Source organism: Lawsonibacter sp. LCP25S3_E2, assembly GCF_052117285.1.
Classification (GTDB): domain Bacteria; phylum Bacillota; class Clostridia; order Oscillospirales; family Oscillospiraceae; genus Lawsonibacter.
On record NZ_JBQKJL010000022.1, the window covers coordinates 1 to 46,933 of the forward strand.

A 46,933-nucleotide genomic window follows, 5' to 3' on the forward strand; every position below is an offset into this window, starting at 1 on the left:
GTGCTGACGGGGGAGGAGATCCAGCGCCTGCTCATTCAGGCAAAAGAGGACGGGTGCTATGAGCTTCTTCTGCTGGAGCTGTCTACCGGCCTGCGGCGGGGCGAGATCCTGGCCCTGCAGTGGGATGACTTGGACTTCCGGACCGGAGCCCTGCGGGTGGAGCGTCAGGTTCAGCGCATCAAGGGAGAGCTGGTAGTCTCACAGCCTAAGACCAGAACCTCCAGCCGAAGCGTGATTCTGCCGGGCCCTATCCTGAATGTTCTGGAGCGGTACCGTAAAAGCTGCTCCTCCCGCTGGATGTTCCCCTCACCGAAAAAGGCGGACTCTCCCCTGGACCCGGCCGCGGTGCGGAAAAAGCTGGCCGCTGTGCTGAAACGGGCGGGGTGCAAGCATCTGCGGTTTCACGACTTGCGCCATACCTTTGCCACCAACGCCCTGGAGCACGGCATGGACATCAAGACCCTGTCCAGCATCATCGGCCATGTGTCCAGTGCCACAACGCTGAATGTCTACGCCCATGTGACCGATGAGATGCGGCAAAAGGCCGCCGACCGCATCGACCGGGGAATCGCCGGCGTGGAGCTGCCTCCCAAGCCGGGACATCAGAAGAGACCGAAAACAACGGACTTCCAAGCAATCAAGGGAAAGTACCGCAAGCCGGGTACCGGGTGCATTACCCAGATCAATGACCACCTCTGGGAGGGGCGGTATTCCCCGAAAGTGAACGGAAAGCGATATGCCCGGAATGTCTATGCGCCGACCCGGGCGGAGTGCGAAGAGAAACTGGCGGTTCTAATCACAGAGATGACGAAAGAGCTGGGAATTATTTGAAGCAAACAAGTGAGATAGGGGCGAAACAACGACCGACAAGGTATATTAAAAGTAAGCCTTTATATGATACTCATGAAAAACTTTTCTCGCTTCAGATAGATTGTTTCGCGCATAAAAGTGTTTTGATCCTGATGATGTTGATGATATCTTATATTTGTGGCAATGACATGTGGAGCGGCCAGAAGTATAAAAAACAATTGCATCAAGATACTGCTTTTGATAATATAAAGATAATTCGTTTCATTGGTAAACACATGCTGAGTGCTGGCAAAATCGGCGGGAATTTCTTTTTCGGGCTCAAAAGCGCTAGAAGGGTGCGGCTGATCCCATGTGGCAGGATGGAGGAGGTTTGGCCGTGTCGGAATATCAGGTAGCGCTGATGGGAATTCCAAGCGTTTTAAAGGATGGAAAGATTGTTCATTTCCCGTATCGAAAAGCGGAGGCAATTTTTTACTATCTCTGTGTGGAAAAAGAAACAAACCGGGATGAGCTGATTTCTGTTTTCTGGGGGGGCAGTGATGAGGCAGCCGGGCGGAAGAATCTGCGGCAGGCCTTGTTTCAACTCCGGCGCTGCCTGGATGAAGAGGTCATTGTGCTCCAGGGGAGAAATGATTTGAAGCTGAATCAGCGCAGAGGAATCCAAACGGAGTGGGATCTGAGGGACGAGGCGTTTTCTCAATGCCGGGAGCGCTTTCTAGACTATTTTTATCTGAAAGACTGTCCGGAGTTTGAGGCCTGGGTAGAGGGGAAACGAGAGCTTCAAGTATCCCGAAGCCTTCAGTATATCAAAGACCGTCTGCGTGATCCGGCCGTTTGCCGGGACGTGCCGCATCTGCAACGTTTGGTTGACACATGGTCATATTGGAGGCCGTGGGATGAAGAGATGGTGCTGACGGGGATGAAGTGCTATGCGCAGGCGGAAAAGTATGACCTGGGGGTGCAGCTCTACCACGACTATGTGAAGCATTTGCAGACTGACCTGGATGAAGTCCCCTCACACCGGGTGGAGGTTCTGGTTCGTTCCCTGCTTCACCGCAAGGAGGTATCCCTGACCCGAAAGCCCAACGGCAAGGACAGCTTCTTTGGCCGGCTGCGGGAAATTCAGCAAATTGATGAGCGGATTTTTTGGTTTTTAAATGGAGAAGCCACCCGGTCGGTGATTATTGAGGGAGAAGTCGGCGTTGGGAAAACGGCGCTGATGCAGCAGATTCTGGAAATGAACCGGGGCGCCGGAGTGCTCCAGCTCAATTCCCACTGCTATGAGGCAGAGTCTGAAATTCCTTTGCGCTCTTGGAGAGACAGTTTTATGCAGCTGGACCGGATGCTGGCGGAGGGGAAGATTACCCTGTCCGTGTCAGGGGCGCGGACGATCGGACGGATGCTCAATGGGACGGCGGTAGGGGACCAGGATATGTTCCGCACCAAAGACGGGGAGTGCCTTAGCTATACGGCCATTGAAAACGGTGTTTTGGCGCTGCTGAAGGAGCTTTCTGCCCAGTTTAAGATCATCCTGTATTTTGATAGCCTGCACTGGATGGATGTGGTCAGCCGGCGGCTTTTGCAGCGGATTATGATTGAGTTTGGCAACGACCAGGTTTTTATGATTGCTACCTGCCGGCTCAACGGAGAACCGGACATTCGGGGCTTGCTGGTGGCCTTAAGTGAACGCAGAATTACCGAAAATCTGCTGTTGTCCTGTTTTACAGAGCAGGAGACCGGGGAAATTGTGGATGAAATACTGCAAGGACAGCGGAATGCCGGGATCGATGCCCATGAGATATTTTTGCGTACAGAAGGACATCCCATGGTACTGGCGGATACGCTGAGCATGATACGTCAGGAGGGGTGGAGAGAGGGAAGCCCCCTGCCCAGACTGGATATGCTGATCCAGCTCCAGCTGGAGAAACTGGATGTCCGGCAGAGAAAGGTGCTGGATGCGCTGTCTCTTCATATGGAGCACGCGGATCTTGAGGATTTAAGGCTGCTCACAGAAATGGAGCCCATGGAACTGGTGGAAGTGCTGGAAGAGCTGCTGTCCACCCGATTTGTGACCGAACAGACACTGGGCAACAACATCATCTACAAATTCAGACACCAATTTTATAAAGACTACGTCTACCAACACCTCTCCCTGGGAAAGCGCAGACTTTGGCACCTGGCAATCGCCCAATCCTATGAGAAAAAACGGAATGAGGAGCGGTGGAGAGTGCTGCTTCCCTTTACCATCCGGCACTATGAACGCAGCGGAGATATCCAGCGGGCGGAACAGCTGCGAATGGAGCAAAAAAACCTATAAAAGGGATCGGACTTTTGCACTTGTTTGAATGTAGACGTTAAATGGAAAAAGACATTCGGCAGTATTTCGTCAAAAAAGAAACCGTTTCAGACCGCAGATTTGGATTTGTTCCAGATCTGCGGTCTGAAATTTTTTTGAAAAGGAACGAAATGATGGATTGCATTAACACTCTTTTAACGCGCGAACATTAAGATAGACCATAAGAAAAGCAATGATCGGTGTAAGCAAAATAATGAAAACAGCAAATGGAGGACAACATTATGAATCCGAACGAAAAACTGGCGTTGGAGGCCATTAACCGCAATGCGGAGAAAATTCACAAGGTAGCCCAAAAAATTTGGGAATTCAAAGAAGTGGGCTGGGAGGAGTTCCAATCTTCCACATTGTTAATGAACGAACTGGAAAAGGAAGGATTTGTGGTGGAGCGGGGCCTGACCGGACGCCACCCAAAGTTTGATCAAGAGATCGACATGCCTACCGCCTTCAAAGCCGTGCTCAAGGGAAAGGAGGATGGTCCCACCGTCGGTATCATGCTGGAGTATGACGCCCTGCCAAACGGTCACGCCTGCGGACACAATCTCATTTCCTCGGCAGGGTTTGCGGCGGCCATCGGGTTAAAGGAAGCGTTTCTGGATAAAGGCTCTGTCGTTGTTTACGGTACGCCTGCCGAGGAGCTGGAGGGCTCCAAACACTACATTTTAGAGGGCGGCTATATGGATGAGGTGGACCTCATGCTGGCCAGCCACTATGGAGCAGATTGGGGATCTGAGGTGACCGGTAAAGCGATTGTATGGCCCACCCATGATAACTGGCTTACCTTTAAAGGGCACTCCGCCCATGCATCCTCCTCACCGGAGAAGGGGAGAAGCGCTCTGGATGCGGTGATCCTGACCACCATGGGGCTGGAGTTTTTAAGAGAGCATATGTTGGAGACCAACCGAATCCACTATATCATTTCCAAAGGAGGAACTGCGGCAAACTCCGTTCCGGATTTAGCTACACTAAATGTGGAACTGCGCACCAACGACTCCGCAGAGCTCAATTCTCTGATGCGGCGGGTGGACAACATTATTAAGGGCGCTGAATTGATGACAGAGACCACCGCCGTTTATAAGTGGGATGCACCTTGGTACTGTGCTACGCCGGTGCCCACGTTGTATCACCAGACGGCCCATTTTGCAGCCGACTTGGGGATTGATGAATCAAGATTTACGTTCGGAAATCTGCCCAAGGCTTCTTCCGACCTGGGCTGTGTGGCGTATAAAATTCCCACGGTGGAAATTACCTTCCCCATTGTGGCGGACGGAGAACCCGCTCCGGTAGGCCACGCGGATGAAACTGCGCTGATTACTGCCGACGACTATCCCATTGCCCAGAGCATCCTGGCGGGAAAACTTATGGCGCTCACCGGCCTGAGAATCGCAGGAGATCCGCAGAAGCTCGGGGTAATAAAGGAGGAATTTGCTAAAAACTACCGGGAGTAACCAAAGAGACCTGGGCGGACTAGGAATATAAAAGGCCGACTGGGAGTGACAAACTTTTACCGAAAAAGTTTAAACCCATAGACTGAAAGGAGAGAACGAATAATGGCAGAAAAACAGTTGACATCCACAAAAGACCTAAAACGAGTGCTGGGGTTTTGGGATCTGATGGCCATCGGTGTCGGGTCAATTATCGGCTCTGGCATCATGTCTCTGACTGGCCTGGGCATTGAACGCACCGGACGGTCGATCTTCATCGCGTTTATCATCGGTGGTTTTATTGCCTTGCTGGCGCGCTCCCCCCAAATTTTCCTGAACTCGGTGGCCCGCTACAGAGGCGGCGACTACTCCATGGTCAGTACGTTTCTGGGTCCACGTTGGAGCGGTACTTATTCCATGATTGCGGTGCTTACCAGCGTCACGCTGGCCATGTATGCCCTGTCGTTCGCTGATTATGCAATGCCCTTTGTCCCATGGCTAACCAGAAAGGCCATTGCGTTTGGCATTTTGACGCTGCTGTTTATTACCAACCTGTTTGGCGTCAATGCTTTTGCCAAGGTACAAAATTTTGCAGTCATCCTGCTGGTCATTGCCCTGACAATTTTCACAGCTGTGGGCCTTGCCAACCTGGATCCCAACTATTTTGAAACCCACAGCTTTATGACCAATGGTCCCCGCGGACTCTGGAGCGCCGCAGTTTTGATGAGCTACACCTGTGATGGTGCCCAGTACGTCACCCAGATGAGCGGCGAGGCCAAGAACCCCACCCGAGATATTCCGCGCGTAATGCTATTCTCCACTTTGGGCGTAGCTGTATTCTATGGACTTCTGGGTGTAGTGGCTGCTGGTGTTCTGCCTGTGGAGCAGGTGGCTGGTCAGCCTCTGACCGTGGTGGCCGAGACCATTCTGTCCAAGCCTCTGTACTATCTGTTTGTCATTGGCGGAGCCTGGATGGCCCTGTTGACCACGCTGAATAGTTCCATCGCTTCTTGCACCAAGCCCCTGATGCAGGCCTGCAACGACGGTTGGTATCCCTCTTCTCTGGCCAGACTGCACCCCAAGTTCAGAACTCCCATCATTCTGTTGGGCATTTACTATGTCATCGGTGTGTTGCCCATCGTGTTTGACTTTGATCTGGGCATCATCAGTGATATGACCATCACCGTGGGAGCGATTACCAAATTTATGATTGTTCTGAGCCTTCTGAGAATGCCTAAGGTGCTACCCGAAGCCTGGAAGAAATCGAGCTTCCATATCAGTAACGGGGCGCTTATGGCGCTGGGTATTGTGGATATGGTAGTTATCGTATTCTCCGGTATTACATCTTCGCTGGAGCTGCCGTTGCCGCTTCTTCTGGCCAATCTGGCTGTCGTTGCGTTCTCCTTTGTGTTTGGCAGCGTGCGCTTCAAGTCCGGTAAAGTTCAGGTGGAGGATAGTTATGAGCTTCCTGACTCTGAACAGTAAGTGTGTATCGTCCCAATAAGATTAAATACCCCCCTTTTTCAACTGACCGATTTAGTCCACCTGATCCCCTCGTCAGAAGTGGGAAATTAGCGGGGTCCGTTGTAAAATAAGTCGAGAAAACGATAGACCGAACAGCCTTCGCCGGCTGCCCGGTCTATCGTTTTACTCTGGAATCATTAAAAGAAAAAGCTCACTGCAAAACATTATGTTTTGCAGTGAGCTTTTTACCTGTCTGTGGCTGTTGTGTGGTCAAAGCTGATCGGGTGAACTGCAGTATAGAAGAAAAAGGACAAAAAAGTTAGAAAAAACCGCTGTTTTCTCTCAAAAACAGCGGTTTTGATGGTGGACGATACAGGACTTGAACCTGTGACCTCCCGCACGTCAAGCGGATGCTCTACCAGCTGAGCTAATCGTCCGGACAGCGAAGATTATTATACGATAGGAAATGAAAAATGTCAATACATAGTTTGAAAAAATTTTGAATGAAAGAGACTGGCAAAAGGCGCTTCTTTTCTTCTGGGGTTTTACAGAAAATTTTATCAAAAAGGGGATAGGATATGATATAATGAAGAGCACGAGATCTCATTTCTTTTTTGGAGGAATGTTTTATGTTAAAACTTGATTTGTCTAAGCTGAACGGATTTATTCCGGAAGATTACCTCTCCGTCCGAGAGCTTGCACTGGTTAAAGCCGCGGATATGCTGGCCAACCACAATGGCCCCGGTGGAGATTTTACCGGGTGGGTGACATTGCCCCGTGACTATGATAAGGAGGAGTTTGCCCGCATTCAGGCAGCGGCCAAAAAGATTCAGAAGCAGTCCCAGGTTCTGCTGGTGATCGGCATTGGCGGTTCCTATCTGGGAGCCCGTGCGGTCATTGATATGCTTTGTTCCCCCAACTATAACCTGAAGAAGAAGGATACCCCGGACATCTACTTTGCCGGAAACAACCTGTCTACCGACAGCCTGCTGGAGCTCATTGAACTGGTGGGTGACCGTGACTTCTCCATCAACATCATTTCCAAGTCCGGAACCACCACGGAGCCCGCTGTTGCCTTCCGTATCTTCAAGGATATGCTGGAGAAGAAGTACGGCAAGGAGGAGGCACGGGAGCGGATCTATGCCACCACTGACAAGGCCCGTGGGGCACTGAAGGGTCTGGCTGACAAGGAGGGCTACGAGGAGTTTGTGGTGCCCGATGAGGTTGGCGGCCGTTACTCTGTGCTCACCGCTGTGGGGCTGCTGCCCATCGCTGTGGCCGGCGTGGATATCAGCGCACTTATGGGCGGCGCGGCCCAGGCCATGGAACAGCTGGCCGTGGGAGGGCTGGACAATCCCGCTTGGCAGTATGCCGCCGCACGTCACGCCCTCTATCAGGCCGGCAAGAAGGTAGAACTGCTGGCCGGCTATGAGCCTGCGTTCCGCTTCTTTGCCGAGTGGTGGAAGCAGCTGTTTGGTGAGAGCGAGGGCAAGGACGGCAAGGGACTGCTCCCTGCCAGTGTGGAGTTTACTGCCGACCTGCACTCCATGGGCCAGTATATCCAGCAGGGTGAGCGCATCATGTTTGAGACCGTGGTGAAATTTGCCCCCAAGGGCGAGTTCCTCATCCCCAACGACCCGGAGAATGTGGATGGCCTCAACTTCCTGTCCGGCAAGCCTCTGGCCTTTGTGGCGGAGCAGGCCATGCGCGGGACGATCCTGGCCCATGTGGATGGCGGCGTGCCCAATGTGCTGGTGGAGATGCCCGCCATCTCTGCCCAGAGTGTAGGTTACCTGATCTATTTCTTTGAATATGTCTGCGGCCTGTCCGGTTACCTGCTGGAGGTCAATCCGTTTGACCAGCCCGGCGTGGAGGCCTATAAGAAGAACATGTTTGCGCTCCTGGGCAAGCCCGGCTATGAGGACATGAAGGCTGAGCTGGAGGCAAAGCTGTAAGAAAAGGAAAACCTGACTGTCAGAGAAGGGCTTGCCCAGAAAATTCGACGGCTGTGCCGGAGAATTTCCGCAGGCGGAATTTAGTTCCGCCGAGGATTGGAATCCGAAGGGACCCCAACGGGAAGAAATCCCGTTGGGAACAAGCCCGGCTATGAGGACATGAAGGCTGAGCTGGAGGCAAAGCTGTAAAAAGCTGCTGGAAAATTTCAAAATAATTTTGTTGAAAAACACAGCCTGATATGGTAAAGTGTATGTAAGCAAAGGGTTCCCCCTTATGTGAAATCGTTAAGGAGTGATACACATGATTCGAGTCATCATGGGCAAAAAGGGCTCCGGCAAGACCAAGCAGATGATCAACATGATCAATGAGGCCGTCCAGACTGAGCACGGCAATGTGGTTTGTATCGAGAAGGGCAATAAGTTGACCTTCGACATCCACTATCAGATCCGCTTGGTGGAGTCCAGCCAGTATGATATCGCCGACTACACCGCGCTGAAAGGTTTTGTCAGCGGATTGTATGCCGGTAACTATGACATTACCCACATTTTCATCGACAGCCTGACCAAGATCGTGGGCGGTGAGTGTGATAATGACACGGAGAACTTCTTGGATTGGCTGAGCAAGTTTGCGGATCAGCACAACATTAAGTTCACCATTACCATCAGTGACGACGAGTCTCTGGCTCCCGAGGGAGTAAGAAAGTACTTCTGATTCCAATGAAAAACACCGCTGCCTCAGGCAGCGGTGTTTTTTTGTTCAAAGCGGCAGCAAAAGGCTGCAATTGGCTGGCTTAAAGTTAAAATCAGTATGATTTTCCTATAAAGTGGTGCAGAAGGAGAAACCGGAGCAGAAGGAAAAGTCCGTTAACCTGGTCTTAGAAAATGGGGTTTTGGCGAAAATAGGTTGACAGAACACAGAAAAAATAGTATGCTAAACCCATAAATAGAACATTAGTTCTATTTATGGGTTTTCTGTTCCGCGGACAAAAAAACGGCAACCATTTTCAGGTTACCGTTTTTCTGGTGGAGGAGGGTGGATTCGAACCACCGAAGCTAACGCAACAGATTTACAGTCTGCCCCCTTTGGCCACTCGGGAACTCCTCCATATGAAATTTTAAAACGTGGAGCTGGTGGACGGATTCGAACCCCCGACCTGCTGATTACAAATCAGCTGCTCTACCAGCTGAGCTACACCAGCACGTAGCTGTCCAACAGCAAGCGATATTATAGCAAAGAAAGGGAGGGGTGTCAATAGGTTTTGCAAAAAAATTTTTGCCGTTTTTGCGAGACAGCCAGAGAGAGCGTCCTCTGTGGATTTGCGGAGCATGCGGCGAAGAACAATATAGCCGGGACGAGGAGAGAGTTTGGAAAGGCAGGTGTGTGTGCGTGCGTTGCCTTGCCCGGCTGAGTACGGAGGAGGAATGAACATGACCTTAGCAGAACTGTCCATTGAGTATCGCAGCCACGCGCAGGCGCTGCATGTGCGGATCGGCCAGCTGGAATATTTAATGGAGCAGACAGAAGACCAGGACCGACGCTGCCAGCTTCAGGACCGGATTCGGCTGCTGTCCACTATGCTGCGGGAGGCACGAGAGCTGGCGGTGCTGACGGAGCGCTATTACGACAGGGGGTATCGCCGCAATGCCAAATACACGATATAAAAAGGGGAGGCAGTATGCGGCGGATATGGCGGTGTACTGCCGTCAGATGTCTCAGGACAACAGCGGGGAGATCAGCCGTCTGAAGCGGAATCTCATTTGTGCGTTGAAAGAGGATGTGACTCCCAGACAGCGTCAGGCCCTGTTTTTATACTATGTCAAGGGAAAAAACATGCGGGAGATCAGTGAACACCTGGGTGTGGATAAATCTACCGTATGTCGTACGATCCAGCGGGGAGAGCGGCGGCTTCAACGCTGCCTGCGCTATGGGGCGGAGCGGTATCTCATGGGAGCGGAACCAAAATAAAAGCCGATGAAGCAAGCAAAATGGTACCTGTTCCGCCGTGCCTTACGGCCCTGCCGGCGGTGAAACTCAAAAAGAAAGACATCTGCGGAAAGCAGATGTCTTTCTTTTTGGATTGTGGTAAAGTCTGAATGTCGCCACAGTTCTCAGCCGCATTCATGGAAGCGATCCCAAAACGGCCCTTCTGGGCCGCGCCGCTTTTGCGGCGTAAATGCGGAGCGAAGCGGAGAATTGCGCAGGGGCGGCTTTGCCGACCCCGAGCATTCAAATGCCGAAGGGTGGAGCCGCCTTGCAGGCGGCGAAACCCAAAAAAGAAGCACCTGCTTAGCAGGTGCTTCTTTTTTGGTACGCCCGAGCGGATTCGAACCGCTGGCCTTCCGCTTAGGAGGCGGACGCTCTATCCTGCTGAGCTACGGACGCGTATAAAGCTGCCCATTATGGGACGTACCTTGTTATTTTAGCCCAGAACGACTTGCCTGTCAACGGAAAAAGCGCCGCCTATCCGGGAAAAGCGACCGACTGTCCCAAAGAGATGGACAGCGGAGGTGTTGGGCGGTTATACTGGGGATGAAAGGGGGGATGGGCTGTGGAAGTGGAAGTCAGGGTGGAAAGGGGAAGAAGGGAGCCTAAGATTGTCGTACTGGCCGGAGAGGAGACGGAGGAGGTACGCCGCCTGGTGGAGCAGCTGGAAAAGCTGCGCCTGGATCCCGTTCCAGTCCGGCGGGGAGAGGAGCGGCTGCTGCTGCCCCAGGAAAGGTTTCTCCGCTTTTACACCGATGGCAAGGGAGTGTCTGCCCAGACGGGGGAGGAGACCTTTGCCGTCCCTCTGCGGCTCTATGAGCTGGAGGAGCGGCTGGACAAACGCCGCTTTGTGCGGATTTCCAACGGGGAGATCATTAATTTGGACCGGGTAACGGCGGTGGACTTGTCCCTCAGCGGTACCATCCGCATGACCCTGGATGGTGCAGTCTATGCCTATGTGTCCCGGCGGTATGTGAAGAAGATCAAAGAGACACTGATGAGAGAGGGGAGGGAGAGACATTGACGGAAGAACGGAAAAAATCCCTGATCAGGATTTTAATTGGAGGGATTCTGGGGCTGCTGGTGGGCCTTGTGCTGGTGCCCTACGTGATGTACAGCCGGGAGTGTCCGCCTTTGGCGGTGCTGGCCTGCGCAGCCCTGGGGGGGATGGCAGGTCTGGCGACACAGCCCTTTGCAGACAGTGGACGGGCCCTGCTGCTCCGTTCGGCCGGCCATTTTATCCTGACCGCTGCCTTTTTTGCCCTGCTGGTGGTGGAGCTGGACATGGCCTCGGACTGGGTTGAAGTGCTGTTCTGGGAGGGATTGCTGGGCCTTCTGTATCTCCTGATTTGGCTGGGGCGGTGGATTGGCTGGTATGCGGAAGTGTCCCAGCTGCGGGAGCTGCTGGGACTGGACCCTGGCCCCACACCTTTGAAGTGGAGAGAGACCCTGCCCTATCTGCCCTTTGTCCTTCTTTTATGCACGGCGGCGCCCCTGGCGCTGCGGGGCATTGAGCGGGCAATGGGAACGGATATCCCCGCTCTCACGGGTATTATTTATCCCATGCTGATTCTGCCCGTCGCCAGCTTCTGTGTGGGGCTCTCCCTGGGCAAGCGGCGGGGCCTGTGCCCCCTGTTTCCGGTGGCCTGTTTTGTGTGCTATTTGCTTGTGGTGTTTGTCTTTTACAATTCCTCGGCGTTGTTTCACTGCTTTCTGACGGCGGTTCCCGCCTTGGGGGGAAATCTACTGGGCCTTTGCTTGCGGCGTGTCCGTCCGACAGGAGGATAATATGAGTGCGGAACTCTTTATTGCGCTGGTGTTTGTGGGACCCGGCGTGGTCACATTCGGGCTGGAGTGCTTGATATTCCGCCTGACCAGGCATCGCTTTTGGCCTCTTCGCCTTCTGCCGGCGGCCCTCCTGGTCCTCCCGGCCGCACGGGTGTGGGAGGCGTGGCGGTACGGAGGACCCTTCAGGCAGCTGACCCTGCTGAGCTGGGAAATTGTGACCCTGTCCATGGTGCTGGGGCTGCTGCTGGGCGGCTGGGTTGGATTCTGCTGGGCAAAGCGAGGCTGAGACATGGCCCGCACGGTTCGATAGAACAGAAACGAGGCTCCCCTGCTGAAACGCGGGGGAGCCTCGCTGCGTGTTGGATAGAAGCTGTTCAGGACAGCTGGAACTGTCCGGTATAGAGTCGGTAGTACCGGCCTTTCTTTTCCAGAAGCTGGTCATGGTCGCCCTTTTCCTCGATCTGGCCATGCTCGATGACCACAATGCAGTTGGAGTTGCGCACGGTGGACAGGCGGTGGGCAATGACAAACACCGTCCGCCCCTCCATGAGGGCGTCCATCCCCTTTTGGATCAGGGCCTCGGTACGGGTGTCGATGGAGGAAGTGGCCTCGTCCAGGATCATCACCGGGGGATCGGCCACAGCGGCACGGGCAATGGCCAGCAGCTGGCGCTGGCCCTGGGAGAGGTTGGCTCCGTCCCCGGTGACCATGGTCTGGTATCCTTCCGGGAGACGGCGGATGAAGGAATGGGCATTGGCACTCTTGGCGGCGGCAATGCACTCCTCATCAGTGGCGTCCAGACGACCGTAGCGAATGTTGTCCATGATGGTGCCCGTAAAGAGGTGGGTGTCCTGAAGGACGGCCCCCAGGGACCGGCGCAGGTCGTCCTTGCGGATGGCGCGCACATCGATGCCGTCGTAGGTGATCATGCCGCCCTCGATCTCGTAGAAGCGGTTGATGAGGTTGGTGATGGTGGTCTTGCCCGCACCGGTGGAGCCCACAAAGGCGATCTTCTGGCCCGGATTGGCATAGACAGATACGTCCTTCAAAATCCGTTTGCCCGGCACATAGGAGAAGTCCACGTGGTTAAAGCGGACGGCTCCCTTGAGCTCGGTGAGGTAGTAGTCCTCTCCGGGAACATTGCGCACGGTGCCCCGGATGAGGTGGAGGGTGGCGTTCCCATTCTGGTCCGGGTATTTCCAGGCCCAGCCGTGGCCGGAGAGGGCGGACAGGTCGGTGACCTCGGTGAGGGTACCATCGGGGGCCACCTTCACCCAGAGCCCCTCCTGGGAGTCTGTACTGGGGGGCAGAAGCTTGAGCCCCTCTTTCTCCCGTACTGCCTGCCCCAGCTCGGTGAGAGAGTCCCCATCCACCAAAACGGGAACCAGAGTCATCCCTGCGCTGCGGGGAGTCTTCCAGGCCCAGATATGGGTGCGGCGGGCACTGGTATTGGGAGCGAGGGTGCCGTTGGCGTCCTTCTCCACCTCCACCAGCGTGACCATGCCCTCGTCTACCTCCGGCTGGGTGTCCATCACTTCAAAGATCCGTTCGGCACCGGCCAGGGCGGAGAGAAGGGTGGTCATCTGCTGGGAAATCTGATTGAGAGGCTGGCCCACCTGCTTGGAGTAGTTGAGGTAGACCACCAGACCGCCCAGGTCAAAGCCCTGGAGGACAGAGAGCAGTCCGCCGAAGGCAGCGGTAAGGGCGTAGCTGATATTCATCAGGTTTCCCGACACGGGCATGATCATAATGGAGTAGAAATTGGCTTTCTGAGCCGCGTCCCGATAGGCGTTGTTGAGGGCTTGGAACTTTTCCTTGGCCTGCTGCTCGTGGGTAAAGGCCTTGACGACCTTCAGACCTTCGATGACCTCCTGAATTTCGCCGTTGACGTCACCCAGGGCAGCCTGCTGCTTCTGGTAGAAGCGGCGGCTGCGGCCGCCCAGGCGCTTGAACAGGACAATGGTCAGAACCAGAAGCAGGGCAGTGACCAGGAAGAGCTTCCAGTTGATAAAGAGCATGAGCAGCACCAATCCGACGAACATGAGGGCACTGGAGCACAGGGAAACCACGCTCTGTTCCAGGGCCATCTGTACGTTGTCTGCGTCGTTGGTAAAGCGGCTCATAAGCTCCCCATGAGGGTGCTTGTCAAAATAGCTGAGAGGCAGCGCCTGGAGCTTATCAAACAGGTCCTTACGCAAACGGTTGACGCCCCGCTGGGCCAGGCGGACCATCAAGGCGGACTGACAGTAGGTTGCCACACAGCCCACCAGGTAGATGGCCACCAGCTTTAGAATGGCCAGAGCCAGACCGGCAAAGTCGGTGCAGCCCGACCAGATGAAGTCGTTGATGATGCCGCGCATCATATAGGAGCCGCCCAAATTACTGGATACAGAGAGAATTAAAAACAGCAGTACGGCCAGCAGCGGCAGTTTGCTGCGGGTCAAATAACCCACCAGGCGGCGGGCAGTTTTTGCCAAATTTTTCGGTTTGGCATAGCCCCCTCGCGGGGCGTGATTGGGTCCTGGCATTATTCACCCACCCCCTCTTGCTGAGATTGATAGATCTCCTGATAGATCGAATTGCTTTGCAGCAGCTCTTCATGGGTGCCCTGACCGGCGATGTGGTCGTCATCCAGGATCAGGATCTCATCGGCATACTGCACCGAGGAGATGCGCTGGGCAATGATGATGACCGTGGTGTCCTTCAGATTTTTCTGGAAGGACTCCCGGATAGCCGCCTCGGTGGCCGAGTCCACAGCGGAGGTGGAGTCGTCCAGAATGAGAATGGCAGGCTTGCGGAGCATGGCACGGGCAATACAAAGCCGCTGCTTCTGGCCGCCGGAGACATTGGTGCCCCCCTGGGTCAACATAGTGTCAAAGCCGTCGGGGAAGGACATGATAAAGTCATAGGCCTGAGCGTCTTTGGCGGCCTGGATGATCTCTTCCTCGGTGGCGTCTGGACGGCCCCAGAGAAGGTTTTCCCGGATGGTACCGGTAAAGAGTACATTGGTCTGAAGAACCATGCCGATACGGCTGCGCAGCGCCTCCAGGGGGTAGTCCCGCACGTCCATCCCGTCTACCAGCACTGCGCCGCCCGTAACGTCGTAGAACCGGGGAATGAGGTTGACCAGGGAGGATTTTCCGGTGCCGGTACCGCCCACAATGGCTACAAAGGAGCCGGGCTTTACGGTGAAGCTGATATTGGAGAGTACGTCGTCCCCGGTGCCGGTGGCCACATATTTGAAGGAGACGTTTCGGAACTCCACCTGGCCCTTGGGGGCGGGGAGGGTCTGCTCATGGGCCTGGGGCTTATCTTCCACCGAGGGCTCGGTATTCAGGACCTCGTTGATGCGGTGGGCGCAGGCCTGAGCACGGGTGAGCTGAAGCAGAGCCACCGCTACCATCATCACGCTCATCAGAATCTGGAAAATATAGTTGATAAAGGCCTGCAGATCGCCCAAAAGGAAGCCCTCGGCCATAACCATCTTGCCACCCAGGTACAGCACGGCTACCGTGGCGCCGTTCATGGCCAGCATCATGATGGGCATGATGGCGATGACCCTAAGACCTACGTTTAAGGCGGCATCCATGAGTTCGTCATTGGATTTTTTGAATTTATCCCGCTCGTGGTTTTCCCGGACAAAGGCCTTGACCACCCGGATGGCGATCAGATTTTCCTGAAGGGTGTTGTTGAGCCCGTCGATTTTCTTCTGCATGATCTCAAACAGGCGGGTACATACCTTCATCAGAAGGCCAATGGCCAGCATCATCAGGGGGATGACCACCAGCAGCACAACAGCCAGACGGGGATTGATGGAAATGCTGATGCACAGCGCGGCGATGAGCATCACCGGAGCCCGGACCAGCATACGCAGTCCCATGTTCAGCATCATGGTCATAGCATTGACATCGTTGGTCATCCGGGTAATAAGGGATGCGGAGGAAAAACGGTCAATGTCGGAGAAGGAGAAGTCCTGCACCTTGTCAAACAGGCACTGGCGCAGATTGGCGCCGAAGCCTTGGCTTGCAAAGGTGGAGTACTTGGCTGACAATACACCACAGGCCATGGCCGCCAGAGAAAGCAGCAGCATGAGCGCGCCCATTTTGCAGATATAGCCCACATCCCCGGCGGGGATGGCTACGTCCACGATCTCTGCCATGACCAGGGGAAGCAGAAGCTCGCAGATGACCTCCAGGGTGATGAAAATGGGAGATTTAATGGCATCGCGTTTATATCCCTGAAGGTGAGTTATAAAAAGGGAAAGCAAGTTAACATTCCTCCTTTGCCTGAGATTGGGAGGGGGGAGCCTCCCGTAAATTATGGAGCATTCTGCGCCGGAAGGACAGCAGCTGCTCTCGCTCCTCCGGGGAAAACCCGGAGAGCATCCGCTGGGATACTGTGGTAAAGGCGTTTTGGCAGCCAGACACGGCCTCCTGCCCCTTTTGTGTGAGAATGACACGGTTTCTTCGGGCATCACTTCCCGGTTCCCGGCGAATGTATCCACTCTTTTCCAAAGACTTTAAAGAGGTTGCCACCGCCGCCGGTGAGATATGCAGCAGCTGCGCCAAATCCCGCTGAGCGTGGCACTGGCCCTCCGGGTCCTGACCACAGGAGCTTTGGAGAATGGTGAGCAGCAGAGGATGGCCTACTTCCCCCAGGCCTAGGGCGTTGAGCTCGGCCTGGACGGCGGAGCGGTGGGCCTGATTGACCTGACGGGCCAAAATTTCCAGTTCCTGAACAGATGGGTGCACGGTATATCCCTCCTTTCGATAATTAACCTGTTAATTATTAACGTGCTGACTATTTTAGCACCGCAATGGGAAAAGTCAAGGGGAGCAAGGGGTGTTTACAAATTGTTTACAGAGAAAAAAGGCGCCGTCCAATGGGGCGGCGCCTAAGCGGGGGAACCTCTGTCTGCACAGAGGAAAGACATCAGTTCTTGTTGGGCAGGACAGCGGCAATGGCTCCGGCCAGGGAGCTGATGGGCATGGTCTGAAGCAAGATATTGCCCGGCCCGGTGACCACGGTGTGGAACACACCTTCTCCGCCGAAGAGCATGTTCTTCACGCCCTTTACGGTCCGGATGTCCAGGGAACAGGTGGCATCCATCATAGCCAGGTTGCCCGTATCTACCACCATCTGTTGGCCGGGGGCCAGCGTATACTCCTCCCCATAGCCGTCGATCTCCAGGAAGGCCATTCCGTTGCCGGAGAGCTTCTGCATAATAAAGCCCTCACCGCCAAAGAAGCCTGCACCGACCTTTTTTTGGAAGAAAACGGACAGCTCAACGCCGCTTTCCGATGCGAGGAAGGCGGATTTCTGTACGATCAGCGGCCGGTCCGGGGTAATGGGAACGGCGCGGATGGCACCGGGAAAGCTGGAAGCAAAGGCGATCATCCCAGGGCCCCCTCGGGCGGTGTAGATGTTCTGGAAAATGTTTTCACCGGAAAACAGGCGTCCAAAGGCTTTTCCGAACCCTCCGGCGGAGGTTTCCATCTCCATGTTGGGACTCATCCATACCATGGAGCCGCTCTCTGTGATCATGCTCTCACCGTTTGCCAGCTCACAGATCACCACCGGGGTCGGTTCGCCCTTGATAGTATACCGCATATATGTATCTCACCTTTCTTTCATCCGATTGGCAGCTGGAAATGGGCTGCTGCTGTCACCAGTATACTATGGAATCTGGTCTGTCACAAGGGGGAAAGCAATAAAAAAGGTGCCGTCCAAACGGACAGCACCTTGAAAAGCAATGGGTAAAATCAGCGCTTGCTGAACTGGGTCGGCGCGGCTAGGGCAATGTGCCGGGGGCACATTGCCAGCGTCGTTGGGCCAAAGGCCCCGACGGGCGGCGGCCGTTGTGCAATAAAAAAGGTGCCGTCCAAATGGACAGCACCTTGGAAAAGCAATGGGTAAAATCAGCGCTTGCTGAACTGGGGAGCACGACGGGCGGCCTTCAGACCGTACTTCTTCCCGTCAAAAACGGGAAACCATTGCGCTGCAAGACTTTGGAGGGCTGATGACCTCATTTAATCTCAATTAGTCACCGCAAGGAAAAGTGCGTTACAATACGCGAATTTAGGTATCTCGACGCGACATTCAGACCGACTCTTGGGCAGAGGGTTGCCCAAACGCTTTCCTCACCTTGGTAATGGTATCCTCCGGCTTATTATAGGCAAGATGTGCGTATATGTCCAAAGTGGTTTTTGACTTCTCATGGCCGGCGAGATACTGTACTGTTTTAATATCTACACCAGCAAGGAGCAGGTTGGAAACATAGGTATGACGGAGGATGTGAGGAGTGACCTCAAAATCAATGGAATAAACGCAGTTGCCATGCTTCGACTTCTCACCCAGTTTGGCTTCGACTTTGAAGGGAGTTTTGACCCCGTTGATATAGCGATAATATACTCTTTCTTTTGCCTGCCGCTTGGAAACGAGATCCCAAAGACGCCTAAACTGGATTTTCGTAAGAGGGGCTTTTCCATTGGACTCCATTACAAATGAGGTTTTAGCTGCATCCTTTTGCTGCTTCAGGCATTTAACAAGCTGAGGCGGGATAGGTATGGTTCGTTTTGCCGCATTCGATTTTAAGGTTGTGCTGACGACCGGGCGATTACCACTGAACCGAACCGCTCGGCGCACATCAACCCGAGGAGTTTCATCAAGATACACGCAGTCCCACATAAGCCCGAGGATTTCTTCAAGCCGCATACCTGTATAGAGCGCAATCATGCAGAAGAGATGTGCCCTCGTTTCTTTTATCGCATCCAAAAGTATCTGGGACTGATCATCAGTGAGAGCTGTTTTCTCAGATGGATCAATTCCACCATTGTGCATCATGGGGCACGGATTCTCGGCAATGTCTCCGTTGCGGAATGCATCGGTGAACATCCGCTTCAGCAGCATATAGGTCTTATTATGAACCGACGAACTTAGCGAAGTTGTATGAGCGATAACTGCCTTAATGTCATTGGGATAAATGTCCTGTATCCGCTTATCAAGCATATACGGTTTGATATGATGATTGATGATGCACAGATAGTCCCTCTTCGTAGCATTACTGAGACTGGAACAATTCAGATTGAACCAATCATCAATATATGAATTGACAAGTGGATTATCCTCTTTCTCAGGCATCGCCTGTGTGAAAGCAACCAACTTTTCTTCAAGTTCCGCAGGTGTCTGTCCGTAGATAGATACATACTTCCCGGTACTGTCTTTGATCCGCTTGCGATAGGATTGAAGTGCCTCAACATATTCAAACTTGGGCTTCTTTTTCCCGGCCATTGGAAAGGCCTCCTTTTTCATCAGATCCGAACGCCATAAGGATTTTTGGAAGAATATCCTCCGGGCGGTTGTAGGTTAGGTGCGCGTAGATATCCAGTGTAATTCTGGATTGTTCATGCCCAGCCAAATACTGAACGGTTTTTATATCAACTCCGGCGAGCAGCAGATTGGTAATGTATGTGTGCCGCAGAATATGCGGTGTAACATCAAAATCAATCAAATAGTAGTGTGAATTGCCGCGAGCCTTTTCACCTTTTAGCGCTTCAATTGTGCGGGTATGAGGACAAGTTCGATCACTATATCTATCTCAGAGATAATGACGAACTCATCACTTTGGATGCCTGGGTTCGGGACCTTGACCCGAAGGACAGCTTCTACATCGGCGGAATCATTGATTATCACTGGTAATTCTATTTTTGAAAGGTGGAAGACACACAATGGAAGAAATGCGCATTCAGAAGCAGATCTCAATCTACATGACCAACAAGAAGCTCTGCGAATTCAACGACAAGCTGAAGCTTGCACCTGTTGACTACTATGGGCATCTGCACGCTCAGGGTGAGAAGCTGGGAGATGGCAGCCGGCAGCGGTCATGTATCGGCGTGGTGCTTCAGGACTACTCCAAGGGCACTGGCAACAACACGATCCGTGTGACGGCCAATCTGTCTCCCGAGTTCTTTGCGTATGCACTCAGCCGTGTATCCATCGGCGTCGAGCAATTCGATTTCAGTGAGGAAAAGATTTTCGGGGAGCCAGATGCCAAGGGCCTGTCCATGGTCACGAAAGTGACGGTTAAACGGGCAGCCTTTGACTCAAATGGGAATCCGAGAAACTAAGGTCCTGGAGATCAAGAAATACTATCCTGACTACAAGTATTATATCATTGATCAAGACATCTACTTGTCCTTGAGCAAAGAGTATAGTAAAAAAATACCCGCGTGGGAGGACGAGCATTCAAAGACAGATTATTCGGCAGCCCAAAAACTCCAAGTTGTCGGTGTTACTTATGGCGCACGCCGCCAGGTTGTGCAAAAGATAAATGTAGGAGATCCGGTGAACCTCCTACGCGATCCAGGTAATCCTTATGACCAAGATGCAATTTTGGTGAAGACGCTTGACGGTGAGGAAATAGGCTTTTTATCTGCTGACTGGGCTTGCATCTATGCTCAAAAGCTGGATATAGGGATGGAATACTCTTGTTCCGTTATTTCCAAAGAGGATAAGAAAATAACCATATTAGCTTCGCGCAAAAACCCGGACGAGGTTATCCTTTTTGATTTCTTGAAAGAATGAGCGCTGGTTACCCTTTGACTGACTGTTCCCGGAAGTAGCAGAGAGCAATGGGAGAAAAGAGTCCGGTCCAACAATAAAGGTTGGACCGGACTTTTTATTCGTCTTCTATCTCTACAAATTGGAAGAGATCTTCGATTGAGACACCAAATACCTTGGAGATGTCATAGGCAAGTTTCAATGACGGATTATATTGCCCTCGCTCTAACCTTACGATGGTTTCTCGCCGTACACCTACCCTGTCTGCCAAATCGCCTTGAGTGATGTTTTGCTCTCGACGAAATTCGACGATTTTTGTCTTCAGCTCGGTCATTCAAAATACTCCCCCTCATCTGTAGCCTCCAGATAGAGGAAGAATGAGTACTTCAGAAGAGATGGAAGGTTGACCCCGATGAGGGCGAACATGATGCCGCCTTCCATGAAGGCTTTTTCCTTAAAAGCGAGTGCCAGGAACACGATGGTCATGATGCCAATCAGCATTTGAGATAAGATGATGGCTTTGTCAGCAGCTCGTGACAGAAGAACCCGGTCGCGCTCATCTACCATCTCGCCCTTGCCACCCGCCAGCTTCCACGCAACACACAACTCAAACATGACCATTACAAAGCATGAAACAGCAGTGACGGTTAGAAGCGGCTTGAGTGCCGCTGAGACCCATAGAAACATACATAAAGCGGATAGCAGCACGGTCAGACCTCGACCGACAACAACGACCCATGCCTGAGTTCGCAGAGAGACCTTCTTCATAATTTCCTCCATGTGATATATTTGTATCATGTGAGAAATATATCACACTTCTGTTCCGGCGTCAAGTAGGAGTTTCGGCGTGTTGAATTATGGCTTATGTATTAAAATAAACCTACTAAATATTTGTATCAATCTTTCTTGATTCAGCGCTGTTTCTGTGATAGAATACCAGTATCACTTTGAACGAGGGTCTATACCCATACAGAGGGAGCAACTATGAGATATGGATACTGCCGGATCTCCCGGCCAAAGCAGAGCATTGAACGCCAGATCAGGAATATTAAAGCTGCCTATCCGGATGCGGTCATCATCCAGGAAGTCTTCACAAGAACGCGTATGGATCGAAAAGAATGGATGAAGCTTGTCCGCCAGATCAAGGAAGGAGATACTATCATCTTCGACAGTGTATCCAGAATGAGCGGCAATGCAGAGGAAGGCTTCGCTGCCTACGAAGACCTGTATAATAAAGGCGTCAACCTCGTTTTCCTGAAGGAGCCGCACATCAATACTGACACCTACAAAAAGGCTCTTGAAAACAACATCGCGCTGACCGGGAGCAGCGTAGATTTGATTTTGGAGGGCGTCAACCGATACCTGATGGAACTGGCGAAGGAACAGATCCGACTTGCGTTCGCGCAGTCAGAAAAAGAGGTATCTGATCTGCACCAACGGACAAAAGAAGGCATTGCCACTGCCAGACTCAACGGAAAACAAATCGGTCGCCAACAGAATGCACATGTGGTAACAAAGAAGAGTATCAAGGCAAAGGAGATTATTAAAAGGGTCTCCCGCGATTTTGATGGAAATCTGACCGATGCAGAGGTGATCGAATTGGTTGGTATAGCCAGGAATACTTATTACAAGTACAAGAAGGAATTACTCGTAAAAGAGGAAGATAGCTAAAAAGATAAGCTATGGGGAGTCGGTAAAGGTTCCCCATAGCTTATCTTTTCAGTGAAATGCTGGAATTAGTTTGGGCGGAGGAGCGTGAGCTTTTCTGAATCCATATTAGGGAGTTGCCCATAGATTGAAAGAATGAGGTTGTATGTTTCACGAAGCGTAACATGATCCCCAACTTGGGCTGCCTTCTTGGCTACCTCGGTAAATTCGTTGAGGCCGTTTTCATAGAGCGTGAAGTTTGAGACAAGCATATCATGATATAGTTCCTTCGCCGCATGAATCTGGGCAAGTGCTTTTTGCAAATCCGCAGAAATGACTTTGCGCTTTGTTTCTTCCTGAAGCTGACACATTTTGTACGCAGTAGCACACTTCATGGTCGTCTGCACCAAATCAGCAATTTTTTCTACAGCAACAACCTCGACACCGCCAACAGCAATATTTGTAGAATTTCCGGTTCCATCTGGCAGAGGTGCCGGTTCGGGGGATGGAAGGGGTTCGGCACCAGGTGCGTCAGGAAGTGAGATAGAGGTGAAGTAATCTTTCATGGATATTCCTCCTAAACTATTTCTTTTGCCTTTGCCTCTTGAATGACTATTAGCGCGATTTGAGCAGTGGTCAAATCGCCCCTGTCAATTGCAATATCAAGAATGTGATTGGCTGATTGATATAACTGCTTTTGTGCATTCAGATTGTGGGTAAAGTATTCTGCCGCCAGTTCCCGCTGTGCCTTGAGTACTTCAGCAGCCTGTACGAATTGAGCAGATCGCTCGTGAGATAGTGAGGTCGAAGACTCAAAATCTGATAGAACCTTATACTGAATGCCTATAAGCTTGGTGACCATCGCTTCCGTAGAATCCATAAAAATTCCTCTCGTTACTACTTTTCAATTGGTAGTTTTCCAGCGGCAACCAGGATGTTAAGAAAGGTCTGGTCGTCAATTCTGGGAGCAGCGGGAATAGATTGGTTTAACTGAGTTAGTGCGGCAAACTGTTTTTCAAACTTAGCCGATATGGTGCCGTCATTCTGCAAAAAGTTACTGGACAGATGAACACAAATGCCATCGGCTATTTGGCAAATGCTCTTCAAGTGTTCAGCTTCGTCCCTTGAATAGTGATCCTTTTTCATTGCTGATTGCAGTTGATCAGAAATTGACGAAATTTTACTTGTCAGCTCCGTGATTTGCTTTTTATCCTGCTCCAAAACTGAACATAGGTGTCGCATTTTATCTCGATAGGCACGAAATTCCTGCCGAGCCATTCTCATTTCATCCCTATAAGCACGGGCACGCGCACATTGCTCTTTCGCCTTTTCGTATTGATACTCCTCAAGAATGCTATCAAAAAAATCGGATAGCGGATTTGGAAAATCAACGATACCAGAGATGTTTGGGAGCTTGACGGCATGAAGAGATGCATCCGAGACACTAGAGAGAAACCCATCAATAAAATCAATTGAAGATCCGGGATTAGATACTGTAACCCTCGAATCAACATCAATTGATTTGAATTCAGCAATTACTGGCCGGAGTTTGCTGTCTAGCTTTTGAAGGGTATCCCTACAAAAAGTGGTATAGGAACCTAATACTCTATCAGCATCATTTCTTGCGGAATAAGCCTCGTCTTGGGCGTTTTTATAGATTTCTTTACCTTCTCTTACATAAGTCTTTGCACTTTGAATAAGCTCTTTCGCTGCCTCCCGCTTAAAACCTGGCTCACCGGGTAAAGGATCTCTTCGACGAAATGGAAACATTTTCTACCTCCTCATGCCACTATTTTAAAACTTTTTCTTTTGGCGAAGCATTTTGAGTTGCTGACTGTACATCTCAATGTACTTCTGGTGAATAGCAATTTTTTCTTCAAGTTCAGCTATTTGAAGTTGAAGCATTTCCGATTCCGCATTTTCTGAATTCTTAGGGTGAAGACTGTCATAGCGAGACATAAATTCCGGCGAAAGCTTCGCAAACGACCTGCCGAACATTGGTTGATGGTCGGTTCTTAGAACGGGGACCTGAGAATAAAATCTTTCGGAATCAGTCTGACCTGTATCCAAAAGTACTTGGACATTTTCTGTACGGTATTTGGGATTGCTATCTAAGAAGTGACACAAATTCTCGGCGGTAACTTTATGGCCTTGCTTCTTCGAATTAGAAGTAGCTAATAGTTGACCATCTCTAATCCATCGGCGAACAGTTTCTTCGCTTGTTGATAATGCTTGGGCAATCTGTCTCACAGAAAACTCAATCAAATAATCACCACCTTCTTGCTACAATAATACTACAATAAAGCTACACCGTCAACATCAAATTATGGAATCGACCTATAAAATTACCAGGCTCGATACCGGATTGTTTGGTATCTAGCCTGGTAATTCTTGAGTGCGGCCATCCACCAATCTGCGTCAAAAAACGGGTTTTGAAAATTGGGGATAACATCTATGGGAGCTTGTGTTATGTTAGATAGATTAAATTGAATACCAATAACAGATGGCGAATTCGCTTTCTGAAATTTCAACTCTTTGTGTCCAGTGAAGGGTATTGTCAGAATACTTAAACTGCTTCACACTTTGTTCGCTATGATAGCGGACTCCGGTAGGCCAGTTTTCAGGGATTGCCCTGTCAAAGAAAACAGCAGTACCAAATACCGGGCAATCCCACTGCTGAGATGCTCCGGCAAAGCCTTTTCGTGCGAAGTCCACATCACCTGAAGGGCCATATCCACGAGGCCAGAATTGATGAGCCAAGACAAGAACAGCATCTACACCGGGATTGCTGAGTTGACAATGACGAATACCAAAAGTGTCGTAGCAAACAGCCAAATAGAAGCGCTTTCCACCAATCTCAAAGAAACGCGAGTATCCCATTTCTTTTTCGTCATAACTCCGGGCGATGCGAATGACATCTCTTTCGTCATAGGTAGGATAAAACTTTCTCCCCATAGCAATTATGCCATCACGAGTAACAGCAAGCGCCAATTGATCTTCGCCGTCAGCACAATCAATACCAAAGCAGACCGTTAGCGGAGATTATATGTGTGGGATAGGCGTTGCCGTGGAATGCCCTCCTCATCAATTTGCTGAATGGCTGCCAGAATCGCAGCTTTATCTATCTTGTTCGGTATCATGATGATTCCTCCCTATTGAGAAACAATCTATATCGGTATGGCTATCGCCCACAGCATTTCTTATATTTCTTACCACTCCCGCAGGGGCAGGGATCATTGCGGCCAATCTTTTGCTTTTTGATAACGCCACTCATTGCGAAAGGCGGACGCCGGTTATAGAGTGTAGCCAGCTCGTTGGGAGTATGCCCTTTATTGGCCCAAAGGCGAGTGTTGTTCTGCACGGCAGTGATGATCTCAACGAAGGAAGATACGGACTTGTCATCAAGATCTACATGATAATCTTCCAGAATCTCAAATATCTGCCCGACGCCGGCTTCAACAGCGCAGGCGTACTGGATCTCCGCAGCGACTTCTTCTGCTTTGAAGCGAGGCTGCCGGCATTGCTCTGCAAGAAATTGTTTCAGCTTGTCCATTTGAGGAGTTTGCTCATAGTAGTCCCAGTCCGCATACCGCAGCAGCTCTTTTTTCTCCGGCACATACCGTGGCTTCGTATCGCACTGACGCAGAAGATCCTTTACATCTTGGAAGTCGTTCTCTTCAAATTCATCACAGACGATGTATTCCTCCCAGAAGCAATATGGAGCGCCGACTGCTATGTGACGGATCAGGACCGGGAACAGCTCCTCAATAGAGGTCTTCTGGCTGTTCTGCCGGTTGAAGATGTCCACAAAATCATCCTGGCTGATGACGCCATACAGGTGAACAGTGGCCATGGCATAGCTGTTGAGAAGGTCATAACGAGCCTTCCTCTTTGAAAAGTCACCTCGTTCCAGCTGAAGGAACACATCGCTGATCTGGGAGGGAACGGTCACCACCATGTCAGCCTGCGATTCTTCGCAGACAAGATAGCAGAGATCCACCAGAAGCTTATACTGCTCGGGCTGAAGCTTCTTTACCTTGATGGGCTGCTGGCTTTCAGCTGCCCGTTTGAAAAGCATGAATGTGGGGGTGTCGAGGACATAAAGGAGCTCTGTCAGGCGCTTGGGCTTTTGCAGCGCACTGCTGACCACCTCTACCAATGCGGCCTTATTCAGCTTGGAGTAGCCTTTTACATAGTAATCTTTGGCCAACTCCTTTAGCTTCGCCACGCTCGTGTTTGCCAGCACCTCTTCAATTGTAGGCTTCCTAATCTCATTCAGCGCCATAGTGTACTCCTCTTGTCCGGTTAGCTTCCAAGCTCTATCGTTGCCTCACCATCGGATGCGATGACAATCTTCATAGGACGGATGTATCTATCGTAGAATTGCCGCTTCTCGGCAGTTGTCAGATCGGCTCTCGTTGCCGTGTATGCTTCCTGGAGGATGTCCTGAACATTGATATGGAAGCTGTTATCCAGCACTCTCCGGACCTCAGAAAGGACAGCGGCAATTTTGATCTCGTCGCTGTTACCCGTACAGAAATCATCAATATAGCAGTATGTAATTCCGGCATTGATCAGCGCGTTCTTGATTGCAGGTCCACATTTCTCGTTCTCAACCATGACGAAGAAGCGCAGCTCCGGCATGGCCGCTATAAGGCCCCAATAGTCAGAGTCACTGGAGACCAATATGAAAGATTTGATTCCGTTCTGGTAGTATTCTCGGCAGGTGCCCGTGGTGAGTCGAATATCGACCAGAGACTTCTGTTCTTTGATACGCTCAATCAAGTTGTGCTCGATGGGGATGTCGGTGAACTGTTCAAGGATCTTCCATGCTGTCGTTGTGTGAATGTCATCATAAAGAATGATCTTATTGATCTTGCTCAGCAGAGCCTCCTGATCCAAGTTCTTCAGCGTAGCATACAGCTTGAAAGGATCGGAGTTTTCACAATCGACAACAATATCGACCTGCTCGCTTTCCTCCAGGAACTTATAAATCCCGGCCTTCGTGAGATTACCGGCATCTGTCACCTTGCTCAGATCGCAGAAGTAATCCTCGTTGGCCTCATACAGCAATGAAACGAACTTTTTGTCGTTGTAAAGTATGTTGCCCGCGTTGATATAGTCCCAGTTCATGTAGACCTGATAGGGATACTTGCTTTTATTGGCATAGTAATCATTGGCAGCCGCTTTGATTCCATCCTCTGACAGGCCATTCGGCATCAGGAAAAGTGAACGAACATATTCCCACTTCAACCAGATTGGGAACAGGCTTTTGCAGTTGTTGATCCGGTTGCTGATGTGACGGTTGATATCTATGATGTACTGAGAAGGCTTATAGTTTGCGCGTTCAATGGTAATCCCATCATTCATAAGCTGTTGTAGGCTATCTGGAGGAATCAGCTCCGGCATGGAGTGCAGATTCTTCATTTCGTACCGCATCAGCTTATAAATCTTTGAGTAATTCTGCTCCAGCGCTGTGCGCAGCGCACATAGATTTCTGACAATGCGAGCATTTTTGTCCGATTCGAGTTTATCATACCACTCAAGTTTCGGCGGTTCATGATCACTCTCAAAGAACCGTTTGGGAACTCCAATTAGATAGGCCACTTTGGAGATGACCATGTAGGTGCTGTTCTCAAAGTCGGTATAGTGGTGTTTAACGGCTGCATCTTCATTGCTGTCAGTTGGGGCCTGATAGATGCTGGGTTCCTCCATGGTGGTACTGGCCATAATTTACCTCCAGACTGCATGACCGGTTGGTAGACGATGCCACACGATTATATTATCAAAGGCCAAAAGATGCAGGCTCTGATCCTGGTAGAAATCAGCACCGCTGACAAGCTCACGATACTTCTGAAGGAGCGGCTGGTGATCCTGTAACGCTTCAACAACGAGATCACACATCCCGTAGTATGCAGGCAGTTTGAAGTCCCGGCCTGAACCGATGTCAATGCCGTATTCAATGCACTTGGCGAATTCCTCTGCTTCACTATACTTGTAGATGTAGTTATCCTCGGGAGCATAAAGAGCCAAGTATGTAAATGCGCTGTGGCGATCCTGACTGTACTTCCAAAAGCTTGGAAAGCAACGCTGCCGAACAGACTCAATACCTTCCAGAAACTCTTCGATGTGATCCTGACGCAGTTCCAAGTCGCCGTTGTCATCAGCGAAAAGGACTTCGTTAAAAAGATGCTCCACTTCCTCTGGCTCCTGCTCGGCCATTTTAACAATGCCGTTGGAGGGTGATACCTGACCGTTATCCACGAGAACGGAGCATTCCCGAGTGGCTGCCCGGAATTTCTCTGCGAATGGATAGCTCTCATAGCGGTCATCAAACCACACATCCTGAAAACAACGCACGGCCCGCCACTTAAAGATCTCATCATTCTTGGAATTGTTGATCAGAGAGTAATTCTGTTCATATCGGCCAATCAGTTGGTGGAGATTATCAATATTCATATCTCGGCTCCTTGCTCCTCATTTAGCCAGTCATTCTCAATTTTTAGGTAAAGGCCTGCCAAATCATTGGGGTTTAACATTCTAAATATACCATTCTTTTTTATAGCGTCAAGGTCCATCTGATATAGCGTTTCCCGAAGCTGGGTTTCTGCTTCCTTGAAGATTAACCCCAAATACTCGCTGAATGACATTTCACTGATGGGGATGATGGATTGTCTATTCTCGGATAATTTCAGCTTCTGCCATAGAATGTTCCATATATCTTTTCCTTTCCGCTACTAATTGCAATGGACAGGCAACTCTTTCTATTCGTAAGAATAACATAGAATGAGCTGCCTGTCCAATTTGTGTTTTTAGTTGTCGATTCGGACACGCAGACCAACTAGGTTCCGGCTGGGGATACCGACTAAATACCAGGCCTCCCCCTTTTCAATCCTCGTAGTTTCCCACTGGCTGCCGGTCCAAACATCGAAGCACTCGCCGCAGTGCAGGCCACCGAGATAGGTATTGAGGCCAAAGCGAATGTCCATCCGATCCAGACACGGGTCATAAATCAATGCGCCCTGTTTCATATCAGTGTTCTCCTTCTTTTGCCAAATACGGGGCATAGTCACGCCAAAACTGCTCGTATCCAGCCCAGGACGGGTTTTCAAAGATGCGGGCGGAGTGGAGCTCAAGTGCGTACTCCTCCACTTCTGCTTTGCTGTGGAGCCAAGCGCAGCACTCTTTCGACCAGCGTTTCAGTGCTTCGTAAATACCCATTTCGTTAGACCGTTGGATCAAGTCCAGCATGAGCACCTTCCACTCGGACTCCTCAATGTCCCCAATGTTAGTCATGATGCCGCGACGATAGCCGTAAACACGATCACGCCCGGAGCCGGACTTTATATATGCCCTTCCGGTTCCGAAATGGTGACGCAGATCTGCAAATGTCAATTCTTCACGCGGCTTCTTAATGGTAAAAACATCATCCATGACATCAGCCTCCCCGGAAAGCGGCCATCATGTCGCTCAAATCATCGGCGTTTTCAGGTTCCTGCTCGTGCGCGGCGGGAGGAGCGGCCAAGCCGCTCAAACTCCCGTCCGCCAGCATTTCCTGGATGACCTCGCGGATTTGCCGCTTCATAGTTTCTTTGCTGAACTCATCCGCTGCTTCAGGACAACTGATGTAGTGGAGAACTGCATTGACAACCAGCTCTGTTTTATTCCTGGGCTTTGAACTAAGGATTTCCATGACTTTGCGATGCCTGAAATCATAGGAGTTGAAGTTCAGGTAAGTGCGTATCACCTTATCGCCCATTTGCCTTTACCTCACTCTGGTACAGAAGCATATAGCCGACCGCATTGGCATGGATATGCGGCGAAAGCCGGTGGCCAGGGAGATCGCTATACCATCATGGTGAATGGCAGACGGACTTACCTCTACTTTGAACGGTCAACGAACCTGTCCGGGAATATCATCGGCAGGTGGTTTGTGGAAAGAAAAGTGCCGCTGATTGACAACGGCACTTGAATGAGCTATTTGGAGAGAAAATATGGAGAGAAATGAAACGAGTTGTTGGATCAATGAGAATGAAATGATTCTGTCCTTTCATCCAGTTGTCGGATACCTGCTCAAAAAATTTGATACGCACGATGAGCTGATCCAATTTGTTTTCAGGGTCACTGCTGAACAGCATTATCGTGTGCAATAAATATGCAGACCGTGGAACAATGTGGTGCCGTGATTGACATGAATCCCCCACAAATATAGAATGAAACTATCCTTGTGGTTATTGCTGAACGAAGATCGAGCCATGCAGGGGAGGAATTGTATGCCTTTTGAAATTATTAGAAACGACATAGCCAAGGTGAAAGCTGATGCGATTGTGAATACGGCAAACCCGGAACCACGGATTGGAGCTGGAACGGATCATGCAATTCATCGCGATGCGGGGCCACAATTGCTGGAGGCACGAAAACAGATTGGTAACATTGCTCCTGGTGAGGCCGCTATTACGCCAGCATTTAATCTGAATGCAAAGTATGTAATCCATGCTGTAGGACCGGCTTGGCAAGGTGGAGACAAAGGTGAAGAACAGATTCTACGCCGTGCATACGACAATGCATTGGAAATCGCAGTGCTTCATGATTGCAAAACGGTCGCATTTCCCCTTATGGCTACGGGTACATACGGGTTCCCTAAAAATAAGGGTATGTCAATAGCGGTCAGTGCCTTTACTGATTTTTTATTGACGCATGATATTCGGATTATTCTTGTGGTGTTCGATAAGCTGGTGGTTGAGCTTGCCGGACAGCTATTCGATGACCTACATCATTATGTAGACCAAGACTATGTTGATGCAGCCCACACGGAAGAATATGGAATCCGGCACTGTGCTACCAGCTATCAAGAATTAACTGCGCGCTTGACTGATCTCCGCAGGCCAATTGGTGTAGTTGGCGCTATTCCGGAGCAACCAAAATTCCCGGCTAATAAAAAGAGCGCCTGTTTGAAGGAACTCGTGAGTCAGCCAGGAATAGGTTTTCATAAGAAGTTATTTCAGTTAATTGACGAAAGAGGACTGAAAGACTCTATTGTGTATGATCGCGCCGGTATTTCCAAGCAGCAATTCAGCCAGATACGGAATAATCCTGCCTACACACCAACTAAAAGTGCAGCAATTAGACTTGCTCTGGCGTTGGAGTTAGATTATGAAGCCACACAGGACTTTTTAGGTAGCGCTGGATATACGCTGTCCCAAAGCATTCCAGCGGACATTATTGTGGAATATTATATCAGGCATGGAGAGCATAATGCTGTCAAAATCAATATTGAATTGGATAACTATAATCAACCGCTCCTCTTAAAAACCCGAGAGTAAAAGTAAATTGGTACTTTACCAATGCCCCCTTCAGATTTGGTATGCTTATGCCATCAAATCTAAGGGGGCTTCTTTTATGAAGAATCGACTGCGCGATATCCGAGATGGCATTGCTGTTGGTGCCGTGATAGGCGGTGCGATTGGAACAATCTTTCAGGGACTCACATTTGCAATTCCGGGTGGCAGAGAACTGAAAATTGTCCGGGCGACCGCAGTAATCGTTCCTAAAGTGATTAGGCTGTCGGGAACGGCAGTCGGCACATTGGTCGGTGCTACTGTTGGAGCACATATTTCTAAAGATGGAAGAAACGAGGTGAAAACAAAAAAGAAGAGTGAAGTCAATCTCAAAAGTGAAGAGAGGTGAAACGAGTTTGAAGAAGACAGTAGTAGACCCTGGCTGCGGCAGACTTATTTGGAAATATGCCACACTCTTCATGTTGTTGATCTTGGTGGGTATATTCGCCAATAGGTTGTTGGACTGTTTAGATTGTTGCAAATGTGTGCTTCAATATACCATTCCGGCAATTCCAGCAGATAACGCAAAGCCATTTTCCGAAAAGGTTTATTGGCAGGAAAACGGCCTGGTTGACCATTTTATGGCTATGCCTGCTTCTGCAAGAAGGTATTTCATTCTGCACTGTACTGAATGTGTCATATACTGCATTCTTATGGTCGTTGCAGGCCTGACCTTCTGCAAAACTATGTTTTGTAGGCAACCCAAGAACTGTGCATGAGAATCGTAACGAATAGTTACTATGAAAATGGAAAAGTAAAGGAGAATTATTATGGAAAGAATCGTATCTAAAATCGCTGGCATGGGTGTTCCTGGACTGGTCCTCTTGGTTGCGATAAATGCAACTGGACTCTCTGGGGCGGCGGCAATGACCACTGCTTTAGCGGCTATTGGCCCTGGCGGGATGTTAGGCGGTGTGGCGTGCCTTCTGGCGGCGGCTCTCATTTTGGATGGGCTTACGGAATGGGGCTTTGATGCCTTGTTCGCCGGAGTAGTGCGGGAGTTGTATGTAAACGGCGAAACAAAGGACAGCATCAAGCACAAGATTTCTAAGTATCCCATTACGAAGAAGCTGAAAAGGAGACTTCTGTGGGAGGTAGAGAACTTTAGAGCGGCATGAGATAAGTCGCGCTAAAAAAGTTCAGGGCCAATTAACTCCAATTGCGAGTCGTGTCAAAAAAGTCAACTGTCAATTGACCCTTTCCTCCCATAGATTTGTTATGCTTACAGCATCAAATCTATGGGAGGTTTTCATAATGGAAAAAAAGTTGACAGAGTTAGTTTTTTTGCTGGATCGAAGTGGCTCCATGGGCGGTCTGGAGGAGGATACGATTGGCGGCTTCAATGCAATGATAGAAAAGCAAAAACGGGAACCTGGCGAGGCCTTTGTTACAACGATCCTCTTTGATCATGAAGCGGAGACGCTGCACCAGAGAGTGCCAATTCAGTCGGTTCATCCGTTGACCAATGAATATTCAGTACGAGGTAGTACGGCGCTGCTGGATGCTCTGGGCAAAACTATTCGGACCATTGCTTTTCGTCAGAAAAAGGCAAAGCCAGAAGAGAGGCCTGAAAAGACAATCTTTGTTATCACGACAGATGGCTGTGAAAATGCCAGCCGTGAATATAGCTACCCTCTTGTAAAGCAGATGGTGCAAGAGAAGCAGTCAGAGAATGGCTGGGAGTTTCTGTTCTTGGGAGCGAATATGGATGCTATTTCAGCTGCGGCTCGATTCGGCATTAGAGCAGAGCGAGCTGTTCGGTATAAGGCCGATCATGACGGAATCCGATTAAACTTTGGCGTGGTTAGTGAAGTTGTCAGTTCAGTAAGAACCTGTGCATGTATCAGCGATGATTGGAAAGATAAAATTGAAGCTGACTTTAAGAAACGGGGGTAATATCATGTTTGGTGCGATTTTGGGAGATATGATTGGCAGTCCTTATGAATTCAATTCCCACAATTATAAGGCGAAAGACTTCCCGCTTTTCTCAAAAGCGTCACACTTTACAGATGATACGGTGATGACGCTGGCGGTTGCTGACGCCCTCATGAATGCAGGAGAGGGAGAGGATCTACGGAAACGGCTGGTTCGATCCATGCAGACTATTGGCCGAAGACATCCGTATAGCGGCTACGGGAGTATGTTTAACTGCTGGCTCTATCAGAAGAGTGCGCGGCCTTATAACAGCTATGGCAACGGAGCGGCTATGCGTGTGTCTTCTGTTGCATGGATTTGTGAAGATATGCCGCAGCCACGAACATCAGCATGGCAGCAGCCTATGAGGAGTTGTGCCGTATTTTTCAGTCCGGAGAGGACATCCGAAGAAGAAAGCTTAATGACACTCCCCGAAATCAGAAGATTGTAACACCGGAAGCTGAGTTGGCTCCATCCAATATCCGCGATAATACTTACAGAAATCTCCTCTCTCTGCTCACCCTTGGGTCTATGCACAGAGAGTCCCTGCTTATGCGGGGACTCTCTGGCGATGCAATTGACCAACTTGGGTATCGAACCACACCTGCGGTGCGGTCGGGGCGTATAGTTGCTGAGCTTCTGGAGCGCGGATGTGAATTGGAAGGTGTTCCAGGTTTCTATCGTGACCACGAGACTGGCAGTTGGAAATTGGATATCAGAGCTTCGGGTATTATGATCCCGGACCGGAATATGATCGGAGAGATTGAAGCCATTCAAATCCGCTTGGATCGGCCCTACAAGTCCAAGTTTAACAACCTTACCAGTGTTGATAAGTATTACGGGACAACCGCTTCCTGCTGCCCCCATTTCGCAGGCCCTCATGATTCTGATGCGGTCTATCTAACTGAAGGCGTCATGAAGGCAGATATTGCTCAGCACCTATCAAATGCGCTTGGCCAACCCAGATGCTTTGTTGGCCTAACTGGTGTGGGCAACATCAATCAGTTCCGTAGACTGCTCAAGGAGTTGGCCACCGTTCATATCAACCGGATCATCGTCGCTTTCGATATGGATGCCCTGATCAATGAAAATGTGCGTAATGCACGACATCGGGTATTACAGGAAGGCAGCGATGCCGGATTTGAGATGACGCCAATTGCCTGGGATGAGAAATACAAAGGGATTGATGACTTGCTGCTCTCTTTCAAGGAGGCAAGGGCATCATAAAATCAGTAAGGTCGCTGTTGCACTTCATGAGCAACGGCGACCTTTTTTCGGAGATGAGTGCTGATATGACAGCGAAAGATTTATTAAACTTCCCAAGCGGTCTCTACACCAGTGGTGATCTCGTGATCATGCGTCAGGAAGGAGTAGGATTCTTGATTATGGAAGAGACACATCATAACTGGGTGGAGTTACGCAGATATGATGAAACTGGCCTATTGACTGAGGTAACTTACGAACGAGCGTGAAAGGAATTGATGGCATGAATACGAAAATCAACTATTTATATCGTGACGCTGATAACTACAAAGTCCATAATGAGTGTGTTGTCCAAGGAACTATTTCCGCTGAACGAATCGCTGTTGTCCTGGAATGTTTGGATGAAGGAGAATACTTTATCCCCCATCTGGTTGGCCTGCCGGAGAAACGGTTTGATACCTTTGATCCGCAGGTCGATCATCCGTATTTTGAGCTATCGGAGGATAGCTTTGAGGAAACGATGGAGCCGGCAACTGTCGAAGTTAAGGCAGATGAACTCGTATCAGCATTTTTGAACTGCAAGGGCAAATGGGAACAAATTGACCCGGATCGGACGATGGAATTGCTGAACATACTCATTGATGAAAAAGTCAATGATGAAGGCGGCCATGGATATCGGGTTGTCGAGAGATTAGTGGAACTTGGCTTCTCCAAAAAAGAGCTCATGGTTCTGAAGTTTACTGAGAGCGACATTGACCGTGCATTGCAGGAGGGAGAAGAGTATGTTTGAAATCTACTTTTCTGACCTGACGCCAGAGGCGCAAGAAAGATTCTTGGCCGCCTGTGGTCTTTCCAGCGCTTCTGCGGGCAATTATGATGTGTTCCCGCTAACAGCCATCCCCATCCCGGAAGTGGACTGGGAGAGAGCAGAAACAAGCGCACCATTGCAGCGAATGGGCTAAACATCAAATACGAATTGGAGGAGTCTTGGCATGAATGAGATAAAACACGAGCGATTCTGCCGCGTTGTCGAAAAGCGCATGGCAGTGCTTATTGACAACATCGAAAAGCTGGGTAATTGTTCTTCGCGAGTATCGTATGACTATACGCAGGAAGAGGTTCAGAAGATCATTGACGAGCTTGACTATCAGCTGAAGCATCTCAAGGAGCGCTTCTCGGGAAAACGGGCTTTTTCGCTAAGCAGCAGTGAAGAACCTGATGAACAGTAATTGATTATCTGATATAGCTTTCTGGGGAGTAACCGCAATGGTTGCTCCCCAGAAATATATAAAACTTTTTCGTTGGACGGGTATAATACCCCCTGCTTTTTCTCCATTTATTATGAAGGGACATTATGCTCAAACAATCTGTATAGCGAGGAGGTATTTGAATGCCCATGTACACGAGGGAAGAAGCAGCCGAAATCCTTGGCGTGTGTGTCAACACTTTGGACCGGATGCGTAAAGAACGAAAAATCGGTTACTACCAAGCAAGACCTCGATGCGCCGTGAAGTTTTCACAAGAGCACATCGACAAGTACTTAAAGCGAGTAGAGCAAAATCCCAAAGAACTATTCCGAAACAGTAGAAAGTGAAGAGCGTGGCTGCACCAACCGTGCAGCCACGCTCTTTTTTTTGACGGCAGAAATGAGGGGAAATTTAACCTCAAATAGTCACCTCAAAATGGCCAAAAAGCGATTTAACCTCAAAAGTCACCTTTACATATTGTGTTTATAAAATAGCAAACCACAATATATTGTGTCCGAATGTGACAGGTATTAGACCCCTCGGATTTAGGTATTTCAACTTTTAACAAAAGAAACCCCGGAAAACCGAAGTTTTCCGGGGTAACTGATAACAAAATCAGCGCTTGGAGAACTGGGGAGCACGACGGGCGGCCTTCAGGCCGTACTTCTTACGCTCCTTCATACGAGGATCGCGGGTCAGGAACCCAGCGGCCTTCAGGGCGGGACGGTACTCCTCGTTGGCCAGCAGCAGGGCACGGGCGATGCCGTGACGGATGGCGCCGGCCTGGCCGGTCACACCGCCGCCGGTAACGGTGGCAACAATGTCAACCTTGCCCATCTGCTCGGTGGCGACCAGGGGCTGACGCACGATCAGCTTCAGGGTCTCCAGGCCGAAGTAGTCGTCGATGTCGCGGCCGTTGATGGTGATGGCGCCGGTGCCGTTCTGGAACAGGTGAACCCGAGCCACGGAGGACTTCCGGCGGCCGGTCCCATAGAAATAAGGCTTCTTGCTCTTATACATGATTCAAATCCTCCTCTTACTCGGCGTCCCAGACCTGGGGCTTCTGGGCGGCGTGGTTGTGCTCGCTGCCGCGATAGATGTGCAGACGAGTCAGGGAGTCCTTGGCAATGGTGTTCTTGGGCAGCATGCCGCGGATGGCCAGCTTCATGGCCAGCTCGGGCTTGGTCTGCATCAGGGTGCGGTACTTGACTTCCTTCAGGCCGCCCACCCAGCCGGAGTGGTGACGGTAGTACTTCTGATCCAGCTTCTTGCCGGTCAGAACGGCCTTCTCGGCGTTGATCACGATGACAAAGTCACCGCAGTCAGCGTTGGGGGTGAACTCGGGCTTGCGCTTGCCGCGCAGCAGATCCGCAGCCAGAGCGGCGGTCTTGCCCAGGGGCTTACCGGCGGCATCCAGCACGTACCAGGTGCGCGTGATGTTCCCCTTGTTAGCCATAAAAGTGGACATAGGTGAAACCTCCATTTTACTTCAATATCTCAACCATTGGATCAATGATAAAAACATTTTGCTCCAGCTCTGTACAAGCGGAGCGTTTTGTATTATAGTACGGAGGTAACCGGGTGTCAACGGTTTTTTCGGGAAAAATTTATTGATTTTATCATATCTCTTGTTTTCTCTCGAAATCACGCTTAATCTCTTGAATTCTCACTTTTGATTTCTGTTTTTGATTTTAAAAAGTGGGCCGGATTCTTATAAGAAATACCCCTTTTGCCCGGTTTCCCCCTAACTTTTGAAAAGGAGCTAAACCATGAACAAGATACTCTCCCTGGTGCGCCGCTGTGTGGAAGATTATGACATGATACATCCCGGAGACCGGGTGGCAGTGGGCGTTTCGGGAGGAAAAGATTCCCTCATGCTGCTGTGTGCCCTGGCGAAGCTGCGGGAATTTTATCCCATTCCCTTTGAGGTGGAAGCCCTGACCCTGGATATGGGCCACGCCGATGGGCGTCCGGGGATGGATTTTTCTCCCGTCAAGGAGTTCTGCCAGAAGCTGAATGTGCCCTATACCATTATAAATAGCGAGATCCACCATGTCATTTTCGATCTGCGGAAAGAGAAAAATCCCTGCTCCATGTGTGCGAAAATGCGCAGAGGCGCCCTTCATGGTGCCCTTCAGGAAAAGGGAATTACAAAAATCGCCCTGGGACACCACTATGATGATGCAGTGGAGACTTTTTTTATGTCGCTGATTTTTGAGGGGAGGCTATCCTGCTTCCAGCCGGTCACCTATTTGGACCGCACTGGCATTACCCAGATCCGCCCCATGCTCTACTGTGGGGAGAATCTGATCCGCCACACGGCCCAGCGTCTCCAGCTTCCTGTGGTGGAGAACCCATGCCCCGCCAATGGAAACACAAAGCGCCAGGAAATCAAGGAACTGATCTATGAACTCCAGGGCCGCTATCCGGGGCTGAAGGCCAGGGCCTTTGGTGCCATGCAGCGTCTTCCCCTGCCGGAGTGGGGGCCGGTGGAACACCGCCGGCGTCCTCTGCCCGAGGATCTGGGAGAATAACGCACACAAAATAATTTTTGACAGGACGAAGGAACTTTTTGTTTGCGGCTTCGTCTATGAATTACAAAGGGAAATGAAACGCCAAAACTGTTTAGGAGGAACTCACATGAAACGTAAACTGACCGCTTGTATGCTGGCTGCGGCTTTGTCCGTGTCCCTGGCTGTTCCTGCGCTGGCATTGGAAACTGCGAGCGCTGAGAGCGGGACGCCCCAGGTAAGTGCACCCACAGAAGGAAACAATAAGGCTAAGAAGCACAGTGTGCTGTACTATGGCAAAGTGGCGGAGATCGGTAAGGATGAGGCAGGAAACATCACCCGACTGGTGATGGAGTCTGAGGCATATGGCGATTATATTATGAACGTGTCCCAGAATGTGGTGTGGATCGACAGCGGAAATAAAACCGCTTCGGATCCCGCTACCTTAAAGGTAGGGGAGGGGATCTATGTGTTCCACAGCCCCGTTTCCACCTATTCCATTCCCCCTCAGTCTCCTGCCCTGGCCATTGTGCGCAACATCCCCCAGGACATCAGCAGTGCCCACTATCAGGTGGTAGAGAGCGTGGAAAAGCTGTCTGACGGTTCGGTGCGGATTGTGACCGATCAGGGCGGGCTGCACATCACTGCGGATGCAGACACCGGATTGTCCAGATATGTGGACAACAAGGCCTTTGATCTGAATGAGCTGAAGGCCGGCGACCGGATCATGGCCTGGTATGAGGCGGTTTTGGAGAGCTATCCGGCCCAGACTCATGCCCAGCATGTGATGCTTTTGCCCGCTGCCAGCACCAAGACAGAGGCGGAAGCTGCGGAGCCGGAAGAGGGCGCCCAGCTGACCATGGAGCTGGACGGCAAGGTTCCCAATATGGTGGGCCGGTATGAGAAGGGCACCGCCATGGTGCCTGTGGCTGCAGTGGCGCAGGCGCTGGGCTTCCAGGTGACCTATACCCCCAAGGGCCACAGCGCACTGGTCACGGTGGAGAGCGACAGCTTCCAGGTGCGTTTGGACATCGGGAACCCCTCCATTACCGGGGTGACCAAAATCCCCGATGCAGTGGGGATGACTGCCCCTCAGAATTATGGAAAGGCCCCCTATATTGTGGACCCCGGCACGACCTGGGCCCCCGCCGAGCTCTTTGAGATGCTGGGCAAGACGGTAACCCTCGAGGGGACCAATCTTATTATCAAATAACTTAGCAGCACAGTGCAAAGGTTCCGGCTGTCCATGGGGCAGCCGGAACCTTTATTGGTTATATGGAGTAAGAATAAGGGATTTGTGTCCATTTCCTCTTGCATATGGGGGATAAAACAGATATAATATTTGGGCCAAATGCCAAAAATGAGAACGGAAAGAGGAATTGCCGTGAAATTAGGTATCGTAATAAATTAGCCTTTTTTCATAAATCCATGTACCTCCATAAAAGTCCGTAAAACCGCATGGTTGCAAGGTTTCTTAAAAAAGCAAAAGCATAAAGCTCCATGTAAAATCACATAATTTAATGCCATTTGGGCGTAGAAATGGGCGTAGATTGATAGTTCAAAATCGGAGTCCAATGCAATTTTTACTGATAAATAGTACGCTTATAAGTTTCTACGGATAAGACCATACGGCATAACAGAACAAACCGAAAATTTTATATTGCACCGCACAAGCGGCGTTTCCCACTTCCACACGGAAGAACAGGAACGCCGCTTTTTTCATGCCCTTTGTTACGCAGTAGGGGCAGAAAAAGCCTTGCTACAAGCGGCTTTGCGGAAGCAATTTTGACAGGGCAAGGGGTTTATACCTTTTCCCTCAAAATCGCCGTTCTACTGCGTAACAAATCCAAAGCAAAGGAGTGATGAAGCTATGGCAGTATTCCGCGTGGAGCGCAACACAGGCTACACCGTAATGAGCAACCACCACTTACGCAATAAGGAGCTTTCCTTAAAGGCAAAGGGGCTGTTATCTCAAATGTTGTCTTTGCCGGAGGATTGGGACTACACCCTTGCGGGGCTGTCCTATATCAACCGGGAAAGTATCGACGCTATCCGTACCGCCGTTTGGGAGCTTGAAAAAGCCGGATATATCACAAGGCGGCAGGGACGCGACGAGAAAGGCAAAATGACCGCTATCGAGTACACCATTTACGAACAGCCGCAGCCGCCGGAATTGGATTGCCCGGTATTGGAAAAACCAACAGCGGATAACCCGATATTGGAAAATCCGACAACGGATAATCCGACGTCGGAAAATCCAACGCAATTAAATAAAGATATATCAAGAACTAACTTACCAAAAAAAGAAAAATCAAATACGGATTTATCAATTACCCATTCCATTCCTATCCATTCCCTAAATCCCTTGCCTTATGACGGGGACGAAGCGGCAGAGCCGCCGGAACGGAAAAGAACGGAAAGGAACGACGCTTACCGAGTGTATGAGGAAATTATCAAAGACAATATCGCCTATGACATTCTCTTGCAGGACAGAAGCCTTGACCGCGACCGTCTGAATGAGATTGTTGACCTTATGCTTGAAACCGTCTGTACGGCACGAAAGAAAATCCGTATTGCCGGGGACGATTACCCCGCCGAGCTTGTGAAGTCAAAGTTTATGAAGCTGAACAGCGAACATATCCGCTTTGTGCTTGACTGTATGCAGGAGAATACAACAAAGATCCGCAACATCAAGCAGTACCTAAAGGCGGTGCTTTTCAATGCCCCGTCTACCATTGACAGCTACTATACTTCCCTTGTCGCTCACGATATGGCAAGCGGCGCACTTGCACCGAGGAAGCCGAAGTACGGCGACCCGGACTACTACACCTACAACGAGGGCGAAAGCCTGTAAACGAAAAAAGGAGGATTTACCACATGGCACAGAAAACAGGAGCTTTGATTTTTGACGAAACCGCTGACCGCTACGATATTCGCTTTGATATTGCCGACTATTACGGCGGCTTGCATTGCGGCGAGTGCATGGACGTATTCACAGGCGGCAAATGGAAGCCGACCCGGATTGAGTACGGGGACAACTGGTATCTTGTAGGTATCCGCGCCGAGGACTTGAACGGGCTGCGGGTACGGATTTAACGGGGCGGCGTGAAGAACGGACGCCCCTTTTTCACGCCCAAAAGCGGCGTGCCACCCTAACACTATCACTACCGGGAAAGGAGGACGGTAAACATTGCAGGACGAAATCAACGAAAAAGTGGTTGCGCTCTCTGTCAAGGGAGCAAAGCTGACCGCTGAAATGCTGCAAAAGGCAATCAAAGCCATGCTTGCACAGGCAAAAAAGCAGCAGGAAAAACAGCCCCACGGGAAGCAGACCCTAAAGCAGCTTGCGAAACAGAACGCGGGGCTATCCAACATTGAGATAACCGAGGGCAATATCAAAGCTTTTGAGCAGACGGCAAAAAAATACGGTATCGACTTTGCCCTAAAGAAAGACAGCACCGAAACGCCGCCCCGTTATCTCGTCTTTTTCAAGGGGCGGGACGCGGACGCTCTGACCGCAGCCTTTAAGGAGTTTTCCGCAAAGAAGCTGAACAAGGAGCAAAAGCCCTCTATCCGAAAGGCACTTGCCACATTCCGGGAAGCAGCAAAGCAGCTTAACGCGAACCGTCAAAAGACAAAACACAAGGACAGGGAGGTATCGCTATGAAGCCGAATATCAAGAAGCTGCTTATCCTAAACGCCCCCTATCTGCTCTTTGTGTATCTCTTTGATAAAGTCGGACAGGCGGTGCGGCTCTCGCCGGGGGCTGACCTCTCCGGCAAGCTGCTTTCCATTGACAGTGGCTTTTCTGCCGCCTTTTCAAATGCCCTGCCGAGTTTTGCCCCTATGGATTTGCTTATCGGCATTGTCGGGGCTGTCGTTATCCGGCTTGCGGTCTATGTGAAAGGCAAGAACGCAAAGAAATACCGTAAGGGCATGGAGTACGGCTCTGCACGTTGGGGCAATGCCGAGGATATAAAGCCATATATCGACCCCATGTTTGAAAATAACGTGCTGCTGACGCAGACCGAAAGGCTGATGATGAGTAGTCGCCCGAAGCACCCGAAATATGCACGAAACAAAAACGTACTTGTAATCGGCGGCTCCGGCAGCGGCAAGACGAGGTTTTTTGTAAAGCCCAACTTAATGCAAATGCACAGCAGCTATGTTGTAACCGACCCAAAGGGTTACAATGATGTAGGACAGAGAAAATATCACAACAACAAAATGCGGTATTTCCTGTGCCCTACATAGAAACTGAGAAAGGAGGAAAAAGCCGATGGCGGTAAAGAAAATCAAGTATACGGCACTCTATGAGCGTTTGTCCAGAGATGACGAGATGCAGGGCGAATCAAACTCCATAGTCAACCAGAAACGCTATCTGGAGGAGTATGCACAGGCTCAGGGCTTCAAGAATATCCGGCATTTTACAGATGATGGCTACTCCGGCACCAACTTCAAGCGTCCTGGCTTTCAGAAAATGATTGCTGCGATAGAAGCCGGTGAGATTGATGTTGTCTGCGTCAAAGACCTGTCCAGGTTTGGGCGTGACTATTTGAAAGTCGGATTTTACACCGAAATCATGTTCCCCGAAAAAGGTGTCCGCTTTATCGCCATCAACAACAGCGTAGACAGTGCCAATCCAACGGAAAACGACTTCACACCGTTTTTGAACATCATGAATGAGTGGTATGCAAAGGACACCAGCAACAAAATACGAACCATTTTCCGTTCCCGGATGCAGGATGGCAAGCGGTGCAGCGGCGCAATCCCCTATGGGTACAGGCGTGACCCAGAGGACAAAAACCATCTTCTGATTGATGAAGAAGCCGCAAAGGTTGTTCGCAGGATTTACCAGATGGTTATTGATGGCATGGGAAGCCAAGCCATAGCCAATCAGCTGACCGCTGATAATGTGTTGATCCCCTCTGCATATCTGGAGCAGTCCGAACATGGAGAAAGCCGTAATCACAGCTACCATGACCCCTGCCGCTGGAACTGTACCGCAGTATCCTACATTCTGGACAAACAGGAATATATGGGGCATACGGTTCTGGGCAAGACCATCTGCGAGAACTTCAAAACCAAGAAACGCCGGAAAGCAAGACCAGATGAGCTGATTATCTTTGAGAACACCCATGAACCGATTATTGATGCAGAAACATGGCATCTGGTTCAAAAACTTCGTAGAAGAACAAGACGTAAACTGGCAAACGGAAGCTATTCGCACCGCCTTTCTGGGCTGGTGTACTGTGCAGATTGTGGCAAACGCCTTTCCTATTCAAGCCCACAGTCACAGCACAGACCAGATGGAAAAACCTATGATGCAGACAGTAGTTTTCGTTGCCCCACCTACAAGTCCATGTATGGCGAATGCACCATGCACTATATCAAATCTTCCACTCTGGACAAGCTGGTTGATGAAGCTGTCCGAAAAATTGCCCGGTATGTTTTGAGGAATGAACAGGCATTTTTGGAACAAGTCAGGGTGCTAACCAGTGCCGACCAGAAGCATACGCAATCAGAGGACAAAAAAGAGCTGGTAAACATCAAAAAAAGGATTGCAGAGCTGGATAACTACATCAAGCGACTGTATGAAGGCAATGCTTCCGGTAAAATTCCTGACCGCCAGTTTGAAAAGCTCATGGCTCAATATGACAGTGAGCAACAGGAACTGGAGGAACGAGTAAAAGAGATTGAAGTGAGCATCCATGAGATTCAGCAAGAATCAGAAAATGGTCAACAGTTTGTGCGTCTGGTACAGAAGTACCGTGACCTTACAGAAATTGACCAGACCGCTCTCAATGAGTTTATTGACAAAGTAGTTGTCCACGAAGCAACCGGCGGCAGAACAGCAGACCGAAGCCAGCAAATTGATATTTACTTTAATTTCATCGGTCAGTTTATGGTGGAAGATACCGAAGAAGAACTGCTGATGCAGGAACAGGAAGCACAAAGGCTGGCTGATCTAAAAGAGCGTGAACGAAAAGACCGCAGAAACGAAACCGTCCGCAGGTACAGGCAGCGTAAAAAGGAACGGGAAGTCAAACAAGCGGAATCTGTTTCTGGATAATTCGCTGTGAGAAAGGAGTGTGATTTTCTTGTGGGTAGTTAGGTTTATTCGCAAAGACGGTAAGCCCGATGAAGAATATTTTTACCCGACTTTTTCTGATGCAGAGTATCATAGGCGTTTATTTGAGAATGATTCTTCTGACCTTTATGAAAGAATTGAAGTTGTTGAGCTGTGAAAAAAATGGAGGTTACTATGCAAGACTTAAAACCGAGAATCCATGAAAACGGCATGGACTATGTGCTGGTGGGCGATTACTATGTGCCGGATTTGAAACTGCCAGAGGAACACCGCCCTCTGGGAAAATGGGGACGGATGCACCGAGAATATCTGAGAATCACCAATCTGGGGCTGCTGAATGAGCTGATTTTGAGCGGAAAGCTCTGGACTTATCTGGCAGACCTGAACGAACAGGCAACGGACAGGCTGCACCTGATTATCCGCCAGATGGCAGAAGCCGAGGGTGTGACCGAAGCCATGAAAGCTGAAAATCAGATGTTATGGGTGCAGTCCATGAACTCCATCCGCAGCCGGGCTGAAGAAATCATCAAGGCAGAGTTAATCTACTGCTGAAGGGAGGTGGTGTTATGATTTTGGAAGAGATGTACAGCGGGAGGTTTTATCCATGTGAAACGGTTGTCCCTACATCGGAAGTATACCGCAAGGCGGTCAAAGCCTGTGAGAACCTGATGGAGCAGCTGTCCCAGCGGCTCAGCAAAGAGGACTATGAGCTGGTGAAGGAACTCCGGGCGCAGACAGCAATCGCCCAATGTGAAGAAAGCGAAAGCCACTTCAAATACGGCTTTTCCGCTGGGCTGATTGTTCAGCATGAAGCCTATGAACAGGTCAATGGGGAGAAATAGCCATGTTTCTGATAAAGCTGTTGGCATTGCCGCTAATAATAGCTGTGACCCTGATTCAATGGGTGGCAATCTTTCTGACTTCCTTTTCTGCTATCCTGTTTGACCTGCTGGCAGGAATTATCTTCATGATTACACTTGCCGGGCTGATGTTTGGAGTGTGTACCGGCATGGAAGCATTGAAAATGCTGGCAGTCAGCTTTGCAATCTTCATCATCCCCCAGATAGCGGAATGGCTGATTGAAAGAATTGTAGACTTAAACTACGGACTGCGTGATTTTATCAAGTCCTGACCCGACAATTTCATATCGTTCACAAAGCGACAGGTATTCCTATGGGAACTATCTGCCGCTTTTATTTTTATCAACTTCAAGGAGGACTATTTTATGAAAATGAGCATTGGCGAAAAGAAAATCCTGTTTGTCTTTGGCTGCCCCAACCGTGAAGCAACGGTGGATCGTCTGTATCAGGTGGCAGACCTGATTCCCGACCCTGCCGGAAAGAAAGTCGTGGAAGCTCTGGCTGACAAGCTGGACAGCGAGGGCGTAGAAAAGTGGTATCGCTGCTTCTTCTACAATATGAAGCTGGAGATGGAAGCCTATTACCGGCACAAGGCTATTTTGAATCGCATCGTGGGCGGCAGTATGGAGGTTGACAATGACGAGATTGACGAAGATTGAGAAAGAAACCATCATCCTGTTCAACGAGGGAGAAAGCACTGCCAGCATCTACACCTACAATGCCGGGCTGAAAAAGCGGCTGGCTGCGTTCAGCAAAAAATATCCTGACCTATGCCAGATGGAAAAGCCGGAGCATCTGGGCGGCGTGTCCTATCTGATCGACAAGTCCCGTCTGTCCATCCGCTTGCAGCCCCCATACAGCGAGGAACGCAGGCAGAAAGCCAGTCAGTACGCCCGGCGAAATGGTTTCAGTGGCAAGACCAAGTAATGTAGCAATAAAGGCTGATTTGCGGTCAGAATGTCGGGTCTGCACCCGATGTTCTGACCGCAATATATGTGGGGGCAATGCCAGTAAAGCGATTTGAACTTCTTGTTCCAAAACGCTTGTTCGATTTGCGTATATTGAAAATGTGTCCATATAAGTCCATCGTTGTCCGCTGTTTTCCCTCATTTTATTGACATTCGGGGGTTCGTATATTAGAATATATAATAGCGAAAAACAGAGTGGAGGAATTAACCTATGGATACGGAACTGTTAACTGTTTCTCAAACAGCTCAATATCTACAGCTTTCTGAAAAAACTATACGACGAATGATTGGAAATGGTAGTTTGCCAGCTTCAAAACTTGGCAATCGTACTTGGCGGATTCGTGCGTGTGATGTTGATGAATATGTGTCTAACTCTTGTCAAAATAAACCCGCATACAGCATAACAAATCTCCCAGAACTGGAACTGGAAACCCCGGAGCATCCTCGCCTGATCTCCCTGTTTTCAGGTTGTGGTGGAATGGATTTAGGGTTCAAAAAAGCAGGATTTGACATTGTGTTTGCAAATGACTTTGATGCAGATGCTCAAGCAATATACTCACTCAACTTAGGCGAAATAGATAAGCGTGATATATTATCGGTTGGTGAAGATGAAATTCCAGATGGAGATATCTTAACCGCTGGTTTTCCGTGCCAGCCTTTTTCTAATGCAGGTAATCGGAAAGGCGTCCACGACTCTCGTGGTATGCTATACAAAGAGTGTCTGCGTATAATTCAAAAAAAGATGCCGAAAGTAATTGTCTTTGAAAATGTTAAAGGTTTGCTTTCGACAAAGTATATTGATGGACGCAATTTAGCAG

At 50.1% G+C, this 46,933-nt stretch carries 59 protein-coding genes, 4 tRNA genes and 1 pseudogene; 39 read left to right on the top strand and 25 right to left on the bottom strand.

Annotated features, from left to right (window positions below):
* The 4 genes from ACTQ3R_RS14310 to ACTQ3R_RS14325 form a co-directional block, all read left to right on the top strand.
* Window positions 1–831, top strand: an 831-nt coding sequence (locus ACTQ3R_RS14310) for a site-specific integrase (RefSeq protein ID WP_441792701.1), incomplete at its 5' end; no start/stop codon positions are given.
* Between the two features lie 355 nt (window positions 832–1,186).
* On the top strand, window positions 1,187–3,127 hold the full coding sequence (locus ACTQ3R_RS14315) for an AAA family ATPase (RefSeq protein ID WP_441779925.1): 1,941 nt from the start codon (window positions 1,187–1,189) through the stop codon (window positions 3,125–3,127).
* A 260-nt stretch (window positions 3,128–3,387) separates the two neighbouring features.
* Window positions 3,388–4,611, top strand: coding sequence for an amidohydrolase (locus ACTQ3R_RS14320; protein ID WP_441779924.1), 1,224 nt, complete (start codon window positions 3,388–3,390; stop codon window positions 4,609–4,611).
* A gap of 102 nt (window positions 4,612–4,713) precedes the next feature.
* Complete coding sequence (locus ACTQ3R_RS14325; RefSeq protein ID WP_441779923.1) at window positions 4,714–6,072, top strand: APC family permease; 1,359 nt, start codon at window positions 4,714–4,716, stop codon at window positions 6,070–6,072.
* Between the two features lie 340 nt (window positions 6,073–6,412).
* On the opposite strand, the gene ACTQ3R_RS14330 is transcribed toward ACTQ3R_RS14325, so the two are convergent.
* Window positions 6,413–6,488 (bottom strand) — tRNA-Val (locus tag ACTQ3R_RS14330).
* A 192-nt stretch (window positions 6,489–6,680) separates the two neighbouring features.
* Here ACTQ3R_RS14330 and ACTQ3R_RS14335 point away from each other — a divergent pair.
* Together ACTQ3R_RS14335 and ACTQ3R_RS14340 are read left to right on the top strand one after the other, a co-directional pair.
* Entirely contained in the window at window positions 6,681–8,006 is a 1,326-nt protein-coding gene (locus ACTQ3R_RS14335) for a glucose-6-phosphate isomerase (RefSeq protein WP_441779922.1), read from the top strand.
* Between the two features lie 301 nt (window positions 8,007–8,307).
* Window positions 8,308–8,718: a hypothetical protein gene (locus tag ACTQ3R_RS14340; RefSeq protein ID WP_441779921.1), complete on the top strand. Its 411-nt coding sequence runs from the start codon at window positions 8,308–8,310 to the stop codon at window positions 8,716–8,718.
* 309 nt (window positions 8,719–9,027) lie between these two features.
* On the opposite strand, the gene ACTQ3R_RS14345 is transcribed toward ACTQ3R_RS14340, so the two are convergent.
* Together ACTQ3R_RS14345 and ACTQ3R_RS14350 are read right to left on the bottom strand one after the other, a co-directional pair.
* Window positions 9,028–9,111, bottom strand: a tRNA-Tyr gene (locus ACTQ3R_RS14345).
* An 18-nt stretch (window positions 9,112–9,129) separates the two neighbouring features.
* Window positions 9,130–9,205: transfer RNA gene (locus ACTQ3R_RS14350), tRNA-Thr, on the bottom strand.
* Between the two features lie 229 nt (window positions 9,206–9,434).
* On the opposite strand from ACTQ3R_RS14350, the gene ACTQ3R_RS14355 reads away from it, so the two are divergent.
* Entirely contained in the window at window positions 9,435–9,668 is a 234-nt protein-coding gene (locus tag ACTQ3R_RS14355; protein ID WP_441779920.1) for a hypothetical protein, read from the top strand.
* Window positions 9,649–9,972, top strand: coding sequence for a sigma-70 family RNA polymerase sigma factor (locus ACTQ3R_RS14360; protein ID WP_441779919.1), 324 nt, complete (start codon window positions 9,649–9,651; stop codon window positions 9,970–9,972). Before ACTQ3R_RS14355 ends, ACTQ3R_RS14360 begins: the two co-directional genes overlap by 20 nt.
* A 340-nt stretch (window positions 9,973–10,312) precedes the next feature.
* On the opposite strand, the gene ACTQ3R_RS14365 is transcribed toward ACTQ3R_RS14360, so the two are convergent.
* Window positions 10,313–10,389: transfer RNA gene (locus ACTQ3R_RS14365), tRNA-Arg, on the bottom strand.
* Between the two features lie 166 nt (window positions 10,390–10,555).
* Between ACTQ3R_RS14365 and ACTQ3R_RS14370 the strand changes: the two genes are divergently transcribed.
* From ACTQ3R_RS14370 to ACTQ3R_RS14380, 3 genes are read left to right on the top strand one after another with little or no spacing between them, the layout of a single operon-like run.
* Window positions 10,556–11,014: a LytTR family DNA-binding domain-containing protein gene (locus ACTQ3R_RS14370; protein WP_441779918.1), complete on the top strand. Its 459-nt coding sequence runs from the start codon at window positions 10,556–10,558 to the stop codon at window positions 11,012–11,014.
* Window positions 11,011–11,778 (top strand): DUF3021 family protein, encoded by a 768-nt coding sequence (locus ACTQ3R_RS14375; RefSeq protein WP_441779917.1) that lies wholly within the window; start codon window positions 11,011–11,013, stop codon window positions 11,776–11,778. Before ACTQ3R_RS14370 ends, ACTQ3R_RS14375 begins: the two co-directional genes overlap by 4 nt.
* Window position 11,779: 1 nt before the next feature.
* Complete coding sequence (locus ACTQ3R_RS14380; protein ID WP_441779916.1) at window positions 11,780–12,064, top strand: hypothetical protein; 285 nt, start codon at window positions 11,780–11,782, stop codon at window positions 12,062–12,064.
* 88 nt (window positions 12,065–12,152) lie between these two features.
* Here the strand turns inward: ACTQ3R_RS14380 and ACTQ3R_RS14385 are convergent, their stop codons facing one another.
* The 6 genes from ACTQ3R_RS14385 to ACTQ3R_RS14410 all read right to left on the bottom strand — a co-directional run bounded on the left by ACTQ3R_RS14385 (window position 12,153) and on the right by ACTQ3R_RS14410 (window position 19,288).
* Window positions 12,153–14,306 (bottom strand): ABC transporter ATP-binding protein, encoded by a 2,154-nt coding sequence (locus tag ACTQ3R_RS14385; protein WP_441779915.1) that lies wholly within the window; start codon window positions 14,304–14,306, stop codon window positions 12,153–12,155.
* Window positions 14,306–16,045 (bottom strand): ABC transporter ATP-binding protein, encoded by a 1,740-nt coding sequence (locus tag ACTQ3R_RS14390; RefSeq protein WP_441779914.1) that lies wholly within the window; start codon window positions 16,043–16,045, stop codon window positions 14,306–14,308. Before ACTQ3R_RS14390 ends, ACTQ3R_RS14385 begins: the two co-directional genes overlap by 1 nt.
* Window position 16,046: 1 nt before the next feature.
* On the bottom strand, window positions 16,047–16,529 hold the full coding sequence (locus tag ACTQ3R_RS14395; protein ID WP_441779913.1) for a MarR family winged helix-turn-helix transcriptional regulator: 483 nt from the start codon (window positions 16,527–16,529) through the stop codon (window positions 16,047–16,049).
* Window positions 16,530–16,710: 181 nt separating this feature from the next.
* Window positions 16,711–17,388 (bottom strand): TIGR00266 family protein, encoded by a 678-nt coding sequence (locus ACTQ3R_RS14400; RefSeq protein WP_441779912.1) that lies wholly within the window; start codon window positions 17,386–17,388, stop codon window positions 16,711–16,713.
* 489 nt (window positions 17,389–17,877) lie between these two features.
* Entirely contained in the window at window positions 17,878–19,068 is a 1,191-nt protein-coding gene (locus ACTQ3R_RS14405; RefSeq protein ID WP_441779911.1) for a tyrosine-type recombinase/integrase, read from the bottom strand.
* Complete coding sequence (locus ACTQ3R_RS14410) at window positions 19,040–19,288, bottom strand: tyrosine-type recombinase/integrase (RefSeq protein WP_441779910.1); 249 nt, start codon at window positions 19,286–19,288, stop codon at window positions 19,040–19,042. Before ACTQ3R_RS14410 ends, ACTQ3R_RS14405 begins: the two co-directional genes overlap by 29 nt.
* A gap of 217 nt (window positions 19,289–19,505) precedes the next feature.
* Between ACTQ3R_RS14410 and ACTQ3R_RS14415 the strand changes: the two genes are divergently transcribed.
* Together ACTQ3R_RS14415 and ACTQ3R_RS14420 are read left to right on the top strand one after the other, a co-directional pair.
* The gene (locus ACTQ3R_RS14415; protein ID WP_441779909.1) at window positions 19,506–19,904 is read left to right on the top strand and encodes a hypothetical protein; all 399 of its coding nucleotides are present in this window, start codon (window positions 19,506–19,508) and stop codon (window positions 19,902–19,904) included.
* A complete protein-coding gene (locus tag ACTQ3R_RS14420; protein ID WP_441779908.1) occupies window positions 19,885–20,361 on the top strand; it encodes an HIRAN domain-containing protein in 477 nt (158 codons plus the stop codon). The genes ACTQ3R_RS14415 and ACTQ3R_RS14420 overlap by 20 nt, the downstream gene beginning before the upstream one ends.
* A 94-nt stretch (window positions 20,362–20,455) precedes the next feature.
* On the opposite strand, the gene ACTQ3R_RS14425 is transcribed toward ACTQ3R_RS14420, so the two are convergent.
* On the bottom strand, window positions 20,456–20,671 hold the full coding sequence (locus ACTQ3R_RS14425; protein WP_441779907.1) for a helix-turn-helix transcriptional regulator: 216 nt from the start codon (window positions 20,669–20,671) through the stop codon (window positions 20,456–20,458).
* Window positions 20,668–21,105, bottom strand: coding sequence for a hypothetical protein (locus ACTQ3R_RS14430; protein ID WP_441779906.1), 438 nt, complete (start codon window positions 21,103–21,105; stop codon window positions 20,668–20,670). The genes ACTQ3R_RS14425 and ACTQ3R_RS14430 overlap by 4 nt, the downstream gene beginning before the upstream one ends.
* A gap of 216 nt (window positions 21,106–21,321) precedes the next feature.
* Between ACTQ3R_RS14430 and ACTQ3R_RS14435 the strand changes: the two genes are divergently transcribed.
* Window positions 21,322–22,008 carry a recombinase family protein gene (locus tag ACTQ3R_RS14435; RefSeq protein ID WP_298018832.1) on the top strand — a complete coding sequence of 229 codons (687 nt, stop codon included), beginning with the start codon at window positions 21,322–21,324 and terminating at the stop codon, window positions 22,006–22,008.
* Window positions 22,009–22,073: 65 nt separating this feature from the next.
* Here ACTQ3R_RS14435 and ACTQ3R_RS14440 read toward each other — a convergent pair whose 3' ends face one another.
* From ACTQ3R_RS14440 to ACTQ3R_RS14490, 11 genes are all read right to left on the bottom strand, one after another.
* Window positions 22,074–22,550 (bottom strand): hypothetical protein, encoded by a 477-nt coding sequence (locus tag ACTQ3R_RS14440; protein ID WP_298018835.1) that lies wholly within the window; start codon window positions 22,548–22,550, stop codon window positions 22,074–22,076.
* An 11-nt stretch (window positions 22,551–22,561) separates the two neighbouring features.
* Window positions 22,562–22,864 (bottom strand): hypothetical protein, encoded by a 303-nt coding sequence (locus ACTQ3R_RS14445; RefSeq protein ID WP_298018839.1) that lies wholly within the window; start codon window positions 22,862–22,864, stop codon window positions 22,562–22,564.
* Window positions 22,865–22,881: 17 nt separating this feature from the next.
* Window positions 22,882–23,754 (bottom strand): hypothetical protein, encoded by an 873-nt coding sequence (locus ACTQ3R_RS14450; RefSeq protein ID WP_298018842.1) that lies wholly within the window; start codon window positions 23,752–23,754, stop codon window positions 22,882–22,884.
* 24 nt (window positions 23,755–23,778) lie between these two features.
* Window positions 23,779–24,249, bottom strand: a complete 471-nt coding sequence (locus ACTQ3R_RS14455; RefSeq protein WP_298018845.1) for a hypothetical protein — start codon at window positions 24,247–24,249, stop codon at window positions 23,779–23,781.
* A 216-nt stretch (window positions 24,250–24,465) separates the two neighbouring features.
* Complete coding sequence (locus tag ACTQ3R_RS14460; RefSeq protein WP_441779905.1) at window positions 24,466–24,975, bottom strand: hypothetical protein; 510 nt, start codon at window positions 24,973–24,975, stop codon at window positions 24,466–24,468.
* Between the two features lie 190 nt (window positions 24,976–25,165).
* On the bottom strand, window positions 25,166–26,269 hold the full coding sequence (locus tag ACTQ3R_RS14465) for a Rho termination factor N-terminal domain-containing protein (RefSeq protein ID WP_298018858.1): 1,104 nt from the start codon (window positions 26,267–26,269) through the stop codon (window positions 25,166–25,168).
* A 20-nt stretch (window positions 26,270–26,289) separates the two neighbouring features.
* Window positions 26,290–27,714 carry a hypothetical protein gene (locus ACTQ3R_RS14470; RefSeq protein ID WP_441779904.1) on the bottom strand — a complete coding sequence of 475 codons (1,425 nt, stop codon included), beginning with the start codon at window positions 27,712–27,714 and terminating at the stop codon, window positions 26,290–26,292.
* A 3-nt stretch (window positions 27,715–27,717) separates the two neighbouring features.
* A complete protein-coding gene (locus ACTQ3R_RS14475) occupies window positions 27,718–28,443 on the bottom strand; it encodes a hypothetical protein (protein WP_441779903.1) in 726 nt (241 codons plus the stop codon).
* Between the two features lie 353 nt (window positions 28,444–28,796).
* Window positions 28,797–29,015 carry a DUF5348 domain-containing protein gene (locus ACTQ3R_RS14480; RefSeq protein ID WP_441779902.1) on the bottom strand — a complete coding sequence of 73 codons (219 nt, stop codon included), beginning with the start codon at window positions 29,013–29,015 and terminating at the stop codon, window positions 28,797–28,799.
* 1 nt (window position 29,016) lies between these two features.
* Complete coding sequence (locus tag ACTQ3R_RS14485; protein WP_441779901.1) at window positions 29,017–29,418, bottom strand: hypothetical protein; 402 nt, start codon at window positions 29,416–29,418, stop codon at window positions 29,017–29,019.
* A gap of 4 nt (window positions 29,419–29,422) precedes the next feature.
* Entirely contained in the window at window positions 29,423–29,743 is a 321-nt protein-coding gene (locus tag ACTQ3R_RS14490) for a hypothetical protein (protein WP_441779900.1), read from the bottom strand.
* A 235-nt stretch (window positions 29,744–29,978) separates the two neighbouring features.
* On the opposite strand from ACTQ3R_RS14490, the gene ACTQ3R_RS14495 reads away from it, so the two are divergent.
* The 12 genes from ACTQ3R_RS14495 to ACTQ3R_RS14550 all read left to right on the top strand — a co-directional run bounded on the left by ACTQ3R_RS14495 (window position 29,979) and on the right by ACTQ3R_RS14550 (window position 36,033).
* The gene (locus tag ACTQ3R_RS14495; RefSeq protein ID WP_441779899.1) at window positions 29,979–30,137 is read left to right on the top strand and encodes a hypothetical protein; all 159 of its coding nucleotides are present in this window, start codon (window positions 29,979–29,981) and stop codon (window positions 30,135–30,137) included.
* A gap of 120 nt (window positions 30,138–30,257) precedes the next feature.
* The gene (locus tag ACTQ3R_RS14500; protein ID WP_441779898.1) at window positions 30,258–31,307 is read left to right on the top strand and encodes a macro domain-containing protein; all 1,050 of its coding nucleotides are present in this window, start codon (window positions 30,258–30,260) and stop codon (window positions 31,305–31,307) included.
* Between the two features lie 76 nt (window positions 31,308–31,383).
* Window positions 31,384–31,671, top strand: a complete 288-nt coding sequence (locus tag ACTQ3R_RS14505) for a hypothetical protein (protein WP_441779897.1) — start codon at window positions 31,384–31,386, stop codon at window positions 31,669–31,671.
* 421 nt (window positions 31,672–32,092) lie between these two features.
* The gene (locus tag ACTQ3R_RS14510) at window positions 32,093–32,440 is read left to right on the top strand and encodes a hypothetical protein (RefSeq protein ID WP_441779896.1); all 348 of its coding nucleotides are present in this window, start codon (window positions 32,093–32,095) and stop codon (window positions 32,438–32,440) included.
* Between the two features lie 136 nt (window positions 32,441–32,576).
* Complete coding sequence (locus ACTQ3R_RS14515; RefSeq protein ID WP_441779895.1) at window positions 32,577–33,218, top strand: vWA domain-containing protein; 642 nt, start codon at window positions 32,577–32,579, stop codon at window positions 33,216–33,218.
* Window positions 33,219–33,222: 4 nt separating this feature from the next.
* On the top strand, window positions 33,223–33,687 hold the full coding sequence (locus ACTQ3R_RS14520) for an ADP-ribosylglycohydrolase family protein (RefSeq protein ID WP_441779894.1): 465 nt from the start codon (window positions 33,223–33,225) through the stop codon (window positions 33,685–33,687).
* Between the two features lie 101 nt (window positions 33,688–33,788).
* Window positions 33,789–34,463 (top strand): DUF3854 domain-containing protein, encoded by a 675-nt coding sequence (locus ACTQ3R_RS14525; protein ID WP_441779893.1) that lies wholly within the window; start codon window positions 33,789–33,791, stop codon window positions 34,461–34,463.
* Between the two features lie 65 nt (window positions 34,464–34,528).
* Window positions 34,529–34,708 (top strand): hypothetical protein, encoded by a 180-nt coding sequence (locus ACTQ3R_RS14530; protein WP_441792678.1) that lies wholly within the window; start codon window positions 34,529–34,531, stop codon window positions 34,706–34,708.
* Between the two features lie 14 nt (window positions 34,709–34,722).
* Window positions 34,723–35,229 carry a hypothetical protein gene (locus ACTQ3R_RS14535; RefSeq protein ID WP_441779891.1) on the top strand — a complete coding sequence of 169 codons (507 nt, stop codon included), beginning with the start codon at window positions 34,723–34,725 and terminating at the stop codon, window positions 35,227–35,229.
* Complete coding sequence (locus ACTQ3R_RS14540; RefSeq protein ID WP_441779890.1) at window positions 35,222–35,401, top strand: hypothetical protein; 180 nt, start codon at window positions 35,222–35,224, stop codon at window positions 35,399–35,401. The genes ACTQ3R_RS14535 and ACTQ3R_RS14540 overlap by 8 nt, the downstream gene beginning before the upstream one ends.
* 30 nt (window positions 35,402–35,431) lie before the next feature.
* Complete coding sequence (locus tag ACTQ3R_RS14545; RefSeq protein WP_441779889.1) at window positions 35,432–35,668, top strand: hypothetical protein; 237 nt, start codon at window positions 35,432–35,434, stop codon at window positions 35,666–35,668.
* 161 nt (window positions 35,669–35,829) lie between these two features.
* Complete coding sequence (locus ACTQ3R_RS14550; protein WP_414600951.1) at window positions 35,830–36,033, top strand: helix-turn-helix domain-containing protein; 204 nt, start codon at window positions 35,830–35,832, stop codon at window positions 36,031–36,033.
* 268 nt (window positions 36,034–36,301) lie between these two features.
* Here ACTQ3R_RS14550 and rpsI read toward each other — a convergent pair whose 3' ends face one another.
* Window positions 36,302–36,706 (bottom strand): 30S ribosomal protein S9, encoded by a 405-nt coding sequence (rpsI, locus tag ACTQ3R_RS14555; protein WP_441779888.1) that lies wholly within the window; start codon window positions 36,704–36,706, stop codon window positions 36,302–36,304.
* 16 nt (window positions 36,707–36,722) lie between these two features.
* Window positions 36,723–37,154 carry a 50S ribosomal protein L13 gene (gene rplM, locus ACTQ3R_RS14560; protein ID WP_441779887.1) on the bottom strand — a complete coding sequence of 144 codons (432 nt, stop codon included), beginning with the start codon at window positions 37,152–37,154 and terminating at the stop codon, window positions 36,723–36,725.
* Window positions 37,155–37,455: 301 nt separating this feature from the next.
* Between rplM and ACTQ3R_RS14565 the strand changes: the two genes are divergently transcribed.
* The 13 genes and pseudogenes from ACTQ3R_RS14565 to ACTQ3R_RS14625 form a co-directional block, all read left to right on the top strand.
* The gene (locus tag ACTQ3R_RS14565; protein ID WP_441779886.1) at window positions 37,456–38,220 is read left to right on the top strand and encodes a tRNA 2-thiocytidine biosynthesis TtcA family protein; all 765 of its coding nucleotides are present in this window, start codon (window positions 37,456–37,458) and stop codon (window positions 38,218–38,220) included.
* A 106-nt stretch (window positions 38,221–38,326) separates the two neighbouring features.
* Window positions 38,327–39,409 carry a stalk domain-containing protein gene (locus ACTQ3R_RS14570; RefSeq protein WP_441779885.1) on the top strand — a complete coding sequence of 361 codons (1,083 nt, stop codon included), beginning with the start codon at window positions 38,327–38,329 and terminating at the stop codon, window positions 39,407–39,409.
* 657 nt (window positions 39,410–40,066) lie between these two features.
* Window positions 40,067–41,050 carry a DUF6017 domain-containing protein gene (locus ACTQ3R_RS14575; RefSeq protein ID WP_069986841.1) on the top strand — a complete coding sequence of 328 codons (984 nt, stop codon included), beginning with the start codon at window positions 40,067–40,069 and terminating at the stop codon, window positions 41,048–41,050.
* Between the two features lie 23 nt (window positions 41,051–41,073).
* Window positions 41,074–41,292 (top strand): DUF5348 domain-containing protein, encoded by a 219-nt coding sequence (locus ACTQ3R_RS14580; protein WP_005422968.1) that lies wholly within the window; start codon window positions 41,074–41,076, stop codon window positions 41,290–41,292.
* Between the two features lie 94 nt (window positions 41,293–41,386).
* Window positions 41,387–41,863, top strand: a complete 477-nt coding sequence (locus ACTQ3R_RS14585; RefSeq protein WP_069986842.1) for a PcfB family protein — start codon at window positions 41,387–41,389, stop codon at window positions 41,861–41,863.
* Window positions 41,860–42,384: pseudogene (locus tag ACTQ3R_RS14590) on the top strand (type IV secretory system conjugative DNA transfer family protein); the annotation flags it as partial. The gene ACTQ3R_RS14585 and the pseudogene ACTQ3R_RS14590, both read left to right, overlap by 4 nt.
* Before the next feature lie 91 nt (window positions 42,385–42,475).
* On the top strand, window positions 42,476–44,269 hold the full coding sequence (locus tag ACTQ3R_RS14595; RefSeq protein WP_087283470.1) for a recombinase family protein: 1,794 nt from the start codon (window positions 42,476–42,478) through the stop codon (window positions 44,267–44,269).
* 192 nt (window positions 44,270–44,461) lie between these two features.
* Complete coding sequence (locus ACTQ3R_RS14600; protein ID WP_087283472.1) at window positions 44,462–44,839, top strand: TnpV protein; 378 nt, start codon at window positions 44,462–44,464, stop codon at window positions 44,837–44,839.
* Window positions 44,840–44,853: 14 nt separating this feature from the next.
* On the top strand, window positions 44,854–45,129 hold the full coding sequence (locus ACTQ3R_RS14605) for a DUF6809 family protein (RefSeq protein WP_087283474.1): 276 nt from the start codon (window positions 44,854–44,856) through the stop codon (window positions 45,127–45,129).
* A gap of 2 nt (window positions 45,130–45,131) precedes the next feature.
* A complete protein-coding gene (locus ACTQ3R_RS14610) occupies window positions 45,132–45,419 on the top strand; it encodes a CD1845 family protein (RefSeq protein ID WP_087283476.1) in 288 nt (95 codons plus the stop codon).
* Between the two features lie 93 nt (window positions 45,420–45,512).
* Window positions 45,513–45,806, top strand: a complete 294-nt coding sequence (locus tag ACTQ3R_RS14615; RefSeq protein WP_087283479.1) for a hypothetical protein — start codon at window positions 45,513–45,515, stop codon at window positions 45,804–45,806.
* Window positions 45,784–46,074: a molecular chaperone gene (locus ACTQ3R_RS14620; protein WP_087283481.1), complete on the top strand. Its 291-nt coding sequence runs from the start codon at window positions 45,784–45,786 to the stop codon at window positions 46,072–46,074. Before ACTQ3R_RS14615 ends, ACTQ3R_RS14620 begins: the two co-directional genes overlap by 23 nt.
* 252 nt (window positions 46,075–46,326) lie before the next feature.
* A partial coding sequence (locus tag ACTQ3R_RS14625; RefSeq protein WP_441779884.1) for a DNA cytosine methyltransferase occupies window positions 46,327–46,933 on the top strand: 607 nt, incomplete at its 3' end.

Excerpts from the sequence above, each read along its gene's own strand:
- ACTQ3R_RS14435 (WP_298018832.1), top strand. The coding sequence starts at position 21,322 with ATGAGATATGGATACTGCCGGATCTCCCGGCCAAAGCAGAGCATTGAA.
- ACTQ3R_RS14615 (WP_087283479.1), top strand. The coding sequence starts at position 45,513 with ATGAAAATGAGCATTGGCGAAAAGAAAATCCTGTTTGTCTTTGGCTGC.
- ACTQ3R_RS14475 (WP_441779903.1), bottom strand. The coding sequence starts at position 28,443 with ATGAATATTGATAATCTCCACCAACTGATTGGCCGATATGAACAGAAT.
- ACTQ3R_RS14355 (WP_441779920.1), top strand. The coding sequence starts at position 9,435 with ATGACCTTAGCAGAACTGTCCATTGAGTATCGCAGCCACGCGCAGGCG.
- ACTQ3R_RS14440 (WP_298018835.1), bottom strand. The coding sequence starts at position 22,550 with ATGAAAGATTACTTCACCTCTATCTCACTTCCTGACGCACCTGGTGCC.
- ACTQ3R_RS14525 (WP_441779893.1), top strand. The coding sequence starts at position 33,789 with ATGCGGGGACTCTCTGGCGATGCAATTGACCAACTTGGGTATCGAACC.
- ACTQ3R_RS14340 (WP_441779921.1), top strand. The coding sequence starts at position 8,308 with ATGATTCGAGTCATCATGGGCAAAAAGGGCTCCGGCAAGACCAAGCAG.
- ACTQ3R_RS14480 (WP_441779902.1), bottom strand. The coding sequence starts at position 29,015 with ATGAAACAGGGCGCATTGATTTATGACCCGTGTCTGGATCGGATGGAC.
- ACTQ3R_RS14620 (WP_087283481.1), top strand. The coding sequence starts at position 45,784 with ATGACGAGATTGACGAAGATTGAGAAAGAAACCATCATCCTGTTCAAC.
- ACTQ3R_RS14610 (WP_087283476.1), top strand. The coding sequence starts at position 45,132 with ATGTTTCTGATAAAGCTGTTGGCATTGCCGCTAATAATAGCTGTGACC.
- ACTQ3R_RS14485 (WP_441779901.1), bottom strand. The coding sequence starts at position 29,418 with ATGGATGATGTTTTTACCATTAAGAAGCCGCGTGAAGAATTGACATTT.
- ACTQ3R_RS14545 (WP_441779889.1), top strand. The coding sequence starts at position 35,432 with ATGAATGAGATAAAACACGAGCGATTCTGCCGCGTTGTCGAAAAGCGC.
- ACTQ3R_RS14405 (WP_441779911.1), bottom strand. The coding sequence starts at position 19,068 with ATGGCCGGGAAAAAGAAGCCCAAGTTTGAATATGTTGAGGCACTTCAA.
- ACTQ3R_RS14360 (WP_441779919.1), top strand. The coding sequence starts at position 9,649 with ATGCCAAATACACGATATAAAAAGGGGAGGCAGTATGCGGCGGATATG.
- ACTQ3R_RS14570 (WP_441779885.1), top strand. The coding sequence starts at position 38,327 with ATGAAACGTAAACTGACCGCTTGTATGCTGGCTGCGGCTTTGTCCGTG.
- ACTQ3R_RS14605 (WP_087283474.1), top strand. The coding sequence starts at position 44,854 with ATGATTTTGGAAGAGATGTACAGCGGGAGGTTTTATCCATGTGAAACG.
- rpsI (WP_441779888.1), bottom strand. The coding sequence starts at position 36,706 with ATGTATAAGAGCAAGAAGCCTTATTTCTATGGGACCGGCCGCCGGAAG.
- ACTQ3R_RS14380 (WP_441779916.1), top strand. The coding sequence starts at position 11,780 with ATGAGTGCGGAACTCTTTATTGCGCTGGTGTTTGTGGGACCCGGCGTG.
- ACTQ3R_RS14575 (WP_069986841.1), top strand. The coding sequence starts at position 40,067 with ATGGCAGTATTCCGCGTGGAGCGCAACACAGGCTACACCGTAATGAGC.
- ACTQ3R_RS14400 (WP_441779912.1), bottom strand. The coding sequence starts at position 17,388 with ATGCGGTATACTATCAAGGGCGAACCGACCCCGGTGGTGATCTGTGAG.
- ACTQ3R_RS14470 (WP_441779904.1), bottom strand. The coding sequence starts at position 27,714 with ATGGCCAGTACCACCATGGAGGAACCCAGCATCTATCAGGCCCCAACT.
- ACTQ3R_RS14335 (WP_441779922.1), top strand. The coding sequence starts at position 6,681 with ATGTTAAAACTTGATTTGTCTAAGCTGAACGGATTTATTCCGGAAGAT.
- ACTQ3R_RS14420 (WP_441779908.1), top strand. The coding sequence starts at position 19,885 with ATGGGAATCCGAGAAACTAAGGTCCTGGAGATCAAGAAATACTATCCT.
- ACTQ3R_RS14530 (WP_441792678.1), top strand. The coding sequence starts at position 34,529 with ATGACAGCGAAAGATTTATTAAACTTCCCAAGCGGTCTCTACACCAGT.
- ACTQ3R_RS14505 (WP_441779897.1), top strand. The coding sequence starts at position 31,384 with ATGAAGAATCGACTGCGCGATATCCGAGATGGCATTGCTGTTGGTGCC.
- ACTQ3R_RS14325 (WP_441779923.1), top strand. The coding sequence starts at position 4,714 with ATGGCAGAAAAACAGTTGACATCCACAAAAGACCTAAAACGAGTGCTG.
- ACTQ3R_RS14450 (WP_298018842.1), bottom strand. The coding sequence starts at position 23,754 with ATGTTTCCATTTCGTCGAAGAGATCCTTTACCCGGTGAGCCAGGTTTT.
- ACTQ3R_RS14550 (WP_414600951.1), top strand. The coding sequence starts at position 35,830 with ATGCCCATGTACACGAGGGAAGAAGCAGCCGAAATCCTTGGCGTGTGT.
- ACTQ3R_RS14540 (WP_441779890.1), top strand. The coding sequence starts at position 35,222 with ATGTTTGAAATCTACTTTTCTGACCTGACGCCAGAGGCGCAAGAAAGA.
- ACTQ3R_RS14500 (WP_441779898.1), top strand. The coding sequence starts at position 30,258 with ATGCCTTTTGAAATTATTAGAAACGACATAGCCAAGGTGAAAGCTGAT.
- ACTQ3R_RS14515 (WP_441779895.1), top strand. The coding sequence starts at position 32,577 with ATGGAAAAAAAGTTGACAGAGTTAGTTTTTTTGCTGGATCGAAGTGGC.
- ACTQ3R_RS14445 (WP_298018839.1), bottom strand. The coding sequence starts at position 22,864 with ATGGATTCTACGGAAGCGATGGTCACCAAGCTTATAGGCATTCAGTAT.
- ACTQ3R_RS14520 (WP_441779894.1), top strand. The coding sequence starts at position 33,223 with ATGTTTGGTGCGATTTTGGGAGATATGATTGGCAGTCCTTATGAATTC.
- ACTQ3R_RS14320 (WP_441779924.1), top strand. The coding sequence starts at position 3,388 with ATGAATCCGAACGAAAAACTGGCGTTGGAGGCCATTAACCGCAATGCG.
- rplM (WP_441779887.1), bottom strand. The coding sequence starts at position 37,154 with ATGTCCACTTTTATGGCTAACAAGGGGAACATCACGCGCACCTGGTAC.
- ACTQ3R_RS14580 (WP_005422968.1), top strand. The coding sequence starts at position 41,074 with ATGGCACAGAAAACAGGAGCTTTGATTTTTGACGAAACCGCTGACCGC.
- ACTQ3R_RS14415 (WP_441779909.1), top strand. The coding sequence starts at position 19,506 with ATGGAAGAAATGCGCATTCAGAAGCAGATCTCAATCTACATGACCAAC.
- ACTQ3R_RS14465 (WP_298018858.1), bottom strand. The coding sequence starts at position 26,269 with ATGGCGCTGAATGAGATTAGGAAGCCTACAATTGAAGAGGTGCTGGCA.
- ACTQ3R_RS14510 (WP_441779896.1), top strand. The coding sequence starts at position 32,093 with ATGGAAAGAATCGTATCTAAAATCGCTGGCATGGGTGTTCCTGGACTG.
- ACTQ3R_RS14425 (WP_441779907.1), bottom strand. The coding sequence starts at position 20,671 with ATGACCGAGCTGAAGACAAAAATCGTCGAATTTCGTCGAGAGCAAAAC.
- ACTQ3R_RS14600 (WP_087283472.1), top strand. The coding sequence starts at position 44,462 with ATGCAAGACTTAAAACCGAGAATCCATGAAAACGGCATGGACTATGTG.
- ACTQ3R_RS14595 (WP_087283470.1), top strand. The coding sequence starts at position 42,476 with ATGGCGGTAAAGAAAATCAAGTATACGGCACTCTATGAGCGTTTGTCC.
- ACTQ3R_RS14490 (WP_441779900.1), bottom strand. The coding sequence starts at position 29,743 with ATGGGCGATAAGGTGATACGCACTTACCTGAACTTCAACTCCTATGAT.
- ACTQ3R_RS14385 (WP_441779915.1), bottom strand. The coding sequence starts at position 14,306 with ATGCCAGGACCCAATCACGCCCCGCGAGGGGGCTATGCCAAACCGAAA.
- ACTQ3R_RS14535 (WP_441779891.1), top strand. The coding sequence starts at position 34,723 with ATGAATACGAAAATCAACTATTTATATCGTGACGCTGATAACTACAAA.
- ACTQ3R_RS14495 (WP_441779899.1), top strand. The coding sequence starts at position 29,979 with ATGGAGAGAAATGAAACGAGTTGTTGGATCAATGAGAATGAAATGATT.
- ACTQ3R_RS14565 (WP_441779886.1), top strand. The coding sequence starts at position 37,456 with ATGAACAAGATACTCTCCCTGGTGCGCCGCTGTGTGGAAGATTATGAC.
- ACTQ3R_RS14430 (WP_441779906.1), bottom strand. The coding sequence starts at position 21,105 with ATGAAGAAGGTCTCTCTGCGAACTCAGGCATGGGTCGTTGTTGTCGGT.